The organism is Pedobacter sp. MR22-3, from assembly GCF_026240075.1.
In the GTDB taxonomy this organism is placed as follows: Bacteria; Bacteroidota; Bacteroidia; order Sphingobacteriales; family Sphingobacteriaceae; genus Pedobacter.
The window spans coordinates 519,044-576,714 of sequence record NZ_JAPIVF010000005.1 but is presented as its reverse complement, the minus strand read 5'-3'; the positions used below and the strand labels follow the sequence as shown (position 1 = coordinate 576,714).

48 protein-coding genes (2 of these 48 running past the window's edge) are annotated in these 57,671 nt (G+C 38.9%); 18 read left to right on the top strand and 30 right to left on the bottom strand.

Going from position 1 to position 57,671, the window contains the following annotated elements:
* A protein-coding gene (locus OQ267_RS15005) for a hypothetical protein (protein ID WP_265836607.1) crosses the window boundary here: on the bottom strand, nt 1-320 show its start. It extends 469 nt beyond the left edge of the window; the window shows 320 of its 789 coding nt (coding positions 1-320); its start codon is at nt 318-320; its stop codon lies off the left edge, out of view.
* Nucleotides 321-457: 137 nt separating this feature from the next.
* Here OQ267_RS15005 and OQ267_RS15000 point away from each other — a divergent pair, with 137 nt between their 5' ends.
* On the top strand, nt 458-856 hold the full coding sequence (locus tag OQ267_RS15000) for an META domain-containing protein (protein WP_088300029.1): 399 nt from the start codon (nt 458-460) through the stop codon (nt 854-856).
* 70 nt (nt 857-926) lie between these two features.
* On the top strand, nt 927-1,841 hold the full coding sequence (locus OQ267_RS14995; RefSeq protein ID WP_088300030.1) for a YihY/virulence factor BrkB family protein: 915 nt from the start codon (nt 927-929) through the stop codon (nt 1,839-1,841).
* 67 nt (nt 1,842-1,908) lie between these two features.
* On the opposite strand, the gene OQ267_RS14990 is transcribed toward OQ267_RS14995, so the two are convergent.
* Entirely contained in the window at nt 1,909-2,499 is a 591-nt protein-coding gene (locus tag OQ267_RS14990; protein ID WP_088300031.1) for a porin family protein, read from the bottom strand.
* Between the two features lie 21 nt (nt 2,500-2,520).
* The gene (locus tag OQ267_RS14985) at nt 2,521-2,817 is read right to left on the bottom strand and encodes a hypothetical protein (protein WP_029283053.1); all 297 of its coding nucleotides are present in this window, start codon (nt 2,815-2,817) and stop codon (nt 2,521-2,523) included.
* Nucleotides 2,818-2,951: 134 nt separating this feature from the next.
* Between OQ267_RS14985 and OQ267_RS14980 the strand changes: the two genes are divergently transcribed.
* The gene (locus OQ267_RS14980; protein ID WP_265836604.1) at nt 2,952-4,100 is read left to right on the top strand and encodes a tetratricopeptide repeat protein; all 1,149 of its coding nucleotides are present in this window, start codon (nt 2,952-2,954) and stop codon (nt 4,098-4,100) included.
* Here OQ267_RS14980 and OQ267_RS14975 read toward each other — a convergent pair.
* The 4 genes from OQ267_RS14975 to OQ267_RS14960 form a co-directional block, all read right to left on the bottom strand.
* Nucleotides 4,097-4,558 carry a DUF4268 domain-containing protein gene (locus OQ267_RS14975; protein WP_088300034.1) on the bottom strand — a complete coding sequence of 154 codons (462 nt, stop codon included), beginning with the start codon at nt 4,556-4,558 and terminating at the stop codon, nt 4,097-4,099. The genes OQ267_RS14980 and OQ267_RS14975 overlap by 4 nt on opposite strands.
* 20 nt (nt 4,559-4,578) lie before the next feature.
* Nucleotides 4,579-5,163, bottom strand: a complete 585-nt coding sequence (locus OQ267_RS14970) for a riboflavin synthase (protein WP_088300035.1) — start codon at nt 5,161-5,163, stop codon at nt 4,579-4,581.
* A 62-nt stretch (nt 5,164-5,225) separates the two neighbouring features.
* On the bottom strand, nt 5,226-6,740 hold the full coding sequence (accC, locus tag OQ267_RS14965; protein WP_265836603.1) for an acetyl-CoA carboxylase biotin carboxylase subunit: 1,515 nt from the start codon (nt 6,738-6,740) through the stop codon (nt 5,226-5,228).
* Between the two features lie 71 nt (nt 6,741-6,811).
* Nucleotides 6,812-7,834, bottom strand: a complete 1,023-nt coding sequence (locus tag OQ267_RS14960; RefSeq protein ID WP_088300037.1) for a threonine aldolase family protein — start codon at nt 7,832-7,834, stop codon at nt 6,812-6,814.
* Nucleotides 7,835-8,054: 220 nt separating this feature from the next.
* Between OQ267_RS14960 and OQ267_RS14955 the strand changes: the two genes are divergently transcribed.
* Complete coding sequence (locus OQ267_RS14955; protein WP_088300038.1) at nt 8,055-8,915, top strand: N-acetylglucosamine kinase; 861 nt, start codon at nt 8,055-8,057, stop codon at nt 8,913-8,915.
* Nucleotides 8,916-9,077: 162 nt separating this feature from the next.
* Here the strand turns inward: OQ267_RS14955 and OQ267_RS14950 are convergent, their stop codons facing one another.
* Nucleotides 9,078-9,767, bottom strand: coding sequence for an NUDIX hydrolase (locus OQ267_RS14950; RefSeq protein WP_088300039.1), 690 nt, complete (start codon nt 9,765-9,767; stop codon nt 9,078-9,080).
* Between the two features lie 109 nt (nt 9,768-9,876).
* Here OQ267_RS14950 and pfkA point away from each other — a divergent pair, with 109 nt between their 5' ends.
* The 3 genes from pfkA to gap are packed head-to-tail and all read left to right on the top strand — an operon-like array spanning nt 9,877 to nt 12,714.
* A complete protein-coding gene (gene pfkA, locus OQ267_RS14945; protein WP_265836601.1) occupies nt 9,877-10,863 on the top strand; it encodes a 6-phosphofructokinase in 987 nt (328 codons plus the stop codon).
* Nucleotide 10,864: 1 nt separating this feature from the next.
* A complete protein-coding gene (locus OQ267_RS14940; RefSeq protein WP_265836600.1) occupies nt 10,865-11,707 on the top strand; it encodes a hypothetical protein in 843 nt (280 codons plus the stop codon).
* An 8-nt stretch (nt 11,708-11,715) separates the two neighbouring features.
* Nucleotides 11,716-12,714 (top strand): type I glyceraldehyde-3-phosphate dehydrogenase, encoded by a 999-nt coding sequence (gap, locus tag OQ267_RS14935; protein WP_025144555.1) that lies wholly within the window; start codon nt 11,716-11,718, stop codon nt 12,712-12,714.
* 689 nt (nt 12,715-13,403) lie between these two features.
* On the opposite strand, the gene OQ267_RS14930 is transcribed toward gap, so the two are convergent.
* A complete protein-coding gene (locus OQ267_RS14930) occupies nt 13,404-13,721 on the bottom strand; it encodes an RNA polymerase sigma factor (protein ID WP_265836598.1) in 318 nt (105 codons plus the stop codon).
* Nucleotides 13,722-13,912: 191 nt separating this feature from the next.
* Between OQ267_RS14930 and OQ267_RS22575 the strand changes: the two genes are divergently transcribed.
* Both OQ267_RS22575 and OQ267_RS14925 read left to right on the top strand, forming a co-directional pair.
* Nucleotides 13,913-14,251 (top strand): DUF6660 family protein, encoded by a 339-nt coding sequence (locus tag OQ267_RS22575; RefSeq protein ID WP_416348658.1) that lies wholly within the window; start codon nt 13,913-13,915, stop codon nt 14,249-14,251.
* Between the two features lie 55 nt (nt 14,252-14,306).
* Nucleotides 14,307-16,496, top strand: coding sequence for a TonB-dependent receptor (locus OQ267_RS14925; RefSeq protein WP_265836597.1), 2,190 nt, complete (start codon nt 14,307-14,309; stop codon nt 16,494-16,496).
* 135 nt (nt 16,497-16,631) lie between these two features.
* Here the strand turns inward: OQ267_RS14925 and glgB are convergent, their stop codons facing one another.
* The 3 genes from glgB to OQ267_RS14910 form a co-directional block, all read right to left on the bottom strand.
* Nucleotides 16,632-18,596, bottom strand: coding sequence for a 1,4-alpha-glucan branching protein GlgB (glgB, locus tag OQ267_RS14920; protein ID WP_265836595.1), 1,965 nt, complete (start codon nt 18,594-18,596; stop codon nt 16,632-16,634).
* 56 nt (nt 18,597-18,652) lie between these two features.
* Complete coding sequence (locus OQ267_RS14915; protein ID WP_088300045.1) at nt 18,653-21,118, bottom strand: glycoside hydrolase family 31 protein; 2,466 nt, start codon at nt 21,116-21,118, stop codon at nt 18,653-18,655.
* A 1,304-nt stretch (nt 21,119-22,422) separates the two neighbouring features.
* Nucleotides 22,423-25,356, bottom strand: a complete 2,934-nt coding sequence (locus tag OQ267_RS14910; RefSeq protein WP_265836591.1) for a TonB-dependent receptor — start codon at nt 25,354-25,356, stop codon at nt 22,423-22,425.
* 303 nt (nt 25,357-25,659) lie between these two features.
* Between OQ267_RS14910 and OQ267_RS14905 the strand changes: the two genes are divergently transcribed.
* The 4 genes from OQ267_RS14905 (at nt 25,660) to OQ267_RS14890 (ending at nt 29,629) form a co-directional block, all read left to right on the top strand.
* Entirely contained in the window at nt 25,660-27,981 is a 2,322-nt protein-coding gene (locus tag OQ267_RS14905) for a penicillin acylase family protein (protein ID WP_265836590.1), read from the top strand.
* A 6-nt stretch (nt 27,982-27,987) separates the two neighbouring features.
* Nucleotides 27,988-28,347, top strand: a complete 360-nt coding sequence (locus OQ267_RS14900; RefSeq protein WP_265836589.1) for a hypothetical protein — start codon at nt 27,988-27,990, stop codon at nt 28,345-28,347.
* Between the two features lie 25 nt (nt 28,348-28,372).
* The gene (locus OQ267_RS14895) at nt 28,373-29,350 is read left to right on the top strand and encodes a hypothetical protein (protein ID WP_322974874.1); all 978 of its coding nucleotides are present in this window, start codon (nt 28,373-28,375) and stop codon (nt 29,348-29,350) included.
* A gap of 75 nt (nt 29,351-29,425) precedes the next feature.
* Complete coding sequence (locus OQ267_RS14890; protein ID WP_088300050.1) at nt 29,426-29,629, top strand: hypothetical protein; 204 nt, start codon at nt 29,426-29,428, stop codon at nt 29,627-29,629.
* A gap of 79 nt (nt 29,630-29,708) precedes the next feature.
* Here OQ267_RS14890 and tyrS read toward each other — a convergent pair whose 3' ends face one another.
* On the bottom strand, nt 29,709-30,995 hold the full coding sequence (gene tyrS, locus OQ267_RS14885; protein ID WP_265836585.1) for a tyrosine--tRNA ligase: 1,287 nt from the start codon (nt 30,993-30,995) through the stop codon (nt 29,709-29,711).
* A gap of 226 nt (nt 30,996-31,221) precedes the next feature.
* On the opposite strand from tyrS, the gene OQ267_RS14880 reads away from it, so the two are divergent.
* The 5 genes from OQ267_RS14880 to OQ267_RS14860 all read left to right on the top strand — a co-directional run bounded on the left by OQ267_RS14880 (nt 31,222) and on the right by OQ267_RS14860 (nt 36,861).
* The gene (locus OQ267_RS14880) at nt 31,222-31,896 is read left to right on the top strand and encodes a hypothetical protein (RefSeq protein WP_088300052.1); all 675 of its coding nucleotides are present in this window, start codon (nt 31,222-31,224) and stop codon (nt 31,894-31,896) included.
* A 116-nt stretch (nt 31,897-32,012) separates the two neighbouring features.
* Nucleotides 32,013-33,218 carry an ATP-binding protein gene (locus OQ267_RS14875; protein ID WP_265836584.1) on the top strand — a complete coding sequence of 402 codons (1,206 nt, stop codon included), beginning with the start codon at nt 32,013-32,015 and terminating at the stop codon, nt 33,216-33,218.
* A gap of 115 nt (nt 33,219-33,333) precedes the next feature.
* Nucleotides 33,334-35,346, top strand: a complete 2,013-nt coding sequence (gene ligA, locus OQ267_RS14870) for an NAD-dependent DNA ligase LigA (protein WP_265836582.1) — start codon at nt 33,334-33,336, stop codon at nt 35,344-35,346.
* A gap of 88 nt (nt 35,347-35,434) precedes the next feature.
* Nucleotides 35,435-36,322: a 4-hydroxy-tetrahydrodipicolinate synthase gene (gene dapA / locus OQ267_RS14865; protein ID WP_265836580.1), complete on the top strand. Its 888-nt coding sequence runs from the start codon at nt 35,435-35,437 to the stop codon at nt 36,320-36,322.
* A gap of 254 nt (nt 36,323-36,576) precedes the next feature.
* Nucleotides 36,577-36,861, top strand: a complete 285-nt coding sequence (locus OQ267_RS14860) for a hypothetical protein (protein WP_140418626.1) — start codon at nt 36,577-36,579, stop codon at nt 36,859-36,861.
* A gap of 59 nt (nt 36,862-36,920) precedes the next feature.
* Here the strand turns inward: OQ267_RS14860 and OQ267_RS14855 are convergent, their stop codons facing one another.
* The 17 genes from OQ267_RS14855 to OQ267_RS14775 form a co-directional block, all read right to left on the bottom strand.
* Entirely contained in the window at nt 36,921-37,097 is a 177-nt protein-coding gene (locus OQ267_RS14855) for a hypothetical protein (RefSeq protein WP_010602932.1), read from the bottom strand.
* Between the two features lie 217 nt (nt 37,098-37,314).
* Nucleotides 37,315-38,556: an aminotransferase class I/II-fold pyridoxal phosphate-dependent enzyme gene (locus OQ267_RS14850; RefSeq protein ID WP_088300058.1), complete on the bottom strand. Its 1,242-nt coding sequence runs from the start codon at nt 38,554-38,556 to the stop codon at nt 37,315-37,317.
* A 167-nt stretch (nt 38,557-38,723) separates the two neighbouring features.
* Nucleotides 38,724-40,337: a cell division protein FtsZ gene (gene ftsZ, locus OQ267_RS14845; protein WP_088300377.1), complete on the bottom strand. Its 1,614-nt coding sequence runs from the start codon at nt 40,335-40,337 to the stop codon at nt 38,724-38,726.
* A gap of 129 nt (nt 40,338-40,466) precedes the next feature.
* The gene (gene ftsA / locus OQ267_RS14840) at nt 40,467-41,825 is read right to left on the bottom strand and encodes a cell division protein FtsA (RefSeq protein WP_088300059.1); all 1,359 of its coding nucleotides are present in this window, start codon (nt 41,823-41,825) and stop codon (nt 40,467-40,469) included.
* A gap of 5 nt (nt 41,826-41,830) precedes the next feature.
* A complete protein-coding gene (locus OQ267_RS14835) occupies nt 41,831-43,027 on the bottom strand; it encodes a cell division protein FtsQ/DivIB (protein WP_265836578.1) in 1,197 nt (398 codons plus the stop codon).
* Complete coding sequence (gene murC / locus OQ267_RS14830) at nt 43,020-44,375, bottom strand: UDP-N-acetylmuramate--L-alanine ligase (RefSeq protein ID WP_265836576.1); 1,356 nt, start codon at nt 44,373-44,375, stop codon at nt 43,020-43,022. The genes OQ267_RS14835 and murC overlap by 8 nt, the downstream gene beginning before the upstream one ends.
* Before the next feature lie 81 nt (nt 44,376-44,456).
* Nucleotides 44,457-45,560, bottom strand: coding sequence for an undecaprenyldiphospho-muramoylpentapeptide beta-N-acetylglucosaminyltransferase (gene murG / locus OQ267_RS14825; protein ID WP_265836574.1), 1,104 nt, complete (start codon nt 45,558-45,560; stop codon nt 44,457-44,459).
* A gap of 272 nt (nt 45,561-45,832) precedes the next feature.
* Nucleotides 45,833-46,207, bottom strand: coding sequence for a four helix bundle protein (locus OQ267_RS14820; protein ID WP_265836573.1), 375 nt, complete (start codon nt 46,205-46,207; stop codon nt 45,833-45,835).
* A gap of 179 nt (nt 46,208-46,386) precedes the next feature.
* On the bottom strand, nt 46,387-47,580 hold the full coding sequence (locus tag OQ267_RS14815) for an FtsW/RodA/SpoVE family cell cycle protein (protein WP_088300064.1): 1,194 nt from the start codon (nt 47,578-47,580) through the stop codon (nt 46,387-46,389).
* A 16-nt stretch (nt 47,581-47,596) separates the two neighbouring features.
* Entirely contained in the window at nt 47,597-48,988 is a 1,392-nt protein-coding gene (gene murD, locus OQ267_RS14810) for a UDP-N-acetylmuramoyl-L-alanine--D-glutamate ligase (protein WP_265836571.1), read from the bottom strand.
* A gap of 120 nt (nt 48,989-49,108) precedes the next feature.
* The gene (mraY, locus tag OQ267_RS14805; protein WP_029282979.1) at nt 49,109-50,356 is read right to left on the bottom strand and encodes a phospho-N-acetylmuramoyl-pentapeptide-transferase; all 1,248 of its coding nucleotides are present in this window, start codon (nt 50,354-50,356) and stop codon (nt 49,109-49,111) included.
* Nucleotides 50,356-51,813 (bottom strand): UDP-N-acetylmuramoyl-L-alanyl-D-glutamate--2,6-diaminopimelate ligase, encoded by a 1,458-nt coding sequence (locus tag OQ267_RS14800; protein WP_265836568.1) that lies wholly within the window; start codon nt 51,811-51,813, stop codon nt 50,356-50,358. The genes mraY and OQ267_RS14800 overlap by 1 nt, the downstream gene beginning before the upstream one ends.
* A gap of 405 nt (nt 51,814-52,218) precedes the next feature.
* Nucleotides 52,219-54,315, bottom strand: a complete 2,097-nt coding sequence (locus OQ267_RS14795; protein ID WP_265836567.1) for a penicillin-binding protein — start codon at nt 54,313-54,315, stop codon at nt 52,219-52,221.
* Nucleotides 54,305-54,727, bottom strand: a complete 423-nt coding sequence (locus tag OQ267_RS14790) for an FtsL-like putative cell division protein (protein ID WP_029282973.1) — start codon at nt 54,725-54,727, stop codon at nt 54,305-54,307. Before OQ267_RS14790 ends, OQ267_RS14795 begins: the two co-directional genes overlap by 11 nt.
* Nucleotides 54,724-55,629: a 16S rRNA (cytosine(1402)-N(4))-methyltransferase RsmH gene (gene rsmH / locus OQ267_RS14785; RefSeq protein WP_265836565.1), complete on the bottom strand. Its 906-nt coding sequence runs from the start codon at nt 55,627-55,629 to the stop codon at nt 54,724-54,726. Before rsmH ends, OQ267_RS14790 begins: the two co-directional genes overlap by 4 nt.
* The gene (mraZ, locus tag OQ267_RS14780; protein ID WP_088300068.1) at nt 55,619-56,086 is read right to left on the bottom strand and encodes a division/cell wall cluster transcriptional repressor MraZ; all 468 of its coding nucleotides are present in this window, start codon (nt 56,084-56,086) and stop codon (nt 55,619-55,621) included. Before mraZ ends, rsmH begins: the two co-directional genes overlap by 11 nt.
* A 747-nt stretch (nt 56,087-56,833) precedes the next feature.
* Nucleotides 56,834-57,671 carry the 3' portion of a phosphoglycerate kinase gene (locus OQ267_RS14775; protein ID WP_322974872.1) on the bottom strand. 356 nt of this gene lie beyond the right edge of the window, so 838 of the gene's 1,194 nt are visible here — the last part of the coding sequence; its start codon lies beyond the right edge, outside the window; it ends in the stop codon at nt 56,834-56,836.

Genomic DNA, 57,671 nt, shown 5'->3' with positions numbered 1-57,671 from the left:
CCTGAACCATCTTCAACCTGAACCAATGCAGCAGTTTTCTGTGTATTGATAAACCTGGCTTGTTTAAACTGATTGGCTAAAGGCTTAGGCTTATCCTGAATCGCTATAGTGGTATCTTTAAACTGAATGGTAAAAGTTTCCCTGTCTTCAGGTTTTGAGGGTTCAACAGTGACAATATTTAAGATTTCATTTTTAACCTTTGGAAATTCATTAAAATCCTCATTGGCGTAGGCTTTAGGAACATAAGTTTGTTCCAGCTTGCTTTGCTTACAGGCGAATAAACTGATGGAAAGCAGAATGGCGAATGCTGTAGTTTTCATAGATTTTATTGTCGCTTTTTTTCTGCTAATTTATTATCTTTATTTCTTACCTCCGATTAAAAATTTAGTTTTATAACATTTACCCTCAAATAAATTATTGGATTAATTTTTGTTGATCATCAGAAATCGCAATACTTATGAAAAATCTATTTATCCTTGGCATTAGCCTCTGTCTTTTTAGTGCCTGTCTGGAAAAAAACGATCCAAAGAAATTAGCACATACCAAATGGGAATTAACTGAATTGCCAGGACTTACCTTACCTGCGAATGCTAAAGCAACACTTAATTTTGGTGATAGCTTGAAAGTTAGCGGTAAATCTTTTTGTAATTCCTATGGAGGAAAAATTGAAAAAGCAGATCGCAGGATTAAATTGCAAGATGTCATCAGTACCAGGATGTTTTGCCAGGAAACAGATGCAGCCGAACGTGCATATGTACAGGCCATTAACCAGGTAAACCAGGCGAAAGTAACGGATGGGAAACTAACCCTGCTGAATGACGAAAAAGTGCTGCTCGTGTTTAAAAAGGCGGATTAAATAACAAAAACAGATACAAAGGATTACGAATAAAGTATTTTGAGTATTTTCGGGGCTTTAAGAATGAAACATGCTGTTAAAACTAAAGGATAAATTAAGCTTCTTTTTCTCTACTTCGAAAAATGCATTTATCTTATTTCAACAAAACGATCCATTAAGATTAGCTGGCGCAACGGCATTCTTTACCAATTTTGCACTTCCACCGATATTGATTATTCTCATCCGCTTATTTGGTATGTTTACCGACAGGCGTATTTTATTCACTAATATTTTTCAGCGTCTGGCCAACATCCTGGATGAAGACAGTATTAAACAGATCAAATTAACCCTTCGCAATATCAGGGGAATTGATCAGGCCTGGTATATTACTTTATTCAGTTTCGTATTTTTTCTGTTTGTTGCCACTACCCTTTTTAATGTGATTAAAAATTCTTTAGAGCAAATCTGGAATATTGGCAATAAGGATAAGAAAGGCATCATTAATACCCTTAAATCAAGAGCGATATCTGTTACGATAATCCTCTTTGCCGGAATCTTATTTTTTATCGGCTTACTGGCAGATAGTGTTCAGGCCATTATTGGTGCCTATTTAAAAAGCAGTTCACCGTCATTTAGTCTGATATTAACCTCCATACTGAATCAAATCATCTTTGTTATTATTGTTACTACCTGGTTTACCATGCTGTTCAGATACCTTACCAATGGCAGACCCACCTGGAAAGCAGCCATTTCAGGAGGCTTACTTACCGGCTGTCTCTTTACCGTGGGTAAATATATTTTAAGGATTTTGCTTCCACTGAGTAATATCAGCAACATTTATGGATCAGCCGGATCTATTATTGTGATTATGCTTTTTGTATTTTACTCTTCACTTATATTTTATTTCGGCGCTTCATTTATTAAAGCCTTAAGTGTAGGAAGAGAAACGCCTATTGTTCCTAAAAATGGTTCTTATGCGTATGAGCTGACAGAGGTTGATCTCTAAATAAACATCATAAAAAAAGGGCAGATCAAATGTCTGCCCTCTCCTATACTGATCATTTAGTATCAGATTAAAAAATTCTATATCCCAAACCAACGGTAAACAAATTCAGCTTTGTTCCAGGGTAACCATCTTTATTTAATTTAGACAAGCCCAATTCGTAACGCGCATCGATGCTTAATTTCTTAATATCAAGTGCTGCACCAAATTGCCATGCAAATGCCTGATTTTTAAAGTTTCCATTAAAAACATTTCCGGTAGCCTGACCAAAACTTTGTTTTTCGTCTAAAATAAATGAAACCATTGGTCCGGTGTTTAATCTAACGCCAACACCCAAAGCACCAATTTTAGTTCCAACCAATAACGGAACATCTAAACTGGTAAAACTCACTTTATTTACCTGACCTGTTGCATCACTAACTAAGTTCGTTTTCTTACCTGAGATGTAAAGCTCTGGTTGAAAATGAACGCCTGCCCCACCAATCCTTGCCCACAAACCGCCGTAAAAACCGGCACGATTATCACTACTGAAAGTATTATCGCTATCAAACTTTGAAAAATTTGCTCCGGCTTTTAAACCTAGCTGGAAGGTTGGTAATACCTGTGCGCTTGCAAAAAAACAAGCAAATAAACAGGCAATAGTTAATGATAAAGATTTCATATAAAATAGGGTTAAGTTAAATTAGCTAGTTGCATTGTTGATGGCTTCTTGTTCTTTCAAGGCATCAACATTGTTCTTATCGCCAAAATTTTGTGTTTTGCCTGCAAAGTAATCTAAAATTCCTGATATAGTGTCTAAGTTATCTGCTAAATTTTGGTGGATATCCGGTAAATCCTTTTCTAACCTGCCATCGCCTAGTTCGATATTATCCACTTCAATTTTGCCAATTTTTTGGATCAGTGCTGTTTGCGAATTTTGTAAATCCTCTAACTCACGCACAATCTTTTCCATCAATTCGAATTTCTGTAAGGTATTCATAGGTTCTTTATTTAAATTTATACTAATATTCTTATAAACCCACACGCACCCAATTTGTTTTTATTTACCTCATCTTCCAGAAAAATTTGGAATCATCACTTATAACTAATAAATTAGTTTAAAATATTGAAGTGATGAAAAATATATTTTACTTCCTGCTGCTTATGGTATTTTCCCAACAGTGTGATGCTCAGTCTGCGCTTGTTGATAAGGAAAAATTATTCGATCTGTATCAAAATCAGAAATATGCAGATGCCGCTTTATATTTAAAAAGCATATTCACAGATAGTACAACCGATCAAAAAGTGCTCACCCAAATAGGTTATTGTTTTTTGATGGCGGGCAACAATGTAGAAGCCGAGAAATACTATAGCAAGGCATACCAGCTCCAACCGCAAAGTCTGCCTATTCTATTTAGTCTTGGGAGTATCAGCACCCGGCGGGGAAACCAACAACTGGCGAAAAAATATTATGGCGAAATCGTTCAAATAGACAGCAATAATTTTAGTGTTTATAAGCTTCTCGCTAATTTATATCCTTCAGTAAAAGACTCTATGAAGTTGGTTTACCTCCTTAAGGCAAACCGGCTTAATCCCAATGAAGCAGATATTGCGGTTGACCTGGCAGAAGTACACGGCGTAAGCCAGGAATATGAAAAGGCTTATCATGTGCTGGATATCGCCATTAAGGCAGACAGTGAAAACCTGGTATTGCAAAAAGCAAAACTTCCCCTGGCCAATCAGCTAAAAAAATACCAGGAAGTGATTACTTCCGGCGAAATGTTATTAAAAGACGGAGATGATGCCAGCGTAATTAAGGACGTAGCAAAAGCCTACTATTACACTAAAAAATATAATCAGGCTATTAATTATTTTTCCAGACTTGAAAAACTTTTGATGCAAAATGAAAACACTTTATATTTTACCAGCTTAAGTTATCGATACCTTAAAAATTATAAAATGGCCGCAGTTTACGCCAGGAGAACAATTGAGGAGGCCATCTCCCCAAATACGGCAAGTTACTATGCATTATTAGGCTTAAGTTATGAAGAAAATAATCAATTTAAGTTAGCCAATGCAGCCTATAAAAAAGGATTACTGTTTAAGGTAATGCCAACACTTTACTATCGCCTGGCCACACTTTATGATACCAAACTGAAACAGACTAAACCTGCTCTAAATTATTATAAGCTTTATCTCGGCAGTAAACCTCATGCAGAAGATGATCATTCAGAAATTAAGTTTGCCAAAGAAAGAATAGCACAATTGCACCTGACTGATTAGACCAGATCTTCAAAAACCGGTTTCACATGATCCCAGAAATCATCCAGCGCAATAATTCTTGGCTTAAAAAATGAAATGAGTGCTGGCCAGTGTTGCTGGTTAAAAATGCTTACTCCAGGTAAAGTAATTGATATCTGACTGATCGTTTTTCCGTAATCATCCGTAAAATCTCTCCTCCAGTCCCACTCCTCTTCTAAGGTATTGGTGAGCATTAATTTAAATTCTTCAAACTGATCAAAAATGAGGTGGCGAATATCCTGATCTGAATGAGACAACTGAATAGCAATTGTTGCCTTTTTATTGTCAACATCCATTTTGAAGAAGATATTTTTTACGCCTGTTTTATAATTGATCCAATGAACCGTGCTGCCACTGGCCGAAGGTACAGGTTTCATGTACTGCCCAAAACTAATCCAGAACTGTTGCCTTAACCTGGCCGCTTCATCTTTACTGTACATCCCGATTGATTAAAAGGCAATTATTTATTCATTAATCTGGCCACGTACTTGCCAATAATATCAAACTCTAAATTAACGGTATCCCCAACATGTACTTCCTGCAGGTTAGTATGCTCAAAAGTGTATGGAATAATAAAGACCGAAAATTCGTTATCAGCAGAATTTACAACCGTTAAGCTAATCCCGTTTACACAGGCCGATCCCTTTTCTACCGTTACATTTCCTGTACCTGCATCATATTTAAAACGATATTCCCAGCTACCGTCCAGTTCTTCCCGTTTAACACAAACAGCTGTCTGGTCAACATGCCCCTGCACAATATGGCCATCCAAACGCGCATTCATTTGCATACACCTTTCCAGGTTTATCCGGCTACCCACCTTTAAATTAATTAAACTGCTTTTGCGCAATGTTTCGTCAATAGCCGTTACGGTGTGCGCCCCATCCTGAAGCGATACCACTGTAAGGCACACACCATTGTGCGCCACACTCTGATCTATTTTGAGTTCGTGGCTAATGGCTGATGAAATGGTAAAATGAATATTGGTATGATCATTTTTAATGGCGGTAACTTCGCCCAGTGTTTCTATAATTCCGGTAAACATGTGTTATCAGTGTTGAGATTTCATTTTGCCATTGATAAAGTAACGGCCTGATGAAACCTGAATTAATATTTTAATCTGTTTTTTCTCCAGTTGGAGGATGGTGGAGACACCTGCAAAGGCGCTTCCTTAAATACATCTTTTTTAAAGAATTTTGCAGCAACAATTGCGGCAATCATCGCTTCCTCTTCATTTATTGCTTTTAATTCATCTGGTCTGAAATAGTTAGCAACAAAATGGGTATCAAAATTTCCGCTTTTAAAGGCTTCATGCTGCATGACAAATTTACCAAAAGCCAGTGTGGTTTCTATCCCGGTAATCTCATATTCTGCTATGGCCCTCAACATTCTGGATATGGCTTCCTCCCGATCCTTTCCATACGTAATCAGTTTGGCAATCATCGGGTCATAATAAATCGGGATTTCCATGCCTTGTTCAAAACCATCATCCACCCTTACACCATTGCCTTTTGGTATTTTATAGGATTGAAGCGTTCCGATATCAGGAAGAAAGTTATGATTGGGATCTTCTGCATATACGCGAAGTTCAACTGCATGGCCATTAATTTTTAAATCATCCTGACTAAAACTTAGAGGCTTTCCTTCAGCAATTTTGATTTGCTCTTTTACCAAATCAACACCGGTAATAAATTCCGTAACAGGATGTTCCACCTGCAAGCGCGTATTCATTTCCAGAAAGAAAAAATCGTGATTTTCATCGAGGATAAATTCTACAGTTCCGGCACCGGTATAATGTACAGAGCGGGCTACATCAATTGCACATTTACCCATTTTTTCCCTGATTTCAGGTGAAAGAACAGATGAAGGGGCTTCTTCCACCACCTTCTGGTGCCGGCGCTGCACGGAACATTCCCGTTCAAACAGATGAACAATGTTGCCATGATGATCTCCAAGAATTTGAATTTCGATATGTCTGGGTGAAGTAACATAGCGTTCTATAAACACGGCCCCATCACCAAATGCAGATGTAGCCTCGCTCACGGCCAGATCCATCTGTTCTTCAAAATCAGACACACTTTCCACAATCCGCATACCTTTTCCACCACCACCTGCAGCAGCTTTGATCAGAATAGGAAAGCCTACTTCAACTGCCCTTTCTTTTGCTTCATTCACATTGGTAATGGCTTCTTCCGTTCCGGGAACCATGGGGATGTTATATTTCAAGGCAGCTGCTTTTGCCGATAATTTATTGCCCATGATTTCCATGGCCACTGCAGATGGGCCAATCAAAATTAATCCGGCATCTGCCACCATTTTCGCAAAGCCTGCATTTTCAGACAAAAAACCATAACCAGGATGGATGGCTTCAGCACCGGTTTTTTTACAGGCATCAATAATTTTTTCACCAACCAGGTAACTTTGGTTAGATGGTGCCGGGCCGATAAATATGGCTTCATCGGCATAACGTACATGCAACGCATTGCGATCAGCTTCAGAAAAAACAGCTACCGTTTTAATCCCCATTTCTTTTGCCGAACGCATAATGCGCAGCGCAATTTCGCCCCGGTTGGCAATGAGGATTTTTGAAATCGATATCGGGAGGTTAGAATTTTCAGGCATTTGGCAATTTACTTTATTTAATACAATAATTGGTGAACAAGCGGTGCCATAACTACTGGCTGTCAACTTTACTACAAATGTAATATGATTTCAATGGCACGGTCAATCATTTCAGCGCTCAGATCCAAATGCGTTACCAGCCGCACTGTACTGGCACTCGTTGTACCGCACAGCAATCCTTTATCTTTGAGCTGATTTGCAATTTTCTCTGCCGTTCCCGCAGCCACCTCAAAAATAACAATATTGGTTTCAACCGGCATTACAGAAAGCACATATTTTGTACGTAACAGTGCTTCAGCTATTGCCCCGGCATGTTGATGATCCTCCTGAAGGCGCTCGATGTGATGATCCAGCGCATAAATCCCTGCTGCAGCCAAAAAGCCTGCCTGGCGCATTCCACCACCAAAGGCCTTTCTAATTTTACGGGCTTTCCTGATCATATCCTTATTGCCCAGTAATACCGATCCCACCGGCGCACCCAAACCTTTTGATAAACAAACCGACATCCCATCGAAATACTTGCCATACTCATGTGCCTTATCGCCTGTGGCCACCAAGGCATTAAAAATCCGGGCACCATCCAGGTGCAGTTTTAACCCTTTAATATTACAGAGATGATGAATAGGTGCAATCTGCTTCAGGTCATAACATTTTCCACCACCTTTATTTACCGTATTTTCCAGTACCACTAAACTGGAATCCGGATAATGGATATTATCTTCATTAATTTCAGGCTCAATTAATTCAGGCGTCAGAATGCCCCTATCGCCATACAGCAACCTGACGGAAGCACCAGAATGAAAGGCAATGCCACCAATTTCATAACGGTAAACATGTGCCGTTTGGTCGCAGATAACCTCATCCATGGGTTTCGTAAAACACTTGATCGCAATCTGATTGGTCATGGTACCTGACGGACAAAACAATCCTGCTTCCATATTAAAAATCTGGCAGAGTTTTTCTTCCAATGCAGCAACTGTTTCATCTTCACCAAAAACATCATCACCTACCCGGGCAGTCATCATGGCATCCAGCATCCCTGGCGTTGGCCTCGTTACCGTATCGCTCCGAAAATCTAAAAAGTTATTATTCATTTGCACTTAAATTGTAAAATATTCTTGACGATTAAAAAAAAGCCTAATGCCTTTTCAAGTATAATAATAAGGTTTTAAGGCGATTGAAGCCCCTATATAGTGTATTTTTTACACACTTAAATTTCAACAACAATAAATTGTTAAAAAATTATTAAAAAAAAAGATACAAAATATAAGAGTTTTTATACTTTTATCGTGCTAAAACCAAAAAATAAATAAAATGATAGTAATTGCAGACGGTGGATCAACCAAAACAAATTGGTGCCTGATCAACGAAGCCGGCAGAAAAATCTACTTTAATACCGAGGGTTACAATCCATATTTTTCTAAGGGAGAATACATTGTAAAGTCTTTAAATGAAACCCTTCCAGACCACTTGGAAAGAGAAAAATTAACTGCTGTTTATTATTACGGTGCTGGATGCTCTACCCCTGGTAATGTAAAGATTGTGACTGATGCCATGAAGCAGATTTTCACCAATGCCGAAATTTTTGTTGGTCATGATCTTCTAGCTTCCTGCAGAGCACTTTTGGGTAACGAGCCCGGATTTGCAGCTATATTAGGAACCGGTACCAATTCCTGCCTGTATGACGGAAAAGATATTACCCTTAATATAGATTCATTAGGTTATTTCCTGGGTGATGAAGGTAGCGGTTCATTTATTGGGAAACGCATTTTAAGCGACTATATGAAAGGCTATATGCCAAAAGGCTTACGTGAAGCTTTTTATGATAATTATGCTTTAACAAACGAAGATATTTTTGATAATATTTACAATAAGCCTTTGCCAAACCGTTTCTGCGCCAGCTTCAGTAAATTCTTATACGACTTCAAAGATAACTATGAAGACTATGCTTTCAGTACCATAGATTATGCCTTTACTTCATTTTTTGAAGCTTTGGTGATTCACTATCCAAACTATAAAGACCACAAATTAAACTGTGTAGGTTCTGTAGGTTACAGCTTTCGCGACATTTTAAGTATTGTTGCTGACCGTTATGAAATGGGTGTTGGTAAAATTATCCGTTCACCTATAGATGATTTAGTTCATTACCATTTGGAAACAGCTAAGAAGGGGTAATTTAGAGTACTGAGTTTGGAGTTTTTAGTCTGGAGTGATGAGTTTCAAGTAATTAGTCCAAAGTCTTTAAAACCATAAAAAAGGTCCCGATTGAAAATTCAATCGGGACCTTTTTCTTTTTATAGTGATGTGGTCTTTATCCTTTGCTCTTTAATCCTTCTCTTAAAAGGAAATTTCCTTGCCAAACAATTTGGCATATTTGCGTTTATCAAAACGATAAAGTGTAGCTGCACGATAAGATACACCTTTTTGTTTTTCGTCGAGTTCTTTCAACACGCCAAAGCTTACAATCTTTTTTCTAAAGTTGCGCTTATCCAGTTTCTTACCGAGAATCAATTCATATACATGTTGCAACTGGGTGAGGGTAAATTTTTCGGGCAGTAACTCAAACGCGATCGGCTGGTGTTTAATCCTTCGCTTGATTTTTTCCAGGCCCTTATCATAAATCTTCTGGTGATCGAAAGCCAGTTTAGGTAAATCCGTAATGGGTAACCATTTGGCACGTTTCGCATAGGTACTGATCGGACGGGGTTCTTTATCACCACCTAAACGGATAAGTGCATAATAGGCCAGGGTAATTACCCTACCCTGCGGGTGCCTGTTTGGATCACCAAAAGCATAATATTGCTCCATGTAAATTCCACGCAGACTGGTCAGCTCATATAATATACGCGATGCGGATTGATCTAAACTTTCATCTGCACCCACGATATTACCAGGCAAGGCCCACCAATCTTTAAACGGCTCTTCATTTCTTTCGATGAGTAAGATTTTAAGTTCCTTGCCATCAAACCCAAACAACACGCAATCTATCGAGAATACAGAATCTAAATGAGGTAAAATTTGTTCCAAAGTAAAATTTAATTATTTTAAACAGATAAAGGTATGACTTTCAATATTAAGTAAAAAAAATAAAAAAAATTACTTAGTGTAAAAATTACACACTATATTCGTATCATAGATGGAGCCAAATATTAAAAACATAGCTGTACTTACTTCCGGTGGCGATGCCCCGGGAATGAATGCAGCCATTAGAGCTGTTGTTCGAACCGGAATTTACCATGGCATCAACATGTTTGGTGTAATGCAGGGATACCAGGGTTTGATTAAGGACAATATAAAATCGATGGACGCCCGTTCTGTAAGTAATATTTTACACTTAGGGGGTACCATTTTAAAAACTGCACGCTGCCTGGAGTTTAAAACTGATGAAGGTCAGCAAATTGCCTACCAGAATTTAAAGAAAAATAACATTGACGGTTTAGTGGTTATTGGCGGTGATGGCACTTTTACCGGCGCAAAACGTTTCTCAGAAACTTTCGGCGTAAAGGTAATTGGTATACCTGGAACGATTGATAATGACCTGGCAGGTTCTGATTTTACATTGGGTTATGATACCGCAATCAATACTGTCATTGAAGCAATAGATAAAATCAGGGATACCGCAGATGCGCACGACAGGTTGTTTTTTATAGAAGTAATGGGCAGGGATTCGGGATGTATTGCACTAAGAAGTTCAATAGCCAGTGGTGCCGAAGCCGTTTTATTACCTGAAAGGGCAACCAGTGTGGATGAGCTGATTACTAAACTTGCCCTGGGTGCGGCTACAAAAAAATCATCAAGCATAGTTATTGTTGCCGAAGGACATAAACAAGGCGGTGCTTATGATATTGCCAAGAAAGTAAAAGAAACTTTTGACCATTATGATACTAAAGTTACCATACTTGGACACCTTCAGCGCGGCGGCAGCCCGAGCAGCTTTGACCGTATTTTAGGAAGCAGACTTGGTTTTGCAGCCGTAAATGCACTCATTGCCGGAAAAAGCGGACAAATGGTTGGTTTACACGGCAATGCCGTTAAATTAACCAGCATCACAGAAGCGTTAACCGCACACAGCTTCAAGCTTGAGCCGGATTTAATGGAAATGACAGAAGTTTTATCAATTTAATATGGTGGCGGTTGTTTATAGTGGATCAAAAACTGCATTTTGGAAATTAACCCAAAATGGCAAAGTAGTGGCACACTGCAATACGACCGGAATTAATCCGACTTTTGTTGATGCCAAAATGATTTTGCAAATCCTGAATAAGAAAATTGTTCTGGTTAATCATGCAGAAAATATTAAAAAAATCTATTTCTTTGCAGCAGGAGCATCTTCAGCAGAAAGGAAAATAGAATTGGCAAATACTTTATCATCATTTTTCAGATACAGTAAGGTTTTTGTTGAAAACGATTTATTCGGCGCTGCAAAAGCCGCCTGTTACGAACAAACCGGGATAGTGGGCATGTTGGGAAGTGGTTCAAACTGTGCGTATTTTGATGGTAAAAAACTCCTCAACAATTGCTTTGGACTAGGCTATATTCTGGGAGATGAAGGGTCTTCAAACTATTTTGGCAAAGTACTTTTAAAAAGTTTTTTAAGTAAAACACTGCCCGAAGATCTTGAAACCAAATTTGTCAGAAACTTTAATCTTGATCGCCCTCAAATTTTGGAAAGAATATATAATAAGCCACAGGCCAATATATTTCTGACCTCTTTCTTTGACTTTTTTACACAAAATATAAAGCATGAGTATATTCTCAAATTAATTGATGAAGGCTTTGAGAAATATTTTCAGACTTATGTATTACCTATGGCAACTAAATATCAGGGTGAAGATATACACTTTGTTGGAAAAGTAGCTGCAGAACTGGAAGAACAGTTGCAAATAGTAGCAGACAGGCATCAGCTTAAAATTAAAACCATTATTAAAGAACCAATACTAAATTTATTAAAACATTACACTAATTAACAAAAACAATGAGCAAAATTGGAATAAACGGCTTTGGCCGTATCGGCAGACTGGTTTTCAGAGCTGCATTAAAAAGAGGATTGGATATCGTAGCAATTAATGACCTGATTGAGCCTGATTATATGGCTTATATGTTAAAATATGATACTACACATGGCAAATTTGATGGCACAATTGAAGTTGTAGATGGTAATTTAGTTGTTAATGGCAAAACAATTCGTGTAACAGCAGAAAGAAATCCTGCTGACCTGAAATGGGATGCAGTTGGTGTTGAAGTGGTTATTGAATCTACAGGTTTATTCTTAACCCGTGCGGATGCAGAAAAACACATCGCAGCAGGTGCTAAAAAAGTAGTTTTCTCTGCTCCGGCTAAAGATAGCGACATCCCTACTTACGTAATGGGTGTTAACCACCATAAATTAACCGCAGATCAAACAATTGTTTCTAATGCATCTTGTACAACAAACTGTTTAGCACCTATCGCTAAAGTTTTAAATGATAACTTCGGAATTGTTGAAGGTTTAATGAGTACCATTCATGCGGTTACTGCAACTCAAAAAACAGTAGACGGTCCTTCAGCTAAAGACTGGAGAGGTGGCCGTGGTGGTTTCTCTAACATCATCCCTTCATCAACCGGTGCTGCCAAAGCAGTAGGTATGGTATTACCAGAATTAAAAGGCAAATTAACCGGTATGTCATTCCGCGTTCCTGTGGCCGACGTTTCTGTTGTTGATTTAACTGCCCGTTTAGAAAAACCAGCAACTTATGAGCAAATTAAGGCAGCCATGAAAGCAGCATCAGAAGGTGAATTAAAAGGCGTATTGGCTTACACTGAAGATGAGGTTGTATCTTCTGACTTCATTGGCGATGACCATGCATCTATTTTTGATGCCAAAGCAGGTATTTCATTGAATGACAACTTTGTAAAAGTGGTTTCATGGTACGATAATGAGTGGGGATATTCATCTGCACTTGCTAAATTTGTAGAATATTACGCAAGTTTATAATACAAAATAGCCATAAGGCTAAATACTGTATTCAAAAAGCGACATTAACCTTTGGTTTTGTCGCTTTTTTATTTTAAACCTGAATTTCATTTATAAAGCTGATTTAAAATGCAAGGTAAAACACTTAAGCGCATAAAAAAATGCTGATAAAAATACTTTATCTATAAATAAAGCTTAAAAAAGATTTAAAATTCACTTTTATTTTATAAATCATTCAAAAATTCAACTGACTATAACCATCCAAGCTAAAATTTAATACTATTTAACAATTACTTAACATATTTTGGATGTATATTTGCAATACGGTCATTTTAACAACGATTTGCCGGTTAAAAGATAGCTGCAGATAAAAATGACAAAAAAAATATATAAAAATTTCTTAGTGTATTTTTTACACTATCATTTTTTTTACTATATTTGTAGAGTAATAAACGGAACGATGTTTATGCAGATTAAAAAAGATAAATCATTCTCCTTAAAAAATATTTTGACGGAGGATTAAAGACAAAGCCTGGCTCATAACAGGTTTATATTTGGTTAGAAAAAAAGGAGACGCTCGGATGAGGTCTCCTTTTTCTTTATATCAAAATTTAACATTCACAAACTTTGAATCCATAAAACAAAATATGATGAATATTTAGGTTGAAATACAACCTACGGAAACATCAGCCGCCAAACACCGCTGATTTTTACAGTTGATGAAGATTGATCTGACGATTGGTAATCTGATGCAACCAGGTAAAGATTTTGAATTTAGTTTCATCATATCCTGATATAGAATTCCAGAAATCTAAAAAAATTTTCTCGAGGATAATTTCTGCAGCATGTTCATCGGCAATCTTGCTTCGGATCATGCCGTATATTGCAGCTGCATATTGCTTATAAATGGTTTTAAAAGCTTCAGGATCACCAGATCTTAAATCATTAAGAAAAATTTCATGCTCAGAAAGCTGAATATTGAGGCCATAGCCTGCTTCCTGCTGATTAACTATCTTTAATAATTGCATTTTACTGATCTGTATAATTAGCTAACATTACATTTTTTTATTTGTTCGGTTTACCAACTAACTATCAAACAACCCAATGGAATATAAGTATAAAAGATACCACAGAACCACATTTATTCTTTTGCTAATCCCTAATAAATTAAAACCATAACTGGTTTGGTTGCCAGAGGTTTTGTACATTTGACTGGCCAATGAAAATCTTAGTCTACTTTTTGAGTATCACCATTTTGCTTTTATCTTGCATTACCTGCGAAGACGTTATGGCGGTGGAAATCAATAGGCAAACCAATGAGGCCATTCTAACAATTTCAAATACGAACACTGTACCGGATAATGATCATTGTTCGCCATTATGCACCTGCAATTGTTGCGGGCAGCCTATTGTAAATATATGTACCGAATTATTGACGCTTCAGCCAAAATCTTTATCTTCCAATCAGATAAAGCCTGGTTACCAAAGCAGAAATGTATCCGACTATATCCGAAACATCTGGCAACCGCCAAAGTTGAATAAAAATCTTATCGGTTAACCGATATCGTTAAGAACCTATCTCAAGGTTTAATTATTCAATTTATACTATACAGATGCAAAAAATAATATTATTGCTATGCACATTTTTGTGCTTAGGAAGTGCTTACGCACAAAACAGTCTTGAAATATCAGTCAGGAATAAAACGGACAAAACCATTATCAGTGATGCAACAGTGCTGATTAAGGGCACTAATCTTATCATAAAAACCAAAGCAGATGGTACTGCCAGCTTTGAAAACATTCCCGATGGTTCTCAGACCATAATCATCAGAAATGTAGGATTCCGGGAACAACGCCTTATCGTTACTTTCCCGTTAAATCAGGTGAAAACGTATGAAATTTTCCTGGAACCGGCAGAAGATGAACTGGATGAAGTTATTGTTTCTTCTACCAGAACCAGCCGGAGTATTCAAAACACCCCCACTCGCGTGGAAACCATTGAACTGGAAGAAATTGACGAGAAAAGTAATATGCGGCCAGCCAATGTTTCGATGATCCTGCATGAAAGCACGGGTATTGCCGTGCAGCAAACTTCGGCCACCAGTGCCAATGCCAGTATCAGGATTCAGGGCCTGGATGGACGTTATACCCAGCTTTTAAAAGATGGGTATGCCAGTTTTGGCAATTTTGCCAGCGGATTGAGTATCCTCGAAATTCCACCGCTCGACCTGGCGCAGGTAGAAATTATTAAAGGTCCAGCCTCTACGCTTTACGGTGCAGGGGCAATTGCCGGTGTAGTCAACTTTATTTCCAGAACACCAAGGGAAAAAGCTGATTTCAACATGATCCTTAATCAATCAAACGTAGGGCAAACCAATATCGGGGCTTTTAGCATGCAGCGAAAAGGAAAACTGGGCTACAGCCTGCTTGCACTTACCAATTTTCAGAAAGCTTATGATGTTGATCAGGATGATTTTACAGAACTCCCAAAAACAAATGATTTTACCCTCCACCCGAAAGTATTTTATTATCCGAATGAAAAAACAACTATTGTAATTGGCAATGCTTTTACCAGAAGCAACCGCACAGGTGGAGATATTTTTGTGATTAATAATGGTGCAGATGCCAACCACCGCTATTTTGAAAGCAACAAAAGCCTTCGCAATACCTCTACCCTCGATTTTGGCTACAAGGTAAATGCATCAGATTTACTGAAGATCAAAACCAGTTTCAATTATTTTAAACGGGATATTGCCATTCCTGACTATACTTTTAACGGGACTAACTATAATGCCTATACTGATATCAGTTATTTGAAAAACATCAAAAATCAAAGCCTGATTTTTGGGTTGAACATCGTATATGATAAGTTTGCAGAGCAAGATCAGCTCCCGAATCTGTCAAAAAACTTTACGACCAGAACGGCCGGCCTTTATGCACAGCAAACCTGGGATATCTCCGATCGTTTTAAGTTAGAAAGTGGTGTGAGGCTTGACTTTGTCAATTATTTCAATGCATTTTACCGCAGGAATGAAGCCTTCGTTTTACCCAGAATTTCTGCTTTGTACAAAATCAATGATCATTGGAGTTCAAGAATTGGTGGCGGCCTGGGTTATAAAACACCAACACTCTTTACCGAACAAACCGAAACTTTTCAATACCAGAACCTATTGCCGCTAAACCAGGTTAAAGCAGAAAAAAGTTATGGAGGTACGGCAGATATTAATTATAAAACGGCTATTGGCGCTGACTGGTTATTCAGCCTGAACCAAATGTTCTTCTATACCAGGATCAATAATTCTACTATCCTGCTTCAAGACAATCAAGGCGCATTTCACTTTGAAAACACCACACAACCTGTACAAAGCAGGGGTTTCGAAACCAATGCAAAGATTATTTTTAAGGAAAACTTTAAGCTTTTTGCCGGTTATACTTTTACCGATGCCAAGGCAGATTACCTGCCGGTTATTCAAAACATCAGGCTTTTACCTCAAAATAAGGTGAACCTGGCTTTGCTTTATGAAAAGGAACGCAATTTTAAATTAGGGCTGGAGGGTTATTTTACCGATCGTCAATACCTTTACAATAATCAATTAACCAGTGCATTCTGGGAGTTTGGTTTCATGGCAGAAAAGGTTTTTGGCAAAATCTCCATATTTATTAATGCCGAGAATTTTACTGATACCAGGCAGAGCCGGTATAAAAGTGTGGTTAACGGATCACATCTTAACCCCAGTTTTGACGACATCTGGACACATACAGAAGGCAGAACTTTTAATGGCGGGATTAAATTAAAGCTTTAAACAGATAATCAAACTAATTTCTAAAATATCTATTGTCAAAGAAAACAATTTTTATATCTTTGCAGCCGCTCTGGAAGCTTCCACTCCAGAGTTTAAGAAAGCCTTCCAGCAATGGGAGGCTTTTCTTATTTAAGCCTATTTGCTTTTAAATATGATTACGGCTAATGGTGGCAAGGTAATGTTAACCGAATATTCCTGCCCGTTATATCCCTCCTTCCGGGGAATAATCTCTCCCCTGTTGTTAATTCCGCTGCCGTAAAACAGAATATCATCCGTATTAAAAATTTCTTTCCATTTGGTTTTAAACGGCACACCAATGCGATAGTGTTCACGAACTACAGGTGTTAAATTAATGGCAATTACCAGTGTATCTTTGGCCTTTGGCCCTTTCCTCATAAAAACAAATACCGATTCATTGGCATTATCAGCATCAAGCCATTCAAAGCCTTCATAACTGAAGTTAAAATGGTAAAGTGCAGGTTCCTTTTTGTAGAGGAAATTCAGGGCTTTCACCGTTTCCTGCATCCCCTTATGTCCGGGATACTGAAGCAGGTGCCAATCTAAAGATTGGGTAAAGTTCCATTCACTGGTATCGGCAAATTCATTTCCCATAAACAGGAGTTTTGCACCCGGGTGAGTAAACATGTAGCCATACAGCGCCCGCAGGTTAGCAAACTTTTGCCAGTCATCACCAGGCATTTTATACAGCATGGGCGATTTTCCATGCACCACTTCATCATGTGAAAAGGGCAACATAAAATTTTCAGTAAACGCATAAGTCATGCTAAAACTTAGCTGGTGGTGATGGTGTTTGCGTTCCAGCGTATTAATTTTAAAATACTTCAGGGTATCATTCATCCAGCCCATCATCCATTTCATGCCAAAACCCAGTCCACCGGTATGAACAGGATGTGTTACACCCGGATAAGTACTGCTTTCTTCGGCGATAGTTTGAACACCTTCAAAATTACCATAAATGGCCACATTGAGGTCTTGCAGAAACTGAATGGCACCAAGATTTTCACTGCCCCCATATTCATTTGTTGCCGCATCACCGTCTTCTCTTGAGAAATTGTAGTAAAGCATAGAAGCCACTGCATCTACACGCAAACCATCCGCATGATACTGGTCCATCCAGAAAACAGCATTGCTAATTAAAAATGAACGAACTTCATTGCGGTCGTAATTAAATATATAGGATTTCCAATCGGGATGAAATCCCTTTTTCATATCAGCATGTTCATAAAGATGCGTTCCATCAAATTCGTATAGCCCGTGCCTGTCACCTGGAAAATGTGAGGGTACCCAATCCAGGATAACCGCAATATTGGCCTGGTGCAGGGCTTCAATCAGGAACATTAAATCCTGTGGTGCCCCATAACGTGAACTGGCACCAAAATAGCCGGTAATCTGGTAGCCCCAACTCGGAAAATAAGGAAATTCCATTACCGGCATCAGCTCTACGTGGGTAAAACCCATTTCTTTAACATAAGGTACCAACCGGGTAGCCACTTCCCTGGCGTTGAGCACCCGTTCAGGGTTTTCCGGATCACGCTCCCAGGAGCCTAAATGCAATTCATATACTGAAATGGGCTGATCAAGTGCATTCAGTTTTGCCCTTTTGGCCAGCCACGATTTATCTTTCCAACTGTAATCTGTATCCCAAACCACACTGGCCGTTTGCGGAGGATGTTCCCACTTTCTGGCATAAGGATCGCCCTTTAAATGTTCAGAAGCATCAAAACCCTTTACAAAATATTTATAAACCTCTCCTTTTGAAACCCCAGGGATAAATCCTTCCCAGATCCCTGATTTATCCAGTCTTTTATACAGCGAATGCGAAGTTCTATTCCAATCATTAAAGTTACCGGTTACGCTTACTTCCTGTGCATTTGGTGCCCATACCGAAAAATAGGTTCCATTCGTTTTTTCTACACTGATTAAATGAGAACCCATTTTTTCGTACAGCCTGAAATGCTTTCCAACCGAAAAAAGATCAATATCATAATCGGTGAAAAGGCTATGTACCCAAACTGACCTGCTTTTATCTATCGGTGTTACGGCTATATTTTTTTTGGAAACTTTTTTTGCTGGTATCATAATTTGACTGGATAGGTTTAGCCCCAAACACTAAACAGCGTTTGGGGCTAAAAGATTTACAGACTTAAAATCTGTATTTCAGTAAAGTTTTTAAGGCACTTGAAATGCAGCACACTTCTATCATCAATATGATAGTCGGTTACTTCTTTATTATCAACGATAATTTTCTTCACCTGAAATTTCATACCTATAATGTGGCAGCTATAAAATTCATAGTTTGGCGTATAAAGCCCTTCAATTCTTTGGTTAATTTTCAGTCCCTGTGCATCATTTGCTTTTACCGTAAACTTTTTCTCCAGGTAAATATCCTGTTCAAAAGCAAAGGTATCTCCATGATCTTCATACATATAGGAGTTAACTTCGTAATCGCAACTATAAACATTTAATGCCACCTCGGTAATTGCTTTTTCATCTACATATTGCATTACCGGGTATTCCGGAATGACAGATCCTGCTCTTACAAAGATCGGCATACTGTCAATCTTTGCTTCGATGTTGTATTCATTTCCGCCATCTAAAACTTCATTGGTCCAGAAATTATACCATAATCCTTTAGGCAGGTACACTTGTCTGGATATTGCGCCCTGCTCCAGAACAGGACAGATCAATAATTTATCACCATAGCAGAACTCATCCTGGCGGAAGCTGTTACTGATATTTTCCTGCTCCAGCATCACCAATGGTCTTAAAATCGGAAAACCATAACGGTGATGTTCCCAGAAAACAGAATACAGGTAAGGCATTAAACGGTATCTCAGTTCAATAAATTTACGGTTAATATCTTCGAAAAACCCGCCAAAACTCCAGGGCTCCCGTTCAGCTGTATCACCCGCCGAGTGTGCACGCATAAATGGAGAAAACGTTCCCAACTGGATCCATCGGGTAAATAATTCACCATCAGGTTCGCCGCTAAATCCGCCGATATCTGTTCCGCAGAAAGGCACCCCTGAAACCGATAGTCGCTGGCATTGGATATTGCCTATTTTTAAATGTTCCCAGGTAGCAATATTATCACCGGTCCATACACTTGCATAACGCTGCATCCCCGAATAACCTGCACGGGTAATGGTAAATGGCCGCTTATTACGCATGAGTTTTTTCAATCCTTCATAAGTAGAGCGCACCATCTGCATGCCATAAACATTATGTGCCTTACGGTGCGAGCCACGGTAACCATCGTAATTGTGGCGAACATCATTTGGAAACGTTCCGGAACCAAAAACGGCCGGTTCATTCATGTCATTCCAGAAACCTGCAACACCCATATCCACCAGTTCTTCGTACAATTTACCCCACCATTTTCTTACTTTTGGATTGGTAAAATCCGGAAACTGGCAACGGCCAGGCCATACATGGCCTTCCATAAAATAATCATCACTTCTTCTGCAAAAGTATTTATTGTCTTTTCCTTCTTTAAACACCCAGTAATCATCATCCACCTTAATGCCCGGATCAATCATTACCACGGTCTTGAAACCATCGTTAGCAAGTTCCTTAATCATGCGGCGTGGATCGGGAAAATATTTTTTGTTCCATGTAAAGCAGCGGTAGCCGTCCATGTAATCGATATCAAGATAAATGGCATCGCAGGGAATTTTGCGATCCCTGAACTGTTTGGCAATTTCCTTAACCTTGGTTTCCGGGTAATAACTCCAGCGGCATTGCTGATAGCCTAATGTCCACTTTGGGGGCATAGGATGTGTTCCGGTTAGGCTGGCATAACGTTTAACCACGTCCATAATATGCGGACCATGAATATAGTAATACTGTAATTCGCCACCATCAGCCCAGAAACTGGTTTTATTTACATCTTCACTACCAAAATCAAAATACGATTTAAAGGTATTATCAAAGAAAATACCGTAAGCTGCCTGGTTATGTAACCCGATATAGAAAGGTATGGTTCTATACAAAGGATCCTGATTCCAGCCATAAGAATAGGCATCCGTGTTCCAGTTTTCGAAGCGACGACCGCGAAGGTTAAAGTTCCCCGATTTATCTCCTAACCCAAAAAAATTCTCTTCTGAATGGCATTTTTTGGTTGCATAAATATAGTAGCCACCAAAATCCACATTTTCTTCCCAGTGCATGGAGTTGGCCTCATCTACCATTACCAAATTGGTGATGTTATCAGAAAAGGAAATATGAAAGTTTTCTTTCTCTATTTTACAGGTAACGGAGTGGGTAGAAACCGTATAATACCCTTCGTGTTCCTGCATTTTAAATACCGAAACCTTTTGATCTACTTCCGGTACGGCATAAGAGAAGTCATCCAGAAAAACACCATGTGGCGCCATGCGTACACGAATGATTTCATCACTCACCACACGTACCTCAACTCTTGCATCGCCATCAGAAAAATAAAAGCGGTTTCCCTCTTTCTTTACCTTCTTTACGGCCCCCAGATATTGCTTAACAATTGGTTTAACCGATATATCAACAGGATTGTTTAAATGTTGTACTTCCTGTGCCTTTTCAACCAGTTCATTTACCTCATTAGGCTGATCATTTTGCTCTTCCATCCTTATTTATTCAAATTTGCTTTAAACCCATTCTTAAACCGGGATTGTGCTTAAGAAAGTACTATTATACAAATTATTTTATAGAAGCGGTTAAAAAACCTATTGCATAATCAAATGCCTTCTTATCTGCCCGTCGGCAACTTTATCCTGAAAGAAAAAGGATTGGAAATAAACCTTCGCTACGCACACCCCCGCTATTACCTCTGTGCCATCAAACCTGAGAGACACTATCCAAACACTTCATAGCAGCATTACCCCCGGCTCCTTTTTAAAAAAGGGGCCGGGGGCGGCTCTAAAACATCAGCAATAAAATCTGTCTTGTTTCTTAGCAGGTGGGTTTTGCCCATCAACTGCTGGCTGTAGCGCATTGAAATTCCCCTTGCATAAACTTTTCGCCAAATCCAAAAAAACTTCTGTTAGGTCTACAAATTGAAATACAGATTTAATTTCAAGATCCTGATCAGCCTGAAAACCAGCTTGACAATAATTTTCCATTATTTTTTTCCAGCAGCTGTTCATTTTCTGTACAACCTAAAAAATGTTGCAGCGTACTTTAGCGAAACACGCACATAAATAAAGCAATTGTTTTAAGTTGTAGCTTTCGGCTTTGTAATCCATAAAAACATAATGATTTATGCCCCCTTTGTTGTTATTTCATCGGCGTGCATGCTTTCGCTGCGCTCAGGTTTGGTTACCTTTTTATCAAGAAAAAGGTAAGCGCTCCTCGGCTGCGGTGAGCCGAGGCAAGCCAGGGCAAAGGGCAAAGATCTCTCCGCTGCGGTCGAGATGACGATTGATCTCGATTGAATTACGCATAATATCCCTCTGCACGACCGCTACCAGCCTAGGAGATGATGGCAGGAGAAGCTGTTGAAATTTTTGCACCTCCGTTCAAATGACCCCACTGCCCAAGGTAGCGCACACGGCTCCCTCGAAATTAATCTTGATTACCAAATAAAATCGAGTCCTTGTGCTACCGCTTTTAAAATTTCGACGCGCTAATCCAACATCAGGTCCAAGCCTTGATTGTTTGCTTCTTTATTATCAAGAACAAAGAAGAAGAGGCCACAGCAGCCAGCCGAAAACAACTCCTGTCAGTAATTACGGCAAAGATTGCTTCGCCGGCTGAAAAAGTCGCCTCGCAATGACGATTTAACTGATCATCTGCACCCCGCTACCAGCCTCTGTGCGTATAATAGCGATTTCATTAAATCATAACACTTATAAACGCAGAGCATAACCAGCCCGTTCTTCTTTTTTAAAAAACCTATAAGGATTTGAAAACCTTATAGATTTAGGTATTACTAAGGATTAAAAGAATAAGCAATATAATAAATGGCCCCTGCAGCAGGGTTACCATAAGAGGTGATGTAATATTTATTCATCACATTCGATCCACCCAGTTTAATAGCCGATTTTACTGAAGGGATTTGTAAACTCACCTGCGCATCAAGCGAGCTGTAAGCCGGTACATCTCCTGAGGCAAATGAAGAGTTCCAGTAAAATTTATCCTGCCAGCGGTAAGACACATTAAACCCAAAGTTTTTAATCACTTCCCTGTTGCCTAAACCCAGGTTAAAACGAATTTTCGGCGTATTAAAATCGTTAATATAGTTGACTGGCAAATCGCCAATCTGGTTATATGAAACGTTTCCGCTTAAGGTCCACTTATTGATCAGGTAATCAAGCCCAAGGGCGGCACCGTAAGAACTCACTTCCCCTTCAGCATTTACCGGAACGCCAAATTTAACAAAAGTAGGGCTGGCCGCCGTACCCACATTTTGATACACATCAATGGCAGTAATAAAGTCTTTATAAATATTATAGTAACCATAAGCATCAACCAGGAGATTAGGCAAAATCAGTCCTTTATAACCTAACTCATAAGACTGAACACTTTCAGGCCGAACGCCCCTGCTATCAAAGGTGTATTGCTGCAATAATGCCGGATTTGGCGTACCTGTGGCCGCTGAAGCCAGGAAAGCACGGTAGCTTACATCGGTATAAGGTTTATTCGCATCTAAGTGATATTTATTGAAAATGATTTCAGGCAAGCCGCCAATTAAACGTTGCGACCCACCGCCAACAGCCAGATCAATGTACTGATTTTGTGTGGTTGGGTTGCGGTACCCTGTTTGGTATGATGCCCTGATGTTATTATTCCTGGCCACGGTAAACACACCGGTAATCCGTGGTGTAAAACGGCCTTCAAAATTCTGGCTTTTATCATACCTGCCGGCAAAAGTAATCTTCAGTTTATCATTCAGCATCTTTTTACCTACCTGTGCAAATGCACCATATTCATTAATATCAATCGATTCATTTAAATCATTAAAGATGGTTCCGGCAGAATTCAAATCATATAAACGATAGGATGCACCCACCTGAAACTCCACTACCTTATTAAACGCATTGGTGAAATTGTACATGCCCTCATAATGATAAAGATTGGATTTATCATCAAACCTGGCTCCATAAACACTTTTTGTTGGATCAGTGCTATTGATAGATGTAGCACTGATGGTGGTATTCATAATGGTATTTTTAGCATTTTCATACCCCGCGCTTCCAGGTGCAAACCTTCCCTGGTTGGCGGCATTCCGGGCAAGTACATGTGCGGCCGCATCGTTTTGTCCGGCAGCCCTCGCCCCTATGTAATTACCGATATACTGTGGAAACCAGGTAGTAGAGGGTTTTGAAACTTCGTTGATGTAACTACCCAAAATAGAGGAAATATAAGAATCGCCTGAACGCTCCTGCGTGGTATATCCTTTTAAATAAAAATCCTCCCCTTTTAATTCCAACTTATACTGACCAATATTGAAGTTACGTAGCGAATAACGATCTGATCCGGTATAAACTGAAGTACCTGTGCCCCAGTTCGCCTGTGCTACCGCCTGAATGGTATTGGTGAAATTATAATAAACTGCACCAGATGCCTTGAGCGATTTAGTATCATAATCAACCAGATCAGATTCCTGATAACCTGTCCTGGAAACATTCTGATCCGGGATAAGATTAGCTTTTAAGCCCACATAAAAAGGAAGATAATTCTGAACTGCAGGCCTCAATGCGGCGGGCAGTCCGGCCAGGAAACCAGCTTGTTGTGCGGCATTTGGAATAGCAGCACCAAAGGTACCATCCATTAAAGCCTTGATGTTTGGGATTGCGCCACCTGAACCTGCATTAATTCCGGAAATGGTAGCATTTTGTACGCTCAGTGCCACGTTCCGCATATTCTGGCTCACTTCATCCCCATATACGTTGATCCCGTCATAATTGGTATCACTGCTACGGTCACCCGTTTTTGCTGTCCTGGCATTCCGGTCAAAGTTTGAATAATTGTTTCCAAACCAGTCTTTGGCCTGCAAGAATGAAAATGCGGCCTTCACACCAAATTTTTTATTCCATGATTTCGCCAGACGGACATCCAGCTGATTAAAGGGCTGCACGCTGCTGTTTTCATCATTTACATGATTTACACCCGATTTATACTGAAAACTGGCACCCTGATATTTAAAAGGATCTTTCGAAGTCATCAATAAGGTTCCGTTGATACCACCGGCACCATATAAGGCTGACGATGCACCCGGCAATAATTCTACATGATCAACATCCAGCTCAGTGATGCCCACAATATTACCTACTGAAAAGTTTAAGCCTGGGGCCTGATTATCCATTCCGTCGATATACTGATTGAAACGTGTATTCCCATTGGAGTTAAAACCACGTGTATTGATGGATTTAAAAGTTAGACTCTGCGTGCTGCTTTCCACACCTTTCATATTGTTTAAAGCATCATAAAATGAAGGTGCCGCAATATCGCGGATAGAAGCAGCACTCATCCGCTCAATGGAAACCGGTGATTCCAGAATGCGCTCAGGTGTCCTGGATGCAGAAACAACCACATCACCACCCAAAAGCACAGCAGCTTCCATCTCCACTACAATTCCGGTAGCCGTACTATTAATTAACTGTTCCACAGTACCATAACCTACATAAGACGCAACCAGGGTAAATGGAAACTTTGCAGCAGTTGAAAAACTAAAGGCACCATCAGCAGCAGATGCCGTACCGCCAGGTTGCCCTTTAACCATCAGGCTCACACCTGACAATCCTTCTTTTGATTGCTTATCTTTTACAGATCCACTGACCGTAATGCGCTGTGCCTGTGCAGTTAAATTCATCGTGCACATCAATAATAACGCAAATAAAATTTGTGTAAAAATCCTGCTCATAAATAAATTGCTATTTGGTTTGTATTATTAGTCATATAAACTTAAATATTATTTTTGACTTCACCAGTATGGTGTGTAATATTTATGATTGAATATATAATTTTGATTGACATTCTGTTTGTTGTATTTTGCAGTCCTTATAAACGATCAGTTAAATAGATACTGTAATTTCTGAGATTTTTGCGAACCCACATGAACAAATTAAGAGCATTATTCTGCATCATCATACCTATTAGCCTGGCTTTCTTTTTCAATACAAAAATTGGAAGTACTCCACCCCTGCTGAAGTTCTTAAACCCTTTTATGGGATTTTGGCAAAATGCTGAAAACAATCATTTTATGTTTAACCATAAGGTGAAAATTAAGGGTGCTACAGATCAGGTCGAAATTTTTTTCGACGACAAAATGATCCCGCATATTTTTGCCCGGAATGATCATGATCTTTACCTGGCCCAGGGTTATGTAACCGCCATGCACCGCCTTTGGCAAATGGATTTTCAAACGCGTTTTGCAGCAGGCAGAATCAGTGAGGTAGTTGTATCTGAACCTGCACGCGAAAGCGACCGTTATCAGCGCAGAATGGGCATGGTATATGGTGCTGAAAACTCGCTTAAGGGCATGATGGCTGATCCAAAATCAAAGGAAATGATATTGGCGTATACCGAAGGGATTAATGCCTATATCAAAACACTCTCCCGTTCCAATTATCCTATCGAATATAAAATACTGGATTTTAAACCGGAACAATGGACCCCGCTCAAATGTGCGCTTTTGCTCAAACAAATGTCGGCCATTTTAGCCATGGGATCTGATGAATTTTATATGACCAACATCCTGAAAAAATTTGGTCCTGAAATTACCAAAAATCTTTTCCCGGATTATCCTTTTAAAGAAGATCCGATTATTCCGGTGGGTACTAAATGGAATTTTTCGCCATTACCCATTCCCAAAACCCCTGAAAGTTTCACCACAACACAAACCGGTGATGTACAAACCAAACAAAAAGTAGAGGGCATCGGAAGCAATAACTGGGCCCTCTCCGGAAGTAAAACCGCTTCAGGCTATCCGATTTTAGCCAACGACCCGCATCTGGAACTGAGTTTGCCATCCATCTGGTATCAGATTCAATTGCATGCACCCGGTATCAATACTTATGGTGTTTCACTGCCCGGTGCACCAGGAATTATTATTGGCTTTAACCAGAAAATTGCCTGGGGTGTAACCAATGTTGCAGCAGATGTGCTCGATTTCTATCAGATCAAATTTAAAGACAGTACGCATAATGAATACTGGTACAACAACAAATGGAATAAAACAACTAAACGGCTGGAGGTGATTAAAATCCGCGGAAGCGAGGATCTTATCGATACCGTTTACTACACCCATCAGGGACCTGTGGTTTATCTTCAGAAATCAAATTTCGTTAAAGCAAACAGTGTGCCTGTGGGTGATGCCTTAAGGTGGATCGCACATGACCGTTCAAATGAACTCATGACATTTTACTACCTGAACAGGGGTAAAAACTATAATGATTACAGAAAAGCATTAACCTATTATACCGCACCGGCACAAAACTTTGTGTTTGCCAGTGTGGATAATGATATCGCCATCACGCCAAATGGAAAGTTTCCACTGAAATGGAAAAACCAGGGAAAATTTATTCTCGATGGTACCGATCCGGCATACGACTGGCATGGCTGGATTCCCGCTTCACAAAACCCTACTGTGAAAAATCCGCCAAGGGGTTTTGTAAGTTCAGCTAACCAATCTTCTACTGATCAGACTTATCCTTACTACCTCAATTGGGAATTCGCACCTTATGAACGCGGAAAGCGAATTAATGACCGTTTAACGGCGATGAATAAGGCTACGATGGACAGCATCAGACTCATGCAGACTGATAATTACAGCATCCTGGCCCAAAACTTGGTTCCTGCTATATTGCCACTTTTAAATCCGGAAAATTTAAACGCTACCCAAAAAGAAGCATTGAATTATTTAACTAAATGGAATAAACGTTATGATGCAGGTGAAATTGCAGCCAGTATTTTTGAAATCTGGACTAAGCGCCTCGCATTCGATATTTGGGACGATGAATTTACAGTTAAAGGTATTCCAATGCGTTATCCATCAAGAGACCGCACGGTTGAAATGATATTGAAAGAACCAGCTGCCAAATGGTACGATAATGTAAATACCAGTCGGAGGGAAAACCTCGCTGATCTGGTTAATGAATCGTTTAAATACAGTTGCGATAGTTTGGAACGCAGATTCGGGCCGATCAATAAAGACTGGAGATGGTCTAACGTGAAACAAAGCAATGTTCCGCACCTGGCCAAAATACCAGGTTTTGGATCTGAAGTATTACAGATTGGCGGAGCAAAAAGCACCATCAATGCCTTAAGTGAAACAAATGGTCCATCCTGGAGAATGGTAATCGAACTTGGCAAAAATCCTAAAGGCCATGGTGTATATCCAGGCGGGCAATCTGGTAACCCCGGAAGCAAATTTTATGATAATATGATTGATACCTGGGCAAAAGGTCAGTTATACGATTTGTTTTATATGCAAACGCCGGATGATCAGTCTGGAAAAATTATCTCTCGTTTAAAAATTTCTAAATAATTTAAAATGGTTTTTATTGTTATCGTCATCATCTGCTTTTTCCTTCAAATGATTGCACCCTGGTGGGTAATTATTGTGGTGGCCTTTGCCACTTGCGGTATTATAGGTAAAACCGGCAAAATTGCTTTCTGGCATTCCTTTTTCGCTATAAGCTTACTATGGATTGGCTATTCGCTATTTAAAAGCTTACCAAACGATAATTTGTTAGCCAGCCGGGTGGCGGTGATGACAGGTGTAAAGCTCTGGTGGGTACTATTATTGGTAACGGGAATACTTAGCGGATTAGTGGCCGGAATCAGCGGTTATTGCGGCTATCAATTTAGAATGGCCATGCTGGCCAAAAAAACTGACGATAAAATAGCATAAGGCTTCGTACTTTTGCAACGTGGATTTGACAAATACTGATATTTTTACAATAAACAATGCTCAGTCTTTTCGAGACCAGGCTTTAGCAACCTTTAAATTACAGGCAGCAAACTGCCAGGTTTACCGGGAATATATTCATCATTTAAAAATTGATGTCAATCAGGTATCCGCCATCGAACAGATTCCGTTTCTGCCCATTGGTTTTTTCAAAACGCATCAGATCGTGAGTAATCAACATCCTGCTGAAGTAATTTTCAGCAGTTCTGGTACTACAGGAATGAGTCATAGCAGCCATTACGTAACAGATGTGGCTTTATATGAGCAAAGTTACCTGCTTGCTTTCAATCATTTTTATGGCAAAGTATCAGATTACTGTTTTCTGGCTTTACTTCCCTCCTACCAGCAAAGATCAGGTTCTTCTTTAATTTATATGGTTAATGATCTGATTGAAAAAAGCGGTCATCCACAGAGTGGTTATTTTTTGGATAACCATCATGACCTTTTGCAAACCTTAACAGATCTTAAAACCAGGAATCAACCAACTGTTTTAATCGGTGTAACTTATGCCTTACTGGATTTTGTAGAGAAATTCGATCTTAATTTCCCTGAATTGATTGTAATGGAAACAGGCGGTATGAAGGGCAGAAGAAAGGAAATGGTTCGGGAAGAACTTCACCAGCAATTAACAGAAGGTTTTGGCGTACCTGCTATTCACAGTGAATATGGCATGACCGAATTGCTTTCACAGGCTTATTCTTTAGGTGAGGGCATTTTTCAATGTCCGGACTGGATGAAAGTACTGATCCGGGATACCAATGATCCTTTAACATTGATTCCTGAAGGAAAAACAGGAGGAATAAATGTAATTGACCTCGCCAATATTAATTCTTGCTCATTCATCGCCACGCAGGATTTGGGTAAAATAAATGCTGACCAAAGTTTTGAAGTGTTGGGCAGATTTGACAATGCCGATATTAGAGGCTGTAATTTGCTTGTACAGTAACTGAATTAATTCCAAAACTCAATTAGCTAAAACAATTACCTGCTAAAAAGGATTATTTATACAAAACCTTATACTATGAAAAATATCTTCTTGGCAGCACTAACCCTAACAGGTTTATTTGTGGCCTCATGTAACGGAAAACAAGCAGATCAGGAAAATGCAGATAGCACCTATAAATATTCAGATACGAATAAAAAAGATTCAGCAGCTATGGATACCACAAAAGGTAAAATGCTGGCTGACTCTATATCGAATACCCCTGCCGATGCTAAACATTAGCATTCTAATTGGAAACTGATCATTAATCAGTTTCCAAACAAAAAAGGCTCAATTTGATTGAGCCTTTTTTGTTTAGCGTTTATTCTGCAATCAGGAGAAAATAGTTTTTCTTTCCTTTTTGTACGACAATAAACTGATCATTAATCAGGTTTCCGGTATCAAAAACCTGCATGGCATCAGTTACTTTTTCTTTATTTACCGCAACGCCTCCACCCTGAATGAGTTTCTTGGTTTCGCCTTTAGAAGGAAAAACAGCAGCCTTTTCTGCAAGCAAAGTTGCCGCATCAATACCAGCACTTAATTCAGATTTAGAAATATGGAACTGCGGAATACCTTCAAACATTTCCAACACCTGGTTTTCTGATAAGCTTTTTAAAAAATCAAGTGAACCGTTTCCGAACAAGAACTCCGAAGTTTTAATAGCTGTTTCCAAAGCTTCTGCTGAATGCGTCTTCACTGTAATGTCTTCGGCTAAAGCTTTCTGAAGAATGCGCAAATGTGGTGCTGCATCATGTTCCTTTTCCAGGGCTTCGATTTCTTCTTTATTTTTTAGCGTAAAAATCCTGATCCATTTCTTTACATCATCATCAGATGCATTTAACCAGAACTGGTAAAATTTATATGGAGAGGTTTTCGCCGGATCTAACCAAACGGCACCACTTTCTGTTTTGCCAAACTTGGTTCCATCAGCCTTTTTAATTAATTGCGTGGTAATGGCATAAGCTGTTCCGGCATCTTTCCTTCTGATTAACTCGGTACCGGTTACAATGTTTCCCCATTGGTCTGATCCCCCCATCTGCACCAGACAGTTTTCGTTTTTCCATAAATGATAGAAATCATATCCCTGAATCAACTGGTAACAAAATTCGGTAAAGGATAAGCCAGAATCACCTTCCAGGCGTCTTTTAACGCTATCCTTAGCCATCATATAGTTTACGGTAATGTGCTTGCCCACGTCTCTGATAAACGTAAACAGGTTCATATCTTTAAACCAGTCTGCATTATTTACCATTACTGCACCATTGCCACCCTCTTCAAATTTTAGAAATTTGGAAAGTTGACTTTTCATGCCTTTCAGGTTATGTTCAATCATTTCCGGTGTTTGAAGGTTACGCTCATCCGACTTACCAGAAGGATCGCCAACCATACCAGTAGCTCCTCCAACCAAAGCAAATGGCTTATGCCCTGCATTTTGGAAGTGAATGAGTGTCATGATTTGCGTTAAGTGACCAACATGAAGGGAATCCGCAGTAGGGTCGAAACCAATATAACCAGATGTCATCCCTTCATTCAACTTTTCTTCTGTATTTGGCATTATATCATGCAGCATGCCGCGCCACCTTAACTCTTCAACAAAATTCGTCATTGTATAGGCAATTTATTTTCGTGCGTGCAAAGATAAAATTTTCACTTGCTTTAATGCAAATTAGTTGATGACGCTAAACCAGCTTTTAAATCTGCAGCCCCAATCAGCCGTTTATTTCGAAATAGCTGATTATGGGTTTCATTATGCACATAAAACTCCAGATATATTGGTAACACCTTTTATCAACTGATATTTTGCATCACTAAAGAAAATATTACCTTGCAACATGAACTTTCTATCCCATTATTATTTCGAAAGATTAACGCAGGATGCTAACATAGTAATGGGAACAGTTTTGCCCGATCTGATCAAAAATGCTTCGAAAGAATTTAATCTTTATCCACAAAAAAATGAGTTTCTGTTTATAGGAAATCCGGATGAGGAAAACTTGCTTAAAGGCTGGAAAAGACATTTAGCCGTTGATTTATATTTTCATTCATCTGATTTTTTTCTGGAAAAAACTGCTCTGCTAAAGGAGCTTATTAAGCCCATCGTAACTGATACGCCGATTCGCCCCTCGTTTCTGGCTCATATTGGTTTAGAATTATTGTTAGATCATTTATTAATTGAGCAGAATCTCATTCAGGTCAATCATTTTTATGATAAGCTGGTGGCTGTTAATCCAAATTCGTTAACTGATTTCCTGGAGCATTGCGGACTTAAAAACCAGATCGTTTTCACGAAATTCCTGGAAAATTTCATCAGTAGCAAATATTTACTAAGCTACCAAAAGCTGGAAAACATTAGCTATGCCTTAAATAGAATCTGCATGCGCCTGTGGCCCGAAACTTTAAATGAGCTTCAGTTACGGGAACTGACCTTTCAATTGGGAATTTTCAAACCCGTTCTGGCCAAAGATTTCATGGATATTTTCGATGAGATTGAAGGCAAATTAATGTAAGTAATTATTAATATTACTTCACCAACCTTGTAATTTGAAAGTGTAACTTTCAAATTACAAGGTTTAATCGTATATTTGTTTGTAATCTGAAAGCAAAGGTTTCAAATTACAAGGTTATGATTGAAAGATTAATTAAAGAAAAAGTTGTTAAAGGTTTAAAAAGCGTTCCAATTGTTGCGCTTTTAGGGCCAAGACAAGTTGGTAAAACAACGTTGGCATTTCAAATCTCCGGTGAGTTTTCAGCTAAAAAAACCAGTTATCTGGATCTCGAACTAGATACGGATATTAATAAGCTTCAGGATTCTGAAAGCTACTTAAAAAGATTTGAAAATGTCATCCTGATTATTGATGAGGTTCAGCGTAAACCAGATCTTTTTCCTAACCTAAGGGGAATTGTCGATCTGAGAAAGCGAGCAGGTGAGCAAGCCGGTCATTTTCTGCTGTTGGGCTCAGCATCAAGAGACCTGCTACAACTATCATCAGAAACGTTAGCAGGCAGAATCAGGTACATAGAACTTACACCCTTTAATGCACTGGAAATCTACAATCATGATCCACTTGGTTTTAGCGTAGAAAAAATTTGGTTTAGAGGTGGGTTTCCAGGAAGTTTTCTTGCTATTGATGCTGAAGAAAGCTGGGAATGGTTAAATGATTTTATTTCGACTTATGTAGAACGTGACATTCCATTAATGGGACCAAGTTTACCGGCAAACCGATTAAAAAGATTTTGGTCTATGCTAGCTCATTTTAACGGACAACAGGTAATTTATACAGATTTAGCCAAAAGCATGGAAGTAAGCCATCCAACAGTGAAACTATATCTGGATGTATTAACGGATTTTTATATGGTGAGGCAACTGCAACCCTGGGCAGGAAATACTAAAAAAAGATTGGTAAAGTCTCCTAAAATCTATATCCGCGATACAGGAATTCTGCACAAATTACTTAACATATCTAGCTTAGAAGACCTTCTCGGGCACCCTGCATTAGGTTCAAGCTGGGAGGGCTTTGTGGTAGAAAATATTATTGGTCAGTTATCCAGTAAATGGCAATACAGTTATTATAGATCGGCCACACAAACAGAAATTGATCTTGTTTTGGAAGGCCCGAATCATAAAATCTGGGCGGTTGAGGTCAAAAGATCAGCCTCACCAAAAATTGCGAAAGGTTTTCATATCGCATGTAAAGATATTGGTGCCACCGAAAAATTTGTAGTTTACTCGGGTACCGAGAGGTATCCTCTTCCTAACAACACAGAAGCTATTGGTTTGATTGAGTTTCTTCAGCTACTAAATAAAAACACCAATCAAGATCCGGCTTAATCGTAATTGCACCTGTTATCTATAAAAAATTAAGCTAATGGTAATGTCACTCATTTCCCATAGCTTTTTGTGCTTCAAAGTATAAAAGCAAGTTAACCTTTTTTATCTTTGTGTCATGTCGCTGTTTAAAATAAAAGAGGAAATGGATGCGCTGGTTGCCGAACTTAACCAGCACAATTATAATTATTATGTGCTGGCTATGCCAACTATCGGCGATTTTGAGTTCGATAAAAAATTAAAGCACCTGGCTGAACTGGAGCTGGCGAACCCAGACTATGCAGATCCAAATTCCCCGACTCAACGGGTTGGTGGCGATATCACCAAAAATTTTATCACTGTTCAGCATAAATATCCCATGCTTTCGCTGGGCAATACGTATAATGAGCAAGACCTCCGTGACTTCGACGAACGGATTCGAAAAGCCATAGGGGATAATTTCGAATATGTTTGTGAATTAAAATTCGACGGTTTATCCATCAGTTTAACTTATGAAAATGGAAAACTGATTAGGGCCGTAACCCGTGGTGATGGCACCAAAGGTGATGATGTAAACAATAATGTAAAAACAATTCACACTATTCCCCATCAAATTAAATCAGACCAGGCACCGGCACATTTTGAAATTCGGGGAGAAATTTTTATGCATAAAGCTGCCTTTTTGCGTTTAAATGCTGCACGTGAAGAGCTTGGTGAAATCCCTTATGCCAACCCCAGAAATTTTGCTTCCGGAACCATCAAAATGCAGGACAGCAAGGAGGTAGCTAAACGACCATTGGATGGTTTTATTTACTTTCTTTATACTGATAAAAATGAATTTAAAAACCATTGGGATAGCCTGATGGCTGTAAAAAATTGGGGATTTAATGTTTGTGAACACAATAAACTGGTTCAAAATATTGATGATGTATTGGCCTTTATTCACCATTGGGAAAATGAGCGCTTTAAACTCAGCTATGATATTGATGGGATCGTAATTAAGGTAAACAGTTATGCGCAGCAACAGGAATTGGGTTTTACGGCCAAATCTCCGCGTTGGGCTATATCCTATAAATATAAAGCTGCAGAAGTAGAAACCATTCTCGAAAAGGTAACTTATCAGGTTGGTCGTACGGGAGCAGTTACGCCGGTTGCTAATTTAAAGCCAGTTCTGCTAGCAGGTACGACGGTAAAAAGGGCCACCCTTCATAATGCCAATGAGATTGAAAGACTGGATTTACATGAAGGCGATGCTGTTTTTGTAGAAAAAGGCGGAGAAATTATTCCGAAGATTATTAAGGTAAACCTGAATAAACGTCTCGCCGGCTCGAAAAAGATTTATTACCTGCACAATTGTCCTGAATGTGGCACTGAACTCATCAGAAAAGAGGGTGAAGCCGTTCATTATTGTACAAATGATGAAGGTTGTCCGCCACAGATTGTAGGAAAAATACAGCATTTTATTTCCCGCAAGGCGATGAATATTGATGGCCTTGGCGATGAAACCATTGAAACTTTTTATAAACATGGCCTGGTAAATCATATTAGTGATTTGTATACCTTGTACCAAAAGGCAGATCAGCTGAAAACATTGGATCGCTTTGGCGAGCGTTCTATTGAGAACATGCTGATGGGCATAGAAAAATCAAAAGAAATGCCTTTCGAAAAAGTACTTTTTGGTTTAGGCATTCGCTATGTAGGCGAAACTGTAGCTAAAAAGCTGGCTGCCGGAGTAAAGAATATCGATCGTTTATCGAAAGCAACCGTTGAGGAATTAATTGCTATAGATGAAATCGGACAAAGAATTGCTGAAAGCATTGTTGAGTATTTTGCAAAAAAAGAGCATCTCGATCAAATAGAATTATTAAAATTAGCCAATTTACGCTTCGAAATTGAAGAAAAGCTAATTGAGCTGTCCAGTGATAAACTTATTGAAAAAACATTCGTAATTTCGGGCGTTTTTGAAAATTATAGTCGTGAGGAACTTAAAGACCTCATTGAGGCCAATGGTGGTAAAATTTTGAGCGGAATATCCGGTAAATTAAACTATCTGGTAGCCGGAGATAATATGGGGCCATCCAAACTGGAAAAGGCTACCAAACTAAAAGTTCCGATCATTAGTGATCAAGAACTTATAGATATGTTAAAATAAAAAATAAGGGAATGATTAGATTTAATGAATGGCAGAATGTGAGCGTTCGGTCAATCTTTCATTCAAAATTCAATAATTACAATATATAATGAACAAATTTCAGGGTACTGGTGTGGCATTGGTTACACCTTTCAATGCAGATGGATCTGTTGATTATAACGGTTTAAAAAACCTGATTAATCATTTGATCGACGGAGGGATAGATTACCTCGTTTCTTTAGGCACAACCGGCGAAACCGCCACGATGACCAAGGATGAGAAGAAGAAGGTGTGGGCTTACACTGCTGAAATTAACAACAATAGATTACCATTGGTTGCCGGCATTGGGGGCAACTATACCTTAGCTGTTGCTGAAGAGATCAAAACTTTTGATGCGACGGGATATAGTGCAATTTTATCTGTAAGTCCTTATTATAACAAACCAACACAAGAGGGGATTTATCAACATTATAAGCACCTGGCGGAGGTTTCGCCTTTGGATCTTATTTTATACAACGTACCCGGGCGCACCATGAGCAACATGAGCCCGGAAACCACCTGCAGGTTAGCGCATGATTTCAAAAACATCATTGCAACTAAAGAAGCCTCAGGAAGTTTTGATCAGTTTAACCAGATCATGAGGGATAAACCCGAAGACTTTCTATTGATCTCAGGAGATGACCCGATTACATTACCCATGATTGCTTTAGGTGCATCAGGGATAATATCTGTCGTAGCCAATGCAATCCCCAAACAGTTTTCTGATATGGTAAGACAATGCTTGGCTGGCGACTTTAAGGCTGCTGTTCCTGCACACTTAAGTTTGGTTGAGTTTACACGTTTGGCTTTTGCAGAAGGAAATCCTGCCGGGATTAAAGCTGCATTGAAACATTCAGGCATTTGCGGTGATACAGTAAGGTTACCTTTGATTAAAGCTTCTACTACCTTAGATCATGCCATTGAAAACGAATTGGCAAAGCTTGCTCAACTGGTATAACTAAATAATAAACATTGCTTTATTTGAAGCGTGTGTTTAAATGGAAACAGGTTCGTTCTTTTGCTCTTCAGCAATGGAATTAACCTGTTTTTTTATACGTATTTAAAATATTACAGTAGGTTATTCCGCTACCTGTCAACAACTTACCAGCACACCTTAACCTATTAATAAAAATAGACACCAACATTCTATTAAAGAATACTATGCAGGCATAGAAATTGAATACAGCATTCTACACACAAATTAAACACAAAATGAAAAAGCTACTATTAATGTGCCTATTAGCCGCAACGCTGATGGGCTGTAACGCGATTCAGTATTACGAACCGAAATTTACGATCGGTATGACCGAGCAGGAATTTAAAAATCTTAACAGATCTGCCGTCCAGGTTTATGGAGATGATAGAGATATGCTGATTTACAGAACCTATAATGGCATGACAGAAAACTTCAAATTTTTCCGTTTCTCCAAACAAAAACTGGTACAATTTGGTGAGGGAGTTTATGCAGATGACTATAAGCTTATGCTCTTGAAGTAACAAAAAACCTGCCTTCGGGATTCACTCAAAGGCAGGTTTGTCAAATATCTAATATTGGTTTAAGCTTTATTTTTTGTATCCTGTACTTCCAAACGAATGGCCTGGGCTAAGTTCTTTAAATCTTGCATACCTTTACGAACACGGGTTCCAGCGGCGCTATTCCCCTTGTTATAAAACTTGTCTGCATCAGCTTCCAAAGCTGCAACTAAACTTTTCACTTCTTCAAATTTTTTCATTTTCTTGTACTCCTGTAGTTTAAAGGTTTGATTTTTAATTATCTAACTCTAATTTAAATGGTTTGTTGCACAAACAAAAATATTCCTAAATAAAAATAGCTGTTTAAAGTGCTTTTTTTCTTCTCCACGCAGATCAAAGTCAACCTAAGAAACACTGGTAAAGCAAAAAGCCAATTATCTTAAATAATTGGCTCCTGTATTCTAATACTATAACTGCTTATGCAATTGCAAACTGATTTTCTTTATAATAACCGTTTTCCAATTTTTCTGAAACTTCACTAAATGCATCCAATGTACGTTGAACATCTTCTAATGTATGTACAGCTGTTGGAATTAGACGCAATTCGATCATTCCTTTAGGAATTACCGGATACACTACGATTGAGCAGAAAATACTATAATTTTCACGTAAATCGAAGGTAATGGCAGTAGCATCCGTTAATTCGCCCTTTAAGAAAACGGGGGTCACAACTGAATTGGTTACCCCTAAATCAAAACCGCGTTCACGTAGTCCTTTTTGTAAGGTGGTGGCTATTTCCCATAATTTATCCTTAAGCTCAGGTTTTCCTTTTAACAGTTCTAAACGTTTTAGAAGTCCTTTAACCATTGGCATAGGTAATGCTTTTGCAAAGGTTTGAGAACGCATGTTGTACCTTAGGAAATTAGTGATTTCTTCTGTAGACGCTACAAATGCACCAATACCAGCCATAGATTTAGCAAATGTTCCAAAGTAAACATCAATGCCTTCAATGCAATCCTGTGCTTCATGTGTACCAGCGCCTGTTTTACCCATGGTTCCAAAACCGTGTGCATCATCAACCAGGATCCGGAATTCGAAATCATTTTTAAGGTCAACGATTTCTTTTAGTTTACCTTGCGCACCACTCATGCCGAAAACACCTTCGGTAATTAATAAAATACCACCTCCAGATTCTTTAGTCAGTTTGGTCGCACGTTCTAATTGTTTACGGGCACTATCAATATCATTGTGTTGGTAAACAAATCTTTTGCCCATGTGCAAACGCAGGCCATCTATAATACAGGCATGAGATTCTGCATCATAAACAATTACATCATTTCTATCAACCAGGGTATCAATAATCGAAACCATCCCTTGATAGCCATAATTCAACAAAAATGCATCGGGTTTACCAACAAACGCAGCAAGTTCCTGCTCCAGTTGCTCATGATATTTTGAGTTACCGCTCATCATCCTGGCACCCATTGGGTAAGCCATACCAAATTCGGCCGCGGCCTCTGCATCAGCTTTTCTAACCTCCGGATGATTGGCTAAACCTAAATAATTGTTTAAGCTCCAAACCAAATGCTCTTTTCCTTTGAATTGCATGTGCGGTGCAATCTCTCCCTCTAATTTTGGAAATGAGAAATACCCATGTGACCATTTTTGGTGCTGACCAAGCGGGCCCATGTGCTTTGCTATCTTATCGAATATATCCAATGTACTGTGTATTTTGTATAATAAAATTTTGCGAATTTAAGCTTTATTCGTCTTAAAATCAATTAGATTAATCTTTTGCCTGTCAATTAAGATTTTTAACGATCTAATTTTATGCCAAAAAAGCCCCCGATATTGTATCGGGGGCTCAAAATTATATGTGGTCAGACTTAGTCAACGTTATCATGTAAAAAAGAATTGTTTGGTCTGATCTCTGTACCACCATCCTGATCGTTGCTGAGTGTAAAACGACTCACCTGTGATTCTGAAGAATGCTGAACTTGCTGCAATTGCATTTGTTTACGTTTATAAGCAGGTTCATTTTCCAATTCCTGTAAACCATTGGTTGTACGCAGTTTCATGCTCAAATCTTTCAGACGTAAAATACGTTCTTTAGATTTTTTCAACTGCTCTTCCATTGATTCGTCACTTTTATCATCATCTAAACCAACCACCGGCATTTCTGGTTCAGGAGTTGGTTCAGCAACCGGTGTATCAAATACGTAATTAGGTTCGGCCAACTTCACTTCAAACTCAAACCCGGTTTCTTTCGGCTCTTCTACCTGAGGTTCTTCCTCCATCAGGGTATGGCGAACGATATGGTTATCCGGCTCCTGCTGTTTTTGAGCTTCTGGCTTGTTGAACATTCCACCAAAAAGATCTGCTTGTGAAACTTCTTCTTTTGCTTTTAAAACAGGCTCATAAGATGGTGCTGCTTTTGGCTGAATAAAAGAGTTTACCGGTTCAATCGGGCGAACCAATGGTGCTTCTTCTGGTGTTAACAGTGAAATTTTCTTCTTATTTTTTTCTTCATGAACGCGCTCTTCTGAAGTCTGGAAGCCCGTAGCAATAATGGTTACCGATAATTTATCTTCCAATGATTCATCCGTACAGTTACCCCAGATTAAATCTGCTGATAAACCTGCTTTATCCTGAATGTAATCTGTAATAATGGAAACCTCATCCATGGTTACTTCACGAAGACCAGAACTGATGTTCAATAAAATATAACGGGCGCCTTCAATTTCATTATCTTTCAATAATGGAGAAGCTAAAGCACCTTCCACCGCTTCTAATGCACGATCTTCGCCATCAGCAGAATGACTACCCATAATGGCTACGCCACTATCTTTCATCACGGTACGCACATCCTTAAAATCCACGTTGATATAACCTGGAACAGTAATGATTTCGGCGATGCCTTTAGCTGCAGTAGTTAAAATATCGTCAGCCTGCCCAAATGCTGAACCTAAGGTCAGGTTTCCAAAAATCTCACGTAAGCGATCATTTGAAATAACCAGATATGAATCTACATATTTCTTTAACTCTTCCATTCCTTCATCAGCCTGAAGACGACGTCTTTTCCCTTCGAATGAAAATGGAGTAGTAATGATGGCAACAGTTAAAATATCAAGTTCTTTAGCAGCTTTCGCAATAATTGGCGATGCACCTGTACCGGTACCGCCACCCATTCCTGCTGTAATAAAAAGCATTTTGGTTGTACTACCCAGCATAGCTTTAATATCATCTATATTCTCTATTGCCGAGTTTTTACCCACCTCAGGAATAGAACCAGCACCCATTCCTTCGGTTAAGCTGGCCCCTAATTGCACCTTGTTAGGGATAGGACTAGATTCCAAAGCCTGGGCATCTGTATTACAAATAATAAAATCTACACCAGTAATACCTGACAGGTACATATGGTTTACTGCGTTGCCGCCACCGCCTCCAACACCAATTACCTTAATAATTGAAGACTTATCTTTTAACATTTCGAACTGCATATCTTTATGAATCAGTTGTTTAAAAATTTTTAAATTCTGTTCATTACTCAATGTAATATTAACACTTTTTCAACATACGTTTTCCACATTTGTTAAGAATGTGGAAAACTCATTTTTTGTGGAAAAGTTTTAGCTTTTTAAGTAATCTTCATCACTCACATTCATATCGTCCTGAATGAATGTTTTCGTTTTCGCCAGTAATTTATCAAACAAACCTGGTCCACGTTTTTCTTTCTCTTTAACCGTTTTTGGCTTCTCTACAAATACCCCTGGTTGCTTCATTTCCTCAATCAGCTCTTCTGCTTTTTGAATACCTTTAATTAACAATCCAACACTGGTGGCATACATTGGGCTTTTCAAGTCATCATAAATCGTTTTCGGCATATCTTCATATTTAGATAAATGCTCATTCGGATATCCGATGCGGCAATCTAAACCTGTTACATACTCTACTGCCTGAGATAAGTGCTTTAACAGTGCGCCACCACCTGTGATGACAATGCCACCAATTAATTTTTTCTCATATCCGGAAGATTTGATTTCGTAATATACATGCTCAATAATTTCTTCCATCCGTGCCTGGATTACATAAGCCAGGTTTTTGACTGATATTTCTTTCGGTTCGCGTCCACGTAAACCTGGTACACAAATGATTTCATTTTCTTTGTTCTCCTCAGCAAGGGCAGAACCAAAACGTGTTTTCAGCAACTCAGCCTGGTTACGCATGACAGAACAACCCTCTCTGATGTCTTCAGTTACACTATTACCACCAAATGGAATTACCGCTGTATGGCGAATAATGCCTTCATGGAAAATAGCAATATCTGTAGTACCACCACCAATATCTACCAATGCGATCCCCGCTTCTTTCTCTTCATCGCTCAACACCGATTCAGAAGACGCCAATGGCTCAAGAATTAAATCCTGCGTTTGTAATCCTGCATTGTTTACACATTTAATGATGTTTTTCACCGCGGTAACCTGACCGGAAATGATATGAAAATTAGCTTCCAGACGTACGCCAGCCATACCTATAGGATCTTTAATTCCCGGTTCGTTATCAATGGTGAATTCCTGTGGCAATACATGGATGATCTCCTCTCCTGGAGGCATCACCAGTTTAAACATATCGTCAATCAGCTTATCGATATCTTTTTTACCAATTTCGTTGTTTAATTCTCTTCTTGTTAAAATCCCTCTATGCTGTAAGCTTTTGATGTGCTGACCAGCAATCCCTACATTTACCACCTGTATTTCTACGTTGGATTGTCCGCTTGCGATTTCTACTGCCTGCGCGATGCCTTGCACGGTTTTTTGAATGTTAGAAACCACTCCACGTGTCACACCTGCCGATTCTGCTTTGCCTATTCCTAAGATTTCTATCTTACCATGTTGGGTTCTGCGGCCAACGATAACACAAATTTTTGTAGTACCGATATCTAATCCTACTACAATGGGAGACTGACTGGTAAATTTTGCCTTGTCCATATTTGTTAATTTTGCTGAGTTTTATATTGTTTTTCTAGGGCTCTGATTTCTTTTTCTCTTGCTTCTTTCTGCTTTTTAAGCTCTTGTACACTTAATACAGGTTTTGCCTTAGTTGTTGCTTTTTGATTTTCTTCTTTTTTAGTTTCTTTCGCCTTTGCCGCCTGAACTACAGGCTTTTTGGGTTCAGTCTTGTTTTCAACCTTTTTCACCTCAGTTTTCTTGGTTTCAGTTTTTTTGACTTCGGGCTTTTGTGGCTCCGGCTTCCGGGGTTCTGTTCTTTTTACTTCAGTTGCTGATGCAGTCTGAACAGGTGTTTTTTTAATGGCCGCCGCGATTACATCCTTCACCAATGAATCAGAAACCCTTTGCTGTACACGAACGCTATCCATCTTTGATAAACGCTTTAAATTCCTTGCGATTTCTGTAGAGTCGCGCCTTTGGCAAACAATCTGATTGGTATACTTGATATTAATGGTTTTATAAGCTTCCCATCCTACCTGCGGCATTGCTTTTTTATAGAAAATAAGCAGGTTATTCATTTTCTTTTCCAGCGAATCAGCATTACCTAAAATTATACGCTGATTACCCACCCTTGGAATGAGTTCCATATCATTTTGCTGATCTACCACGACCTGTTCAATCTGGGCATCCCAAAGTGTATCCTTTTTGATGTACTGAGCAGTTTTATAAAGGTCGCGGGCCAATTTAGTATGTAAGGTATCTACACGGCTTCCAAAAACCTCCGAAATATGACCTGTAGCCACCAGCACATTTGCGGTAAAATTAGAAGAGGTAGGCATTTTTAATCCATCATTATCTATATAGAAATCTTGTCCAGTTTCATTTAATATACGTACAATGGGCTGTCTTTGTTTGACTTCGATGTTTAAAATTCCATCCATATCTACATAAACCTTTGCAAATGCGATATAAGGGTTGGATTGTAATTTCTTTTCTATTTTATGGATGTTAATGTTTTCCAGATTTCTTCCTAAAAGCACACCCTGATCTTCTTTCAGGATGGCATCAATTTCTTCTCTTTCGATAAAATTATCTGCACCGGGAATTAAAATTTTTACATCAGTACATTTTACCGTCTGCTTTTTAACATTAATAAAACTTAAAAGCACCACCACGCCAGCCAGGCTAATTAGCCAGGCAAAGCCGGTAAATATTGCGCTCCAGTTTATTCGCTTAAGCATGGTTTAATGTATTTTTAATGGGTTCAATAAGGGTATCAATATCGCCGGCACCAACCGTTAGAATCAGTTCAGGCTTTTCTTGCGCGATATATTCGATCACGGCATCTTTTTCAACAATTCTTTTATTTCCAAGTGTGATTTTATCCAGTAAGAACCGTGCATTTACACCTTCCAAAGGCAATTCTCTGGCCGGGTAAACATCTAATAATAAAAGTTCATCTGCGGTACTTAAAACGCGGGCGAAATCATCTGCAAAATCCCTTGTCCGTGTAAACAAATGCGGTTGAAAAATCACTGTCAGTTTTTTCGTTGGGTATAGCTGCCTAACCGCATCAAAACATGCCCTAAGTTCTTCAGGATGATGCGCATAATCATCAATATATATCTGCGATTCGTTATTGACAATATATTCAAAACGACGTTTAACCCCTTTAAAATTGGCAACGGCCAGTTTTACTTTTTCGGCATCAATCCCCAGCTGTAAAGCGATGGCTATGGCTACAGTTGTATTTTCCACATTATGCTTACCAGGCAGCATTAAGCTTACATCTGTCAGCTGATGATTGGAGTCAACATAATCAAAAACAAATTTCGCCCCTTCAACCCTTAAGTTTATTGCCTTTGCATCAGCGGTTGAGCTTGCGGCATAGGTGATGCTATTTTCTAAAGGCAAACCTTCGTGAACATACAGTTTGCCCTCAGCCTTTAGCTGACCGGCATATAACCTGAAAGATTCTTCCAGATGGCTTTTATCACCATAAATATCCAGGTGATCGGCATCCATTGAGGTAACAACAGCAATATCAGGGTGTAAGGTCAGGAATGAACGGTCATATTCATCCGCTTCTACAACCACCACATTATTTTTTCCGAAAAGCACGTTGCTGTTGTAATTACTGGCAATGCCACCCAAAAATGCAGTACAATCATATCCTGTATCTTTCAGAATATGTGCTACTATAGAAGATGTGGTTGTTTTCCCGTGTGTACCCGCTATCCCGATACAGAACATTCCCTTGCTAATAATTCCTAACACTTCAGATCTCTTCTTCAGCACGAATCCGTGGTTTCTAAAATAATTGAGTAATTGAGCATCTTTCGGAATGGCGGGGGTGTAAACCACCAAAGTATCTTCTTTTGGATGGAGAAATGCTTCAGGCAATTCAGATACTTCATCAACATAAGTGATCTGTATACCTTCCTGCGCTAATGTTTCAGTAAGTCGGGTTTTAGTTTTATCATAACCACAAACGTCCTGCCCACGTTTAGCAAAATAACGGGCGAGCGCACTCATGCCGATACCACCGACACCTACAAAAAAGACCCTATTTATTTTACTTAATTCCATTTTTATTAGATTTGAGATGGGAGATATGAGACACTAGACAAATGGTCTAATCTCAAATCACACATCTAGTTTCTCATCTCTTTACTTAATCAATTTCAACACTTCACCCGCTATCATTTCATCAGCTGCCGGCAAGGCCATTTTCCCTATGCTTTCTGATAACTTAATGCGCTGACTTTCATTTTTCAGCAATTCCAAGGCTGTTTTAACCAAAGTATCTTCAGCAGAACGGTCATTGATGAGCAAAGCAGCACCATTTTTAACCAGTGCCATTGCATTTTTAGTCTGATGATCTTCTGCTACATTTGGAGAAGGCACCAGTATTACTGGTTTTTTGATCAGGCAAAGTTCTGCAATGGTTCCTGCTCCGGCACGGGAGATAATTACATCTGCCGCTGCATAAGCCAGGTCCATTTTATTTAAAAATTCCAGGATGCGCACGTTGGGGTGATATTCAAGCCCTAACCTTTCAATAATTCCTTTATAATAAAACTTACCGGTTTGCCAGATCACCTGAACATCCTGAGCTAAAATTTCAGGCAGGTGTTTTTCAATCGCTTTATTTAAGGTTCCTGCGCCTAAACTCCCGCCCGTAACCATAATGGTTTTTTTCAGTGGATCAAGTTTCAAAAGTTCAGCACCTGCATGGTGTTTACCTTTAATATCCACCACCTCTTTACGTACCGGATTACCTGTTTTCAAGATCTTATCTGCCGGGAAAAACTGATCCATTTCGTCAAAAGCGACACAAATCTTGGCCGCTTTTCTGCCCAGCCACTTGTTGGTAACACCTGCATATGAATTTTGCTCCTGTATTAAACCTGGAATTCCTTTCAATGAAGCCGCATACAATAACGGACCAGAAGCATATCCCCCTACACCAACAACAGCATCAGGTTTAAAATCTTTAATAATTTCCAGGGCTCTTTTTACACTTCCGATCACTTTAAATGGCAAGGCCAGATTTTTCATAATCGAACCGCGCTGCATACCACTGATATTCAATCCTATAATTTTATATCCGGCAGCTGGAACTTTTTCCATTTCCATCCGGCCGTTTGCGCCCACAAACAAAATTTCACAGGAAGGAACCAAGCGTTTAAGCGCATTGGCTATGGCTACGGCGGGAAATATATGCCCGCCGGTGCCACCACCTGATATGATAATTTTTGGGGAATTATTCATTTTGTTATTTAATTATTGAATGAGGGAATTTTGAATGAGGGAATGTTCAATAAAGATAGCTACATTCAATCATTCGTTCATTCTATCATTCTTATTTAATTATTGAATTTGTGAATTTTGAATGAGTAAATGTTTAATAGCGACAATTACATTCTATAATTCAATCATTCTTTATTTCTATCTCTAATTATTGAATTTGTGAATTTTGAATGAGTAAATGTTTAATAGCGACAATTACATTCTATAATTCAATCATTCTCTCATTTAATCCTTTATTTATGATTACTTACTGTTTTTCTTGCTTTAGCTACAATTGCTAAAATTTCATTTACTTCTTTCAATAATGGTTGAGCTTCCATCGAATTTGTAATCTTCGATTCTGTTAGGATCTCAATCCAGAACGCAGTTTCATCCGCTTCCTCAACAACAATACTCAGCTTAGAAAAAAATTCTGCCCTGGACCTACTTCTGCATGCAGCTCTATAATTTGCTCCGACTGATGATGCTGATCTTATAAATTGCCTACCTATTATTTTTCCTTCTTCAGTTTTTGGCAGTGCTTGATAAAACTTTATTGAATCCAAAACGAACTGCTTTGTTCTGGCTTTTATCGATTCTACAAAATCAATTTTAGTTACATTCTCCACTATTTATTAATTTCTAACTATTAAACTTTGGGATGTTCACTTCAATAGGGAATTCTATCACTTACTCATTACAACAATCTCATTCAATCATTCAAAATTCTGTCACGCTCTCAATCATTCATTAATTAATTATTGTCTCACTCGCTAATTCAATCATGCTATCACTCACTAATTATTAATTAAGCCATCGCCGGAATCTCTCCTACAATCACTTTATTCTTTACTTTTTCTTTCTCCTCTTTAGCTCCTCCAATGGCATTTTCTTCCACATCTCTACTTACACTCAGGATAATACCAAAGGCTACACTGGTAAAAATCATTGATGTTCCACCCATACTCACCAATGGTAAAGGCACGCCCGTTACCGGACCCAAACCTACGGCTACTGCCATATTTGCAAAAGCCTGAATGGTTAAACTAAAACTCAAACCGGCAGCCAGCAGTGCCCCGAAAGCCTTCGGAGCCTTGGTCACTATTTTTATGCATCGGTATAAAAGCACCAGGTAAAGCACCATAATGACAATTCCGCCCAGTGTTCCCCATTCTTCAATAATAATGGCGAAAATAAAATCGGAATACGGATGGGGAAGGAAATTGCGCTGTGTACTATTACCTGGTCCTTTACCAAAAACACCACCAGTGGCCAGGGCAATTTTTGCCTGATCGGCCTGGAAAGTTTTATCTGAATGCTGCATCTCCGGATGCATGAACGTATTAATCCTCGACATGTAAGTCTTCCGCCTCGGCCCGAGGAAGAATACAAATAACAATAACACAAGACCACCCGCACAAACAATGGCTATTTGCTTGATACTAATCCTGCCGATAATTAACAGCAAAATACTTACACCGAAAAGCATTAGTGCCGTTGAAAGGTTAGCCAATGCAATCAGTACAAAAACCACACAAACGGAGCCCATGATTGGTAAAAAGGACTCTTTTACATCTTTAATATTCTCCTGTTTTTTCGTCAGCATCCTGGCCAGAAATGTTATTAAAGCCAATTTTGCCAAATCGGATGTTTGAAAAGTCAATCCGATTACCGGAATCTTTACCCAGCGTGACGCATCGTTTAAATTTGTTCCAAAAATTAAGGTGTAAACCAGTAATGGAATCGTGATAATCATTAATATTTTAGATATACCTGCGTAATACCTATAATCCAGCAAATGTGCAATGTAAATCATCCCAATCCCCATCAAAACAAAGATGAGGTGTTTGGTTAACAGCAATTTCTCTACGGCTTCGCCTTTTTTATAGGCCAAAGTTCCCGTTGCACTATAAACTGCCATTACAGAGATAAGCGAAAGCAAGATGATGATCAACCAGATCCATCTATCGCCTTTTGTTTTATCAAGTAGTGCTTGGAACATATATTAGCCTCCTATATTATAATTCTTTAACTGCTGCTTTAAACTGGTTGCCGCGGTCTTCATAGTTTTTAAATAAATCAAAACTGGCACATGCAGGCGAAAGTAAAACTGCATCCCCGCGTTTGGCCAGGTGAAAAGCAATCTGAGTGGCTTCATCAGCAGAAAACGTATTTACAATAACTTCCACATCATCTTCAAAGGTATCATGAATCCGTTTGTTATCCTTACCTAAACACACAATCGCTTTCACTTTACTTTTTACAAGATCTTTTAGCATGTTGTAATCATTGCCTTTATCAACTCCGCCCATAATCAACACCACATCGGCTGTCATACTTTCCAGCGCATACCAGGTAGAATTCACGTTGGTGGCCTTGCTATCATTGATAAAATCAATTCCTGATATCTTAGCTACATGTTCTAACCTGTGCTCAATATTTTTGAAATTGCCCATACTTTCACGAATGGTCTCATTTCTTAACTCTAAAACCTTCGCAACAATGCCCGAAGCCATAGAGTTGTAAATGTTGTGCTTGCCCTGTAAGGCTAAATCTGAAATAGACATGGTTAGTTCTTTATTAGGTTCTGTTAGGATATGTATGGTTTGTGCTGCTAAATAAGCACCAGGTTCATTCTTTTTAATAATGGAAAACGGAAATACATTTGCTAAAGGCTTAAAGGCCTGCACTGCTTTTACAGTTTCTTCATCATCGGCACAATAAATGAAGACATCATCTGCCGTTTGATTTTGAATAATGCGCATTTTGGATGCAACATAATTTTCCATTTTGTAATCGTAACGATCTAAATGATCGGGCGTGATATTTAAGAGCACAGCAATATCTGCCTTGAATTTAAACATATCATCAAGCATGAAACTGGAGATTTCCAGCACATAATAATCATAGTCCTTATCAGCTACCTGCGCTGCGAAACTGTGACCAATATTTCCTGCAAGTCCTACATTTAAACCCGCATTTTTCAAAATGTGGTACGTAAGCAAACTGGTGGTTGATTTACCGTTTGATCCTGTAATGCAGATGGTTTTCGCCGTGGTATATCTTTTGGCAAATTCAATTTCTGAAATGACAGGCGTTCCCTGGGCGATTAATTTTCTAATGATCGGTGCAGTTGGCGGAATACCAGGGCTTTTGATTACTTCTGTTGCATTTAAAATCAATGCTTCAGTATGTTTTTCTGATTCAAAAGGAATGTTCAGTTTCTCTAATGATGATTTATATTTATCGGCAATTACGCCGAAATCTGAAACGAATACCTCAAAGCCTTTGGCCTGTGCAAGTTTCGCTGCACCAACGCCACTTTCGCCTGCGCCCAAAATAACCACACGGCCCTGCCCTGCCATTGCTGACTGCGGGTTTTCTAATGTGTTATTTTGAACTGTGTTCATTTTTAATTAGTATTTAGTATCAAGTCAAGAAGCTTAATAGCCAATTTTTTATTAATCTTTATTTATTTAAGAAGGCTAGCATTTTTTTTACCTTCTACCTTAAAGCCTTCCGCCCTAGGTTTATCTCAATTTTAACGTTACTATTGTGATGATGGCCAGCATGATTCCGATGATCCAGAAGCGCGTTACAATCTTTGCCTCATGATATCCCTTTTTTTGATAGTGGTGGTGCAAAGGCGACATCAGAAAAATCCTGCGACCTTCTCCAAACCGCTTCTTCGTGTATTTAAAGTACGACACCTGCATAATGACAGACACCAATTCCACCAAAAAAACGCCGCATAGAACCGGAATCAACAGTTCCTTGCGGATCATTAAAGCGAAGGAAGCGATGATTCCCCCAATGGCCAAACTTCCGGTATCGCCCATAAAAATCTGAGCCGGATAAGAATTATACCAAAGAAAACCTACACAAGACCCAACAAATGCGCCTGCAAAAATCATCAGCTCTGCTGAATTTGGAATGTACATGATGTTCAGGTAATCTGCCATTACCGTGTTACCCGAAACATAAGCCAAAATCCCTAAGGTAATCCCGATGACAGCGGATGTTCCAGTGGCTAAGCCATCTATCCCATCAGTTATATTGGCTCCGTTTGATACGGCCGTAATAATGAAAACGGTAATGAGCAAAAAGATGATGAAGGCAAACTTTTGATAATCACCACCTAAAAACTTCAATACCTTTGCGTAATCAAATTCATTATTCTTATAAAAAGGCATGTTGGTTTTGGTCGATTTCACATCTTGTGTATAGTAAAAAGTCTCCCCTTTCTGACGCAATACCATCGGGGCCGGCGAGGTTACTTTTACATCATCCTGAACCGTTTCTCTCACCACAATATTGGGATGAAAATACATCGTCGTACCAACAATTAAACCTAAACCTACTTGCCCAACAACCTTAAACTTGCCTGCTAAACCTTCTTTATTTTTTTTGAAAACCTTAATATAATCATCCAGGAAACCAACTGCACCCATCCAAATGGTGGTAATGATCATCAGGATCACATAGATATTGGAAATATTGGCAAACAATAAAGTTGGAATCAGAATCCCCAACAAGATGATAATCCCTCCCATCGTTGGAGTGCCTTGTTTTTGCATCTGCCCTTCCAAACCAAGATTTCTAACCGTTTCTCCAACTTGCTTTTTATGGAGATAATCGATTAACCTCCGTCCGTAAACGGTTGTAATGACCAAAGACAAAATAATAGAAATCGACGCACGGAACGTGATATACTGGAACAACCTTAATCCAGGAATGTCATAATGCTTATGCAAGTATTCGAATAATAAATATAACATTAGCTGTTCGGGTTTAGTTGTGCTAGTAAAATTTCTTTATCGTCAAAATGGTTCCTTACGCCATTAATTTCCTGGTATTTTTCATGTCCTTTTCCGGCAATGAGGATAATATCACCGCTTTTTGCCAAATGACAGGCTGTTTTAATGGCTTCCCTTCTGTCTAAAATGGATAAGGTTTTACGTTTATTGGTAGGTGAAACACCTGCTTCCATCTCTGTAATAATACTTTGAGGATCTTCCGTTCTTGGATTATCAGAAGTTAAAATCACTTTATCACTCCAATCGCAGGCCACCTGTGCCATCACCGGTCGTTTGGTTTTATCCCGATCACCACCGCAACCAATTACCGTAATTACCTGTTCTGTTCCCTTGCGGATATCTGCAATTGTGCCTAATACATTTTGAACCGCATCTGGTGTATGGGCGTAATCTACAATACCAATAATTTTATCTAAAGAAACAATATAATCAAAACGACCTTCAGCGCCGGTTAAACGACTTAAAGAAGTTAATACTTTCAATTTATCCTGTTCCAGCAAGATGGCTGTTCCGTATACCGCCAATAAATTATAGGCATTGAATGAACCAATCAACTTGAAATACACATCTTCATTGTCGATATCCAGGTGCAATCCGCTAAAACCGTTCTCCACAATTTTAGCTTTAAAATCTGCCAGTTGTTTCAACGCATAAGTTTTTTTATGCGCCTTTGTATTTTGCAGCATCACCAGACCATTTTTATCATCAATGTTGGTCAGTGCAAAGGCTGACTTTTGAAGCATATCAAAAAAGGATTTCTTAGCCTTTAAATAGCTTTCAAAAGTTTTGTGAAAATCCAGGTGATCATGGGTCAGATTAGAAAACACGCCTCCTGAAAAGCTTAAACCTTCAATTCTATGTTGAGAAACCGCATGTGAACTCACTTCCATGAAACAATAATCACATCCGGCGTTTACCATATTACTTAGTAACTGGTTAAGCGCAATCGGATCTGGAGTAGTATGTGTTGCCGGTATAACGGTATCATTGATATAATTTTCTACCGTTGAAATTAATCCGGTTTTATAGCCTAAATCTTTAAATAATTTAAATAGAATAGTGGCAATGGTGGTTTTACCATTTGTTCCAGTAATGCCAATCAGCTTTAAATCGGCAGAAGGATTACCAAAATAATGACCTGCCATAATACCCAAAGCTACAGCCGTATTTTCTACCTTAATATAGGTGACGGTAAAATCATGAACTTCAGGAAGATTTTCACACACAATTACAGTTGCTCCCTGCGCAAGGGTTTGCGCTATAAACTGATGGCCATCAGCCAGCGTTCCCACTACTGCAAAAAAAACATCGTCTTTACCAACCTTGCGTGAATCAAAGTGGAGCGCATTGATTTCCCTATCGGTTTTCCCAACCAATTCTTTAATCGTTACGCCATATAGTAAATCTTGTAATTGCATTTTGTTTTTTTAATTAGAGAAGGATTGAATTAGAGAATAAAAGAATGTGGCTATCGCCTTTAGCACTCACTTATTCAAAATTCTATCATTCAATCATTTCATTTAATTAGAGAATAAAAGAATGTAGCTATCGCCTTTAACATTCACTCATTCAAAATTCTATCATTCAATTATTCCATTTAATTAGAGAATAAAAGAATGTGGCTATCGCCTTTAACATTCACTCATTCAAAATTCTATCATTCAATTATTTCATTTAATTAGAGAATAAAAGAATGTGGCTATCGCCTTTAGCACTCACTCATTCAAAATTCTATCATTCAATTATTCCATTTAATTAGAGAATAAAAGAATGTGGCTATCGCCTCTAACATTCACTTATTCAAAATTCTATCATTCAATCATTTAATTCAACTCTATCTGAACGCCTAAACCTCTTCCTACTTTAGTGCCGGCGGCGATGGACTGGCTGATGACCTTACCGGAACCTGCCACTTTCGTTTTTAAGCCTGCATTACCCAAAAGGTATAGTGCATCTTTCAAACCCATTCCTGCCACATTTGGCATGACCCCTCTTCGTTCTGTATTTTCCTGGTAAACGGCTCCTGCACTGGTGTCAATGATGTTATAATACTCCGATTTAGATGCAAACAACGGTTTGTAACCAAATGATTTATATACCTTTTGCGTAGCTTTACTTTGCCCGGCTTTTGTTGGTGGATTACCAGTATTCCCAACTAATCTTGTTGGCATATCATTGTACATCTGCATATCACTGGCATAAATCCGGTCAGCTACTTCACGAAACACCGGTCCGGAAACCAGGGCACCATAATATCCACCTCTGGGATCGTTAATCACGACAATCATCGAATATTTAGGCTTATCGGCCGGGAAATACCCAACAAAAGAAGCCTGATATTGCTTTTTAGCTTTGTAACCTTTATTGGCATCCGCTACCTGTGCGGTACCTGTTTTACCTGCAATTTTATATAAAGGGTTGCGTACATATTGCTTTCCACTACCTTCAGTCACTACACCTTCAAGCATTTTCTTTATTTTACTTAAGGTTACATCCGAGCATATTTTATCATTGATCACCCTGGCTTTAAATTGTTCAATCGGATTTCCAAGTCTCCTGACTTCCTTTACAAAAATTGGTGCAATATATTTACCATTATTGGCCACCGCATTATAAAATGACAGCATTTTTAAGGGTGTAAGCTGCATTTCATAACCATAAGCCATTTGTGGGAGGGTCATTTTCCCCCAGCTTCTATTTGATGGATTTTTAATAACAGGTTTTGCTTCTCCGGGAATCTGCAATTCCAGCTTTTCATTCAAATGCCAGTTATACAGATGGTCCGTAAAACGTTTTGGATTTTCACCATACCGGTTATTGATCAGGTAAGCGATTGCGGCATTTGATGATTGCTCAAAAGCTTTCTTAACCGTAACAACCCCAATACTTCCATGCGAATCTTTAATCATATGCCCAGGAATCTTATAATTTCCTGTGCCTACCATAGTATTCGTATCCACTAACTGATCTTCCAGCAAAGCCATATAGGAAGCCAGTTTAAAAGTTGAACCAGGATCCTGATTACCGGCTATGGCATAGTTAAACTTCTCTTTATAAACACCTTCTTCTACTTTTGAGAAATTGGCTACTGCCCTGATTTCTCCTGTGGCCACTTCCATTACAATCACCGCACCATGATCTGCATCGTAGGCAATCAGTTGTTTTTCAAGCGCACTCTGCGCCAGATCCTGCATATTCACATCAATGGTGGAGATAATATCCGCACCATCTTTCGGTGCCACCTCAGCCTCTTCATTTACCGGAATATAAACGCCTCCGGCAATCCGCTGCATTAATCGCTTACCTGTTTCGCCATTGATATACTCCTTATAAGCACCTTCCAAACCTACACCGTTGGCTACATTTTCATTTTTATAACCAATGGTACGGGCAGCCAGTGCCTGAAACGGAAGAATTCGCTTGTTCTGCTGCACAGCAATTAAACCACCACTGAATTTACCAATGTTATAAAGCGGAAAAGTCCTGATCGTTTTCAGATCGGCATACCCCACTTTACGGTGAATCAATAAATACCTGGCGCTATCTTGCCTGCCCTTACGTAGCATCCGGGCATAATCCTTAGCAGTTTTATCATTAAAAATCTGCGACAATTTGAGCCCCAAAGAATCGACCTTTTCATTGAAAACCTTATCATCTGCAATTCCACCTGCATACATATCCATGCGAAGTTCGTATTCCGGAACAGATGTAGCCAGCAAACTCCCGTCGTTAGAATAAATATTCCCGCGGGTAGCCTCTACATTAACATAGCGTGTTGACAGGCTATCAGCCATTGCCTTCCATTTTTTACCTTGCACAAACTGCACCTGACCGAGGCGTAAAAACACCGCAAAAGCAAAAAGCACAATTAAGCCAAATGCCAGGTATACGCGAAGCAAGATGTTTGCTCTAATATTCATCGCTTTTAACAATTATTTTTTTTGGTGGTTCAATCAGTTCCTTTATTCCGAGGGTATCTACCTTTTTGGCTACTTCTGTCAACTTACTCTTGAACATCAGATCTGCCTTTAACGATTTATACTCCCATCTTAATTCTTTTACTTCTTTATTTAACTTATCAATACGGCGAACATTGTTTACCGCAAAGTGGCTGTTGGCGATATAAATCATCCCTAAAAAGGCTAGAAAACACAAATAAGGCAAAGCATCTGTTGCTGCCTCTTTTGATACCAAGCCATCATTAAAAAGCTTACTGATAAATGAATTGCTATCCATTTTTTCTTCAGCTGTTTTTGGTTTTTTAGGCGCAGCCTTTAGCTCCGGCTCAGGTCCGATCTCCTCTTCTTCTATATCTTCCCTGAACTTATTCATATCTTCTCTGCTATTCTCAATTTCGCACTTCTAGCCCTGTTGTTCAGCACAATTTCCTCATCCGAAGCTACAACAGCTTTACGCGTAACCACATTAAAAGGCTTCTGTTGATTTCCAAAAAAATCTTTTTCAACCTCTCCCTGAAATTTACCTTTTGCCATAAAATTCTTTACCGGTCGGTCTTCCAACGAATGATAAGACATCACCACCAGTCTGCCACCAGGCCTTAAAACATCGGCAGCCTGCTGTAAAAAATCTTCCAGCACTTGTATTTCGGCATTCACTTCAATACGTAAAGCCTGAAAAACCTGCGCCAGGTATTTATTTTCTTTTCCTTTCGGGATGTAGGCAGAAATAGCAGCCTTTAAACTATCAATATCTGTAAATGGCATTTCCAAACGAGCAGTTACAATAGCACGCGCCAATGATTTTGCATTCTTAACCTCTCCGTATATCCCAAAAATTTTATGAAGTTTATCTTCAGTATAAGTATTTAACACTTCTGCAGCCGTTAAATGACGGTGCTGATCCATCCGCATATCCAGATCGGCATTGTGCCGGATCGAAAACCCACGCTGAGGAACATCAAACTGATGAGATGAAACCCCTAAATCAGCCAAAATGCCATCAACCTGCCTTACACCGTTTAAACGAAGATTATTTTTTAGAAATCCGAAATTCTGATCGATAAAAACCAATCGTTTATCATCCGGAATATTTTGTTGCGCATCAGGATCCTGATCAAAAGCAATCAATTTACCTTTATCACTGAGGTGCTTTAAAATTTCTCTCGAATGCCCGCCACCACCAAAAGTAACATCAACATAAACCCCGTCAGGATTAATATTAAGCCCCTCAATACAAGGTTGCAACATCACCGGAACATGGTAATTATTCTCCATCAACGCCTCCTTTCTTATTACCCATTACCTTTTGAGCAAGATCTGCAAAGTTTGCAGGCACGTCATCAAAAATATCTTCATAAGATTTTTTATCCCAAACCTCAATCCGGTCTAACTGACAAGCTAAGACCAGATCACTACCAATACCCGCATACTCTACCAATGATTTAGGCAGCAATACACGACCAGCCGCATCAAGCGAAAGCTCGGTGGCACCACGGGTAAAAGCCCGAACAAAAGCGCGGTTTTCCTGATCGTAAATATTTAGCTTGGCCAGATCGGCCACAACGGCATCCCAAACATTCTTAGGATAGATCACCAGATTTTTTTCGAAACCACGGTTAATAATAAGCCCTTCCTTCTCGGCATCAGGCAATTGTTTCTTAAGCGCAGCGGGTACCATAAGGCGTCCCTTTGCGTCAAGTTTACAATCGAATTCTCCTAAAAGTTGGGTCATAGTGGTATCTACACTTTTTATCTAGTGTAAAAGTAAAGAGTTCTACCACTTTTTACCACATTTTACCACAAAAAAGTTTTCAACATCTTTTTTGTTACATTAAAGCATACTTATTGAATCAAAAAATATGTTGATCAATACACATAACATACTATAAACACTAATAATCAGCACTTTAAAAACATTGGTTTATTGAAGTGGGAAGCAAGCCCAAAAATTAATTCTTAGCTCCAAATTTAGGCTAATTAATTCCGAAATGCATGAGTAAAGCTACAAATTGGCTAAATGATCCTGGTCAATATCGATTGGAAGATATTTTTTTGATGGAAATTCAGATTAAACTTCTATATAATCTTATGGCTGTAATTAGTACTTTGAAGCGAAATGATATTAGTAATCCTTACTTGAGGTCATTTCAAGACCAACGATTTAAATAATACCTTAGAAATTTTATTTAGATCTTATACCCAGGCTTTTTTCCAAAAAAATTAAATCCAAATAAATAATAGATAAAAAACTTATAGGAATTTTATTTTTCCCCCTTATGACATCTGTCAAATATCACTATATAAGGAATGAGAGAAAGCACAAGACCATGCATCTTATTTCTAGATGATTAAAAGAAATTACTTTTGGAGCTAAGCGAAATAAGAAGGCATGAGTGTGTTAAAGAGAATGAAGCTAAGCCAGATTTCTAAATAGTTATCGGATGAACATAACATATTATCCATCCGATAACTACATTAATTATTCGTTAATTGCTTTAACGCCAGGTAATTCTTTACCTTCCATATATTCTAATAAAGCACCGCCACCTGTTGATACGTAGCTAACTTGATCTTCCATACCGAATTTAGCAATTGCAGCAGCAGAGTCGCCACCCCCAATTAATGAAAAGGCACCATTCTCAGTTGTAGCAGCCACCACAGCATCAGCCACTGCTTTTGTACCGACCTGGAAATTTTCCATTTCAAAAACACCCATCGGACCATTCCATAATAAAGTTTTAGAGTTCTTAATCACATCCTGAAATAATGCAACTGATTTCGGACCGATATCTAATCCCATCCAATCAGCAGGAATCTGACCAGAATCTACATCTTTCTTATTAGCGTCGTTCGCAAACTTATCAGCGATTACCGTATCTACAGGCAAAATTAAATTTACGCCTTTAGCTTTTGCTTTCTCCATTAACTCCAATGAAAGTTCTTGCTTATCCGCTTCCAAAAGCGAAGTACCAATTTCGCCACCTTGTGCCTTAGCAAAAGTATAGGCCATACCGCCACCGATGATCAGGTTATCTACTTTATCCAGTAACTTTTCGATTAATAAGATTTTATCCGAAACTTTTGCGCCGCCCATAATCGCAGTAAAAGGACGTTCTGCATGGTTTAAGATTTTCTCTGCATTTTCTACTTCCGAAGCCATTAAATAGCCAAAGTATTTCGCATCAGGGAAAAACTGGGCAATAATTGAAGTTGAAGCATGTGCACGGTGAGCTGTACCAAAAGCGTCATTCACGTACACATTACCCAGTTGAGATAATTTCTCGGCAAAAGCTACATCGCCTTTTTCTTCTTCTTTA

Excerpts from the sequence above, each read along its gene's own strand:
- OQ267_RS15000 (WP_088300029.1), top strand. The coding sequence starts at position 458 with ATGAAAAATCTATTTATCCTTGGCATTAGCCTCTGTCTTTTTAGTGCC.
- OQ267_RS14890 (WP_088300050.1), top strand. The coding sequence starts at position 29,426 with ATGAAAAATATCTTCTTGGCAGCACTAACCCTAACAGGTTTATTTGTG.
- OQ267_RS14855 (WP_010602932.1), bottom strand. The coding sequence starts at position 37,097 with ATGAAAAAATTTGAAGAAGTGAAAAGTTTAGTTGCAGCTTTGGAAGCT.
- ligA (WP_265836582.1), top strand. The coding sequence starts at position 33,334 with ATGTCGCTGTTTAAAATAAAAGAGGAAATGGATGCGCTGGTTGCCGAA.
- OQ267_RS14925 (WP_265836597.1), top strand. The coding sequence starts at position 14,307 with ATGCAAAAAATAATATTATTGCTATGCACATTTTTGTGCTTAGGAAGT.
- rsmH (WP_265836565.1), bottom strand. The coding sequence starts at position 55,629 with ATGGAGAATAATTACCATGTTCCGGTGATGTTGCAACCTTGTATTGAG.
- glgB (WP_265836595.1), bottom strand. The coding sequence starts at position 18,596 with ATGATACCAGCAAAAAAAGTTTCCAAAAAAAATATAGCCGTAACACCG.
- OQ267_RS14910 (WP_265836591.1), bottom strand. The coding sequence starts at position 25,356 with ATGAGCAGGATTTTTACACAAATTTTATTTGCGTTATTATTGATGTGC.
- OQ267_RS14970 (WP_088300035.1), bottom strand. The coding sequence starts at position 5,163 with ATGTTTACCGGAATTATAGAAACACTGGGCGAAGTTACCGCCATTAAA.
- OQ267_RS14875 (WP_265836584.1), top strand. The coding sequence starts at position 32,013 with ATGATTGAAAGATTAATTAAAGAAAAAGTTGTTAAAGGTTTAAAAAGC.
- OQ267_RS14975 (WP_088300034.1), bottom strand. The coding sequence starts at position 4,558 with ATGTACAGTAAAGATGAAGCGGCCAGGTTAAGGCAACAGTTCTGGATT.
- OQ267_RS14955 (WP_088300038.1), top strand. The coding sequence starts at position 8,055 with ATGATAGTAATTGCAGACGGTGGATCAACCAAAACAAATTGGTGCCTG.
- accC (WP_265836603.1), bottom strand. The coding sequence starts at position 6,740 with ATGCCTGAAAATTCTAACCTCCCGATATCGATTTCAAAAATCCTCATT.
- OQ267_RS14905 (WP_265836590.1), top strand. The coding sequence starts at position 25,660 with ATGGGATTTTGGCAAAATGCTGAAAACAATCATTTTATGTTTAACCAT.
- murG (WP_265836574.1), bottom strand. The coding sequence starts at position 45,560 with ATGAATAATTCCCCAAAAATTATCATATCAGGTGGTGGCACCGGCGGG.
- OQ267_RS14980 (WP_265836604.1), top strand. The coding sequence starts at position 2,952 with ATGAAAAATATATTTTACTTCCTGCTGCTTATGGTATTTTCCCAACAG.
- gap (WP_025144555.1), top strand. The coding sequence starts at position 11,716 with ATGAGCAAAATTGGAATAAACGGCTTTGGCCGTATCGGCAGACTGGTT.
- murC (WP_265836576.1), bottom strand. The coding sequence starts at position 44,375 with ATGGAATTAAGTAAAATAAATAGGGTCTTTTTTGTAGGTGTCGGTGGT.
- OQ267_RS14960 (WP_088300037.1), bottom strand. The coding sequence starts at position 7,834 with ATGAATAATAACTTTTTAGATTTTCGGAGCGATACGGTAACGAGGCCA.
- OQ267_RS14990 (WP_088300031.1), bottom strand. The coding sequence starts at position 2,499 with ATGAAATCTTTATCATTAACTATTGCCTGTTTATTTGCTTGTTTTTTT.
- OQ267_RS14900 (WP_265836589.1), top strand. The coding sequence starts at position 27,988 with ATGGTTTTTATTGTTATCGTCATCATCTGCTTTTTCCTTCAAATGATT.
- OQ267_RS14800 (WP_265836568.1), bottom strand. The coding sequence starts at position 51,813 with ATGCAATTACAAGATTTACTATATGGCGTAACGATTAAAGAATTGGTT.
- pfkA (WP_265836601.1), top strand. The coding sequence starts at position 9,877 with ATGGAGCCAAATATTAAAAACATAGCTGTACTTACTTCCGGTGGCGAT.
- OQ267_RS14930 (WP_265836598.1), bottom strand. The coding sequence starts at position 13,721 with ATGCAATTATTAAAGATAGTTAATCAGCAGGAAGCAGGCTATGGCCTC.
- OQ267_RS14995 (WP_088300030.1), top strand. The coding sequence starts at position 927 with ATGCTGTTAAAACTAAAGGATAAATTAAGCTTCTTTTTCTCTACTTCG.
- ftsZ (WP_088300377.1), bottom strand. The coding sequence starts at position 40,337 with ATGCAGTTCGAAATGTTAAAAGATAAGTCTTCAATTATTAAGGTAATT.
- OQ267_RS14880 (WP_088300052.1), top strand. The coding sequence starts at position 31,222 with ATGAACTTTCTATCCCATTATTATTTCGAAAGATTAACGCAGGATGCT.
- OQ267_RS14940 (WP_265836600.1), top strand. The coding sequence starts at position 10,865 with ATGGTGGCGGTTGTTTATAGTGGATCAAAAACTGCATTTTGGAAATTA.
- OQ267_RS14835 (WP_265836578.1), bottom strand. The coding sequence starts at position 43,027 with ATGCTTAAGCGAATAAACTGGAGCGCAATATTTACCGGCTTTGCCTGG.
- OQ267_RS14915 (WP_088300045.1), bottom strand. The coding sequence starts at position 21,118 with ATGGAAGAGCAAAATGATCAGCCTAATGAGGTAAATGAACTGGTTGAA.
- OQ267_RS14790 (WP_029282973.1), bottom strand. The coding sequence starts at position 54,727 with ATGAATAAGTTCAGGGAAGATATAGAAGAAGAGGAGATCGGACCTGAG.
- murD (WP_265836571.1), bottom strand. The coding sequence starts at position 48,988 with ATGAACACAGTTCAAAATAACACATTAGAAAACCCGCAGTCAGCAATG.
- dapA (WP_265836580.1), top strand. The coding sequence starts at position 35,435 with ATGAACAAATTTCAGGGTACTGGTGTGGCATTGGTTACACCTTTCAAT.
- OQ267_RS14860 (WP_140418626.1), top strand. The coding sequence starts at position 36,577 with ATGAAAAAGCTACTATTAATGTGCCTATTAGCCGCAACGCTGATGGGC.
- ftsA (WP_088300059.1), bottom strand. The coding sequence starts at position 41,825 with ATGGACAAGGCAAAATTTACCAGTCAGTCTCCCATTGTAGTAGGATTA.
- mraY (WP_029282979.1), bottom strand. The coding sequence starts at position 50,356 with ATGTTATATTTATTATTCGAATACTTGCATAAGCATTATGACATTCCT.
- OQ267_RS22575 (WP_416348658.1), top strand. The coding sequence starts at position 13,913 with ATGAAAATCTTAGTCTACTTTTTGAGTATCACCATTTTGCTTTTATCT.
- OQ267_RS14985 (WP_029283053.1), bottom strand. The coding sequence starts at position 2,817 with ATGAATACCTTACAGAAATTCGAATTGATGGAAAAGATTGTGCGTGAG.
- tyrS (WP_265836585.1), bottom strand. The coding sequence starts at position 30,995 with ATGACGAATTTTGTTGAAGAGTTAAGGTGGCGCGGCATGCTGCATGAT.
- OQ267_RS14795 (WP_265836567.1), bottom strand. The coding sequence starts at position 54,315 with ATGAATATTAGAGCAAACATCTTGCTTCGCGTATACCTGGCATTTGGC.
- mraZ (WP_088300068.1), bottom strand. The coding sequence starts at position 56,086 with ATGACCCAACTTTTAGGAGAATTCGATTGTAAACTTGACGCAAAGGGA.
- OQ267_RS14815 (WP_088300064.1), bottom strand. The coding sequence starts at position 47,580 with ATGTTCCAAGCACTACTTGATAAAACAAAAGGCGATAGATGGATCTGG.